Source organism: Actinomadura sp. NPDC048021 (assembly GCF_040653135.1).
Lineage (GTDB): Bacteria > Actinomycetota > Actinomycetes > Streptosporangiales > Streptosporangiaceae > Spirillospora > Spirillospora verrucosospora.
The window spans coordinates 108,614-164,648 of sequence record NZ_JBEZJQ010000002.1; the positions used below are offsets into that span (position 1 = coordinate 108,614).

Below are 56,035 nucleotides of genomic sequence, written 5' to 3' on the forward strand. Positions count from 1 at the left end.
GCGCGTGGGCCGAGCTGGCCGACCGCTCCTTCGCCAAGGGCAGCGTCATCGACTCCTACGCGTTCGCCCGCACCGGCTACCACCGCGGGCTGGACCAGCTGCGCCGGGCGGGCTGGAAGGGCCACGGCCCCATCCCGTGGGAGCACGAGCCGAACCGCGGCTTCCTGCGCGCCCTGCACGCCCTCGCCCGGGCCGCCGCCGCCATCGGGGAAGACTCCGAGGCCGAGCGCTGCAGGACGTTCCTCCGCGACAGCAGCGCCGAGGCCGCCGACGCCCTCAACGGCTCCTGACCCCACCGATCGAGCGCGCCGCCCGGGACGCCTGGGCGGCGACGCCGGGGATGCCCGACACCAGGAAGGGTCCGCCGCCGGCGAGGTCGCCGGCCACGTGCAGGCGGTGATCGGGCCGTCCGCCGACGAGGACCCGTCCCGTACCGGGGTCGACGGCGAGGCCGCCGTCCGGGTCCAGCACCGCGCCCTGGGCCAGGAGCGACGAGACGAGCGGCTCGGCCGCCCGGGGGATCGCGTGCGGCGGCGGGTTGACCGCGTTGATCACGATGTCGGCGGTGCGGACGCCCGCCGCATGCGTGATCTCGAACGCGGACCCCGCCTCGATCTTCTCGACCCCGGACAGCGCCTCCAGCGTCCCCGCCTCGAACAGCTCCAGCAGCAGCGCGGCATTGCGGGGCACCATCGGCGAGGCCGCGCTCGTGATCGTCCGGAAGTGGCGGCCGCGGAGCCGCTCCCGGTCACTCGCCGCGAGCAGCCGCCACGCGACCGGGCCGGCGGTGTGCGCGGCCTCCTGCACGATCCGCCGGCCGAGCCGCGGCGCGTCCACCATGGCGAGCTGCTCGCGCAGGCTCGCCGCCGGGTCCCGTCCCGGCGCCGCGGCGATCCAGGCCGCGAGGGCGTCCCAGCTCTCGCCGTGAGCCGCCAGTTCCATGCGGATCAGCTCGGTGAACTCCGCCAGCCGGACCGGCCCCTCCAGGGACCGCAGGCGGTCGGGCGCCAGGTACCGGAGGTCGGTCGGAAGGGGACGCTGCCAGACGAACGGGAGGGTCCCGCTCCGCGAGACCATGCTGATCCTGCCGGCGTGCCCGCGCGCGGCCAGTGACGCCACGATGTCGACCGCGGTCAGGCCGGTCCCGATGACCGCCACGTTCTTTCGGGGCGGGACGCCGGCGAGGGTCCGCCGCAGGGGATACGGGTCGGCGACGAAGCCGGGCGCGCCCGCCAGCCCGTAGCCGTCCCGAGGGACGCCCCCGCCGACGCACAGGACGACCTGGTCGGCGGGGTGGCGGCGTCCGTCCGCCGTTCGCACGACCGGGCGGCCCGCGAGGGAGACCCCGGTCACCGCCGCGCCGACGAGCTCCGTCCGGGCGAACCGGGCGAGCGCGGCCTCCGCCGTGTCCACCAGGTACCGCCCGTACACGGCGCGCGGCGGGATCGGGCGGCCGAGCCGCTCGTCGGTGTGGGCTCCGGCGTGCGCGTCCCCGTCCAGCCAGCGCGCGTAGTGCTCCCGGTCCCCGTGCCGGATCGACATGATCTCGGGTGGGGCGTTGACGAGCACGGAGTCCAGGTCCGGCTGGTAGGGACGGCCGCGCCAGGGCGACGGCGAGGGGTCGAACACGGTGACGGAGCGGATGTCCGAGGGGTCGAGGGCGTCCAGCAGCGCGACGGCCGCCGCACCCGCCCCGATGATCGCGATGTCCATGCCGCCGAGCCTCGCCGCCTGGCCGAGCCCGCCCCATCCCCCGCCGGCAGGGGATCGCTCCGGACCGCGATCCCCCATCTGAGGGGGTCCGCCCGCCGCGCACGGCGGGCAGACTGGAGCGGTGATCGACCAGCGGGAACGGCGGGCCCTCCTCGACCGGGCCGCACGCGCACGGGACGCGGGCGGCCTGTTCGCGGGCGCCTCGTCGCGGCTCGGACGGCTGCTGGGCTTCCAGGCCGCCGCGTGGTCGGCCACCGACCCGGAGACCGGGCTGATCACCGCGCCGATGCTGGTCGAGAACCTCGGACGGGGCGAGCAGTGCTTCGCCTACTGGGAGTGCGCGCTCCTGGAGGAGACCGTGCTGCCCTACCGCGACCTGGCCCGCGCCCCCGTCCCGGCCGCCGGGCTCGTGGCGAGCACCGGCGGACTGCCCGCCCGCAGCGCGCAGTACCGCAGGCTGCTCGGCCGCCAGGGGATCGGAGACGAGCTGCGCGCCGTCCTGCGGACCGGCGGCCGGCCCTGGGGCGTCGTCAGCCTGTTCCGCGAGAAGGGCCGGGAGCCGTTCGGCCCCGCGGAGGTCTCCCTCGTCGCGGGCCTCTCCGCGCCCCTCGCCGACCGCCTTCGCGAGCTGGCCCGGCCCGTCCGGCCGCCGGCCGGGGCCGCCGGGCAGGACCCGGGGCTCATCCTGTTCGACCCGGCCGGCACGCCCTTCTCGATCAACGACGAGGCGCGCGACCTCCTCTCCCGGCTCCCGGACGGCCCGTCCGTCCCGTCCCCGCTGGGCCCGCCCCTGCCGGTCTGGCTCGCCGCGACGGCCGCGCAGGCCCGCGCCGTCGCCGCCGGCCGCGACCGCGGAGCGGCCCGCGTCCGGATCCGCACCCGCGACGGCCAGTGGCTCGTCGTCCACGCCTCCTGCATGGACGGGGTCCCCGGCTCGCCCGGCCCCACCGCCGTGGTCGTCCAGCCGGCCGCAGGCTCCGACATGGCGCCGGTCATCGCGGAGGCGTACGGCCTGTCCGCCCGCGAGCTGGAGATCACCCAGCTGATCGCGCGCGGGCTGACCACCGGCGGCATCGCCGCCGAACTGGTCATCTCCCCGCACACCGTCCGCGACCACGTCAAGGCGGTGTTCGCCAAGACGCGCGTGTCGAGCCGCGGCGAGCTGGTCGCGAAGCTGTTCGCAGAGAACTACTGGCCGCGCCGAGGCCGGTGACCGGCGGCCATCGGCCGCCTCCGGTTTCTTTGTCGCCCGCCTGCGGGTACGCTTTGATCGCAAGAGGCCCCTTCGCGCTTGCGGCGACCGGGGCCTTCGTCGTGGGAAGGGAAAGTGGCATGCCTGCCATCGTTCTTGTCGGTGCCCAGTGGGGAGATGAGGGCAAGGGCAAGGCGACAGACCTGCTCGGTGGGGACGTCGACTACGTCGTCCGCTACCAGGGCGGCAACAACGCGGGCCACACCGTGGTCATCGGCGACAAGAGCTACGCGCTGCACCTGCTGCCGTCCGGAGTGCTGTCGCCCGACGTCGTCCCCGTGATCGGCAACGGCGTGGTGATCGACCCCGCCGTGCTGCTGCAGGAGATCGACGGCCTGCGGGACCGCGGCATCGGCTGCGAGCGGCTGCTGATCTCGGCGAACGCGCACCTGATCATGCCGCACCACCGCGCCCTCGACAAGGTCACCGAGCGCTACCTCGGCAAGGCCCGGATCGGCACCACCGGCCGCGGCATCGGCCCCACCTACGCCGACAAGATCAACCGGATGGGCATCCGCGTCCAGGACCTGTTCGACCCGAACATCCTCACGCAGAAGCTCGACCTGGCCCTGCGCGAGAAGAACCAGGTCCTCACGAAGGTCTACAACCGCCGCCGCATCGAGACCGGGCCGATCGTCCAGGAGTACCTGGCCTACGGCGAGCGCCTCAAGCCGTTCGTCGCCGACACCACCCTCGTCCTGAACAAGGCGCTGGACGACGACAAGGTCGTCCTGCTGGAGGGCGCGCAGGGCACGCTGCTGGACATCGACCACGGAACGTACCCGTTCGTGACGTCGTCCAGCCCCACGGCCGGCGGCGCCTGCGCGGGCTCCGGAGTCGGCCCCACCAAGATCACCCGCGTGATCGGCATCCTCAAGGCCTACACGACCCGGGTCGGGTCCGGTCCGTTCCCCACGGAGCTGCTGGACGAGCAGGGCGAGTACCTGCGCACGACCGGCGGCGAGTACGGCGTGACCACCGGCCGCGACCGCCGCTGCGGCTGGTTCGACGCCGTGATCGCCCGCTACGCCACCCGCGTCAACGGCATCACCGACTACTTCCTGACCAAGCTGGACGTCCTGTCCGGCCTGGACCGGGTCCCGGTGTGCGTCGCCTACGAGATCGACGGCGTCCGGGTGGACGAGCTGCCCACGACGCAGACCGAGTTCCACCACGCCAAGCCCGTCCTGGAGTACCTGGACGGCTGGCAGGAGGACATCACCCGCGCCCAGAAGTTCGAGGACCTGCCCGCCAACGCGCAGGCGTACGTCCGGGCGCTGGAGCAGATGTCCGGCGCCCAGATCTCCGCGATCGGCGTGGGCCCCGGCCGCGACCAGACCCTTTCGCTCAGGCCCCTGGTCTGACCTCGCGTTTCCCTCCCGCTCACCCGTTCCTCACTGGGCGTTCGGTCACGGGCGGTAGCGTGCGTTCGGTGATCTCTTCCGTCGAGGTGCACGGACATCGGGGGGCGCGCGGCCTCCGTCCGGAGAACACCCTGCCCGGCTTCGCCCACGCCCTCGACCTCGGCGTCGACGTGATCGAGCTGGACGTGGGCCTGTCCTCGGACGGCGTGGTCGTCCTCGGCCACGACCAGGTGGTCTCCCCCGCCGTCCTCGCCGACACGGGCCCCGCCTGGCCGGACGACCCCGCCTACCCCTACGTCGGCAGACCCGTCCGCGAACTGTCCCTCGCCCAGCTGCGGACGCTCGACGCGGGCCTCAGCTGCGCGGCCGCCCCGATGCCCGGCACCCGCGTCCCCACGCTCGCCGAGGCGTGCGCCCTGCTGGCCCCCACGGGCGTCGGGCTCTCCGTCGAGCTGAAGACGGACCCCTCCTGGACCGACGAGGAGGTGGAGCTCCTGACCGCCTCCGCGGCGGCCGTCCTCAAGGCCTTCGGCTGCACCGGACGCTCCCAGCTCCTGGCCTTCGACTGGCGCGTCCTGGCCGAGGCCCGCCGCCACTACCCGGACCTGGGCCGCGTCGCCCTGATGGAACGCAAGACCCTCGCCCCGGAAACCGCCTGGCTCGCAGGCCACTCCCCGGCCGACCCGATGGCCGCCGCCTTCGCCCTGGGCGCCACCGCCGTCTCCCCCGAACACAAGATCGCCACCCCCGCCCTCATAGACCAGGCCCACTCCCTGGCCCTCCCGGTCATCGTCTGGACGGTCAACACCCCCGAGGACATGACCCGCTTCATCCACGAAGGCGCAGACGCGATAGTCACCGACTACCCAGACGTCCTGCTAGCCCTCCAAACACCGACCCCCGCCATCTGACGCACAACGCCCAGCCACCGCCGCAACCCCGCAACAACCTCAAGGGTTGCGATCGCGTCCGAAGGCAGGTTCGAGCGGAGCGAGAACCTGATCGCGCAGCGAGCCGCAAGGCGAGTCGGAGCGATGCCAGCGATCGCCCGCGTTTATCGACGATGGAGGGCCGCCAGGCCCGAAGGAGGAGATAAATGCGATGTCAGAGCCATCCGTTTCTGCGGAAGCCTCGGTAGAGGGCGAAGCAGGCGAGGGAGATGACGCTGAGGATCATGGGGTAGCCGTACTGCCAGCGGGTCTCGGGCATGTGGTCGAAGTTCATGCCGTAGACGCCGGCGATGGCGGTGGGGACCATGAAGATGGCGCCCCAGGCGGAGATCTTGCGCATGTCCTTGTTGTCGGCGACGGTGACCTGGGTCATGTGCGCCTGGAGGATGGGGTTGAGGAGTTCGTCGTAGGACTCGACCTGCTCGCGGACGCGGGTGAGGTGGTCCTCGACGTCGCGGAGGTACTCCTTGATCTCGGCGGGGACGAAGCGGCGGCCGGTCAGGTTGCGCAGGGGGCCGGCGAGCGGGCCGACGGCGCGCTTGAGCTGGATGACCTCGCGCTTGAGCCGGTAGATGCGGCGGGACTCGTCGGTGCGCTCGGGGGAGAAGACGGCCTCTTCGACCTCGTCGATGTCCTCCATGACGGCGTCGGCGACGCCGACGTAGCCGTCCACGACGCGGTCGGTGACGGCGTGCAGGACGGCTGCGGGGCCGAGGGCGAGGCGGGCGGGGTCCTTCTCCAGGTCGCGGCGGACGGGGCCGAGCGCGCCGTGGGCGCCGTGCCGGACGGTGACGACGAAGTCGGGGCCGCAGAACAGCATGATCTCGCCGGTCTCGACGACTTCGGCGCCGCCGGGGCCGCTGGAGACGTAGCCGACGGTCTTCATGACGACGAAGTGGACGTCGTCGTAGCGTTCGAGCTTGGGGCGCTGGTGGGCGTGGATGGCGTCCTCGACGGCGAGGGGGTGCAGGCCGAAGACCTCGGCGAGGTCGGAGAGCTCGCCGGCGGACGGCTCGTGGAGGCCGACCCAGACGAAGCCGGCGCTGTCGCCCTCGGGGGTGAGCCGGCCGTCGCGGACGAGGCGGACGGCGTCGGGGATGGTGTCGGTGCAGACGCGGTGGCCGTCGATGTAGGCGGCCCAGTCGATGACGGCGGAATCGCGGTTCGGAGCCTGCACGCCGCTGGGGCGGCCGCGCGTCTTGAACAGAACGCGGCCGGGGCGGACTCGTGTCATGGCCATGGAGGTGCTCCTAACCCGCCGGCCACGCACGCAGCGCGCGCTCAACCCAGGCTGGTCAGCGAAGGGAGCGCGCGAGAGCGTCGGCCGGGCGCCAGATGGAGGCGGACGGTGGAACAGTCCGGTTCGGACTGTGAGGGTTCTCCGGCGAACTGCAAGTATCACCAGGACTCATCCCGACCACCTCCTTTCGGGCACCTCGACAGCGGGCGGTCAAGCCCGTGGCAGCCTACCAGCCGATATGTAGGACGCCGCCCGTATCGGTCAGGTTCACACGTCCCGGTGTGACGGCCGCCTCACCGGGCCGCATGCCCCTTCGCGCAGGGGTTACGCGCGCCCGGCGCGGGGTGGGGGACCAGTAAGCTCGCGACGTGCGAGTACTCGTCCTTGGATCGGGTGGCCGCGAGCATGCGCTCGTCCGCGCCCTGCACCGCGACCCTGCCGTCACCGCCCTCCACTGCGCCCCGGGCAATCCGGGCACGGCAGAGATCGCGGACAATCACCAGCTCGATCCGACGAACCGCACGGCGGTGGTGGAACTGGCCGCGCGGCTCCGGGTGAGCCTGGTCGTCATCGGGCCGGAGGCGGTGCTGGTGGCCGGGGTCGGCGACGCCCTGCGCAGGGCGGGCATCCCCTGCTTCGGGCCGGACCGCGCCGCCGCGAAGATCGAGGCGTCCAAGGCGTTCGCCAAGGAGATCATGGCCGCGGCGGGGGTGCCGACCGCCGACTCGCGGGTCTGCGAGTCGAGCGGGGAGGTCGAGGAGGCGCTCGACGCCTTCGGCCCGCCGTACGTGGTGAAGGACGACGGGCTCGCGGCCGGGAAGGGCGTGGTCGTCACCGAGAGCCGCGACGAGGCGCTGCGGCACGCCGACGCCTGCGACCGCGTCGTGGTCGAGGCGTACCTGGACGGTCCCGAGGTCTCCCTTTTCGCGCTGTGCGACGGGCAGCACGCCGTCCCGCTGCTGCCCGCGCAGGACTTCAAGCGCGCCTACGACGGCGACGAGGGTCCGAACACCGGCGGGATGGGCGCGTACACACCGCTGCCCTGGGCGCCGCCCGGACTGGTGGACGAGGTCATGGCCACCGTCGTCCAGCCCACCGTGGACGAGTTGCGCCGCCGCGAGACCCCGTACGTCGGCGTCCTGTACGCCGGGCTCGCGCTGACGTCCCGGGGCGTGCGGGTGGTGGAGTTCAACGCGCGCTTCGGCGACCCCGAGACCCAGGTCGTGCTGGACCGGCTGGCCACCCCCGTCGCCACGCTGCTCCAGGCCTGCGCGATCGGGGGCCTCGACCCGAGCCTGCGCCTCGAATGGCTGCCGGGCGCGGCCGTGACGGTGGTCGTGGCCGCCGAGGGCTACCCGGCCGCCCCGGCGAAGGGCGACGAGATCACCGGCCTGGAGGAGGCCGCCGCGGTCGAGGGCGCCTACGTCCTGCACGCGGGCACCGCGCTCGGCGGCGAGGGGCGGCCGGTCGCGAGCGGCGGGCGCGTCCTCAACGTCGTCGGCACCGGGCCCGACCTCGCCGCCGCCCGGGCCGCCGCCTACGAGGCCGTGTCCAGGATCGGCCTGCGCGGGTCCCACCACCGGACCGACATCGCGCTGAAGGCCGTCTCCCTGCCATGATTACCTGATTACACAGATACAAGGCAGGTCAGGCATGGCATCACCTTCGCCCGCGGGCGAGGAGGTCTACCGCGTCACGACGCTGGAGCTCTTCTTCGACCTGGTGTTCGTCTTCGCGGTGACCCAGCTCAGCCACGTCCTGGTCAAGGAACTGAACGCGCTGGGCCTGGCCCAGGTCGTGCTGATGTTCGGCGTCCTGTGGTGGATGTACGGCGGCTACGCCTGGCTGACCAACACCCTCACCCCCACGACGGCGGGACGGCGCCTGCTGCTCCTGGTCGGGATGGGCGGGTTCTTCATGGTCGCCCTGGCCACCCCGACGGCGTTCAAGGGCGGCGGCGTGCTGTGGGGCCTCGGGTACCTGGTGCTGGTGCTCGCCCATGTGACGCTGTACGCGCAGGACAACCCGAACATCCTGCGCGTCCTCCCGGCCAACCTCCTCGCGGCGGCGCTCATCATCGTCGCCGGGATCCTCGACCACGGGCCGGCCGTGTACGTGCTGTGGACGCTCGCGCTCGTCGTCCCGATCGTCCAGCCGTACATCGTGCCGGCGGGCGGGCTGTTCACCATCCGGGCCGCGCACATCGTCGAGCGGCACGGGCTCCTCGTCATGATCACCATCGGCGAGTCGGTGATCGCGGTCGGGGCGGGCGCCGAGCACGCCCACCTGGACCCGGGCCTGGTCGTCGCCGTGCTGCTCGGGCTGGCGCTCGCGGCGGCCGTCTGGTGGAGCTACTTCGCCAGGGACGACGAGCGCGCCGAGGAGTCGCTGGCCGCCGCCGACGACGTGCGCCGCACGCAGATGACGATGTTCGGCTACTTCTACGCCCACATCCCGCTGGTCATCGGGATCATCGTCGCGGCGGCCGGCATGGGGACGGCCGTCGGGCACGCCTGGGACGGCCTGCACGCCGGCCCCGCGCTCGCGCTCGCCGGCGGCGTCGCGCTCTACCTGGCGGGCGACGCGGCGTTCCGCCGGGCCGTGCGCATCGGACCGTCCCGCATCCGGCTCGGCGCCGCCGCGGCCGCGCTCGCCGTCACTCCGCTGGGCCTCTGGGTGGCCGCCGCCGAGATCACCGCCCTCGTCCTGGTGGTCGCCGCCGCGCTGGCGCTGGAGCACGCGGCGACCCGGCCGGACGCGGCGGTTCCCGGCCTGGGACAATCGTCGGGTGATTGAGCGCTACACCCTTCCGGAGATGGGACGCGTCTGGAGCGACGCGCACAAGTACGAGCTGTGGTGCCAGGTGGAGGTCCTCGTCGTCGAGGCCCACGCCGAGGCCGGCACGATCCCGCCGGAGGTGGTGGAGCCGGTGCGCAAGGCGCCGCCGCCGACGCCGGAGGCCGTGCACGCCATCGAGGCCGTGACGCAGCACGACGTCATCGCCTTCCTGTCGGCGTGGGCGGACAACACCGAGCCGCGGGAGGCCGCGCGGTTCGTCCACTTCGGCATGACGTCGTCCGACCTGCTCGACACGGCGCTCGCGCTGCAGCTGGTCGAGGCCACCGACATCCTGCTGGAGAAGGCGGACGCGCTCGTCGCGACGCTGCGCGACCACGCGCTGGCGCACCGGGCGACGCTGCGGGTCGGGCGCACGCACGGCATCCACGGCGAGCCGGACGTGTGGGGCCACCGCGTCGCCGACTTCGCGTTCGCCATGGCCCGGTCCCGCGACCGGCTGCGGCGCGCCCGCGAGGCCGTGGGCGTGATGGCGATCTCCGGCGCGGTCGGGACGTACTCCAACATCGACCCGGCGATCGAGCTGCACGTCGCGCGCAAGCTCGGCCTGAAGGCCGCGGACGTGTCGACCCAGGTCGTCCTGCGCGACGGGATCAGCGAGTGGGTCTCGTCCCTGGCGATCATGGCGACGGTGTGCGAGGCCATCGCGCTGGAGGTGCGGCACGGGCAGCGCACCGAGGTCCGGGAGCTGTGGGAGCCGTTCGGCAAGGGCCAGAAGGGCTCGTCGGCGATGCCGCACAAGAAGAACCCGATCATCTCCGAGCGGCTGGCGGGGATGGCGCGGATCGTGCGGGCCCAGATCGTCCCGGTGCTGGAGGGCATCCCGCTGTGGCACGAGCGCGACATCTCGCACTCCTCCACCGAGCGGATCGCGCTGCCGGACGCCTCCATCGCGCTCGACTACATGCTGAACCTGACGAACCGCCTCATGTCCGGGCTCGTGGTGGACGAGGCGCGGATGCGGGAGAACCTGGACTCGACCGGCGGCCTCATCTACACCTCGACCGTCCTGCTGGAGCTGGTCGAGGCGGGCATGTCGCGCGACGACGAGGCGTACCCGCTCGTCCAGAAGGCCGCCATGGCGACCTGGGAGACCGGCACGCCGTTCCGCGAGACGCTGCGCGCGCACGCCGCGGAGGCCGGCCTCACGCTGGACGAGAAGCGCCTGGACGAGGTGTGCCGACCGGAGCGCTTCGTGGCGCGCCTCGGCCCGATGTTCGACCGCCTGACCGCTCTCAGTTAGGAGGGGCCGTGCAGGGGACCCTGACCGAGCTGAACGTCTACCCGCTCAAGGGCGGCGGCGGGACGGCGCTGCGCAGTGCGGAGCTGACCCCGCGCGGCCTGCCGTTCGACCGCGAGTTCATGCTGGTCACCCCCGAGGGCCGCTTCCTGTCCCAGCGCGACCACGCCCGGATGGCGCTGATGCGCCCGTCCTACGACGGGACGGTCCTCACGGTGGACGCCCCCGGCGCCTCGCGACTCGTCCACAAGGCCGCGGACGAGGGCGAGGTGCGGGAGGTCTCCGTCCAGCGGTCGCAGTGCCGGGGCGTCGACCAGGGCGACGAGGCCGCGGCCTGGTTCGGCGACCTGCTCGGCGCCGGCTGCCGCCTCGTGCGCTTCACCGGCCTGCGTCCGACGGCCCGCGGCGGCGGCGAGGTCATGTTCGCCGACGGCTACCCGCTCCTGGTCATCTCGGCCGAGTCCCTCGCCGACCTCAACGCGCGGCTGGACGAGCCCCTCCCGATGAACCGGTTCCGCCCGTCCCTCGTCGTCGAGGGCCTCGGCCCCTACGGCGAGGACGAGGTGCGCCTGCTGCGCGTCGGCGAGGCCGTCATCGAGATGGTCAAGCCGTGCACCCGCTGCGTCGTCACCACCACCGACCAGCGGACCGCGGAGCGCGGCCGTGAGCCGCTGCGGACGCTCGCCTCCTACCGCACCCGGGACCGCGGAATCCAGTTCGGCCAGAACTGCGTCCCGCGCGTCCTCGGCACGCTCAGGGTGGGCGACCCGGTCGAGGTCGTGGCCCCCCGCACCGAATGATGATCTTCAAAACCCCGGCGGCGGGGGGCCGCCGCCCCTAGGCTCGCCGGGGGAATTTCCTCAGGGAACGCGAACCTTTGGCGTGTTCCGGAAGTCTCAACGAGCAGACTGACGCCCGCGGGGCCCGGGCCGGACGCCACACCTCCGGCCCGATGGTTTACTGGGGTCGCGTCGGCAGCGGGGGGACACCGTCAGGCACGCTCGGCCCTCGTGCTCCCAACTGGATCGCACACGCAACCGCACCCGAGAGGAAGTTAGGCGGCATGAGCATGGGCCACGAGGTTCGCTACCGCATGCGCGGCGGCCGGCAGCTGCACGGCACGGTCTTCATCCAGGGCGCGAAGAACGCCGTCCTCCCGATGATCGGCGCCTCGCTGATGGCCTCCCGGGGACGCACCGTGCTGCGCAACGTCCCGATCATCGAGGACGTGCGGCGGGCGGTGGAGCTGGCGCGGGCCATCGGCGCCAAGGCCGAGCTGCACGAGACCGAGCGCACGCTGGTGATCGACGCCTCGACGCTGAGCAGCCCCGTGCTGCCCGCCGAGATCGCGTCCCGGTTCCGCGGCTCGTTCCTGTTCGTCCCCGCCCTGCTGCACCGTTTCGGCGAGGCGGTCATCGAGGGCGTCGGCGGCTGCAACCTCGGCAGCCGCAACCTGGACTTCCACTACAACGGCTTCAAGCGGATGGGCGCCACGGTCACCGAGCACGTGGCCGACAACGGCGACGGCATCATCCACATCAAGGCCGGCGACCTGCGCGGCGGCACGCTCTACTGCGACACCCCCTCGCACACCGGCACCGAGAACCTGATCATGGCGGCGGCGCTGGCGCACGGCACCACGCTGATCAAGAACGCGGCGCTGGAGCCGGAGGTGCTGGACAACATCGCCATCCTCCAGGCGATGGGCGCCCGGATCAGCGGCGGCGGCACCGGCTTCATCACGGTCGAGGGCGTGGACGAGCTGACCGCCGTCGAGCACACCGTGATGCCCGACCGGATCGACGCCGGCGTGTTCGTGATGGCCGCCGCGATCACCGGCGGCGACCTCAGCCTCGTCGGCGCCTCGCTGGAGCACCTCGGCGTCGCCGCCGACAAGCTGGAGCAGATGGGCGTGGAGTTCCACCAGCAGGGCGCCGTCCTGCAGGTGCGCCGCGACCGGACGCTCCGCCCGATCAACGTCATCACCGACGAGTACCCGGGCTTCGCCACCGACCTGCAGTCGCCGATCATGGCGGTGTCCTGCCTGGCCGAGGGCCCCTCCTACATCTACGAGCGGATCTTCGACGGCCGGTTCAAGCTGGCCGGCGAGCTGGCGAAGATGGGCGCCGACATTGAGGTGGACGGCAACCGCGCGAAGGTCAACGGCCCGCGCGGCCTGCGCGGCGCCGAGGTCGAGGCGCACGACCTGCGCTGCGGCAGCGCCCTGGTGCTGGCCGGCCTCGCCGCCGAGGGCGAGACCACCATCACCTCCGCCTACTACCTCGACCGCGGGCACGCGCACACGGCCGAGCGGCTCTCCCAGCTCGGCGCCGAGATCGTCCGCGAAGTCGGCTAGCGCCGGGCGCACTCGCGGCACGGCGCCATCCGAACCGCGGCGCGGCGCCATCCGAACCGCGCCGCCGCGCCGTCCGAAGCTCAGCGCCGCGCGTCCGGTCGCCGTTGGTCGATCGGCCGAATGTGGCCTCGGGCCTGACCAACTCCTGGTTGATCCCTGACGAGCCGAGTAACGGTCCCCGGCAAATCCGTTGAGCCGTGCGTTACCGCGCGGTTACGCACGGCTCGGACGGAGCTTCCTTACCGGTCGAACGCCGACTCTCTGACCTGCGAAGTCATGCGTGGAACGGTCCGATTCGACCGGACCGTAACGCGGTAAAAATTCACCAACCGCCCCCGATCACGCGCTCTGGACGGATCACTCGTCTTTCCGGAGCAGGCGAGATCGGGTCGCCTGATTTCGGCCGCCGCGTAAACCAAACGGACACCGCAGGGGTCCCTCCAGTACGTAGGAGCGTCAGGAAGGGGCCCTCGCCATGGTTTCGGGTCTTGTTTTTCAACTTCGGACATCCGAAGATGCAGGATCAAGGCTGGCCGATTGGTGACAAATTACTGACCAGGGGGTCGCGTAGGTTACTTTTTCGCCGCACTCTTGATTCGATTTCGCGTCTGGGTGTCACATCGCGTCGCCCTGACCCGATCTGCCAGCTAGAAGGAGATCCTCTCCGCTTCGCCGAGGCGGGTGGGAGCTCGGGCAAGACGGCCCTCCTCCACTTTCCGGAGGCGGGTTCGCGGGAAGTCGAATCGCACGGGAAGTGCGGGTGCTGGGTCAGAAGGCAGGGGCGTCAAGCCATGAGTCAACCGTTGGGCGGAACGTGCGCGATCAGATGGCCGGGGCGGTGCCCCCGCCGAGAGGCCGGATGGGAAGCGAGCGATCATCGATGACGGCGGCGCGAACGGGGTCCGTCACCCCCGACCTCACGATCGGGGTCGTGGGCCCCCACGACCTCGTCGAACGGGTCATGCTCATGGGCCACGGCCCCACACCCGTACCGAGCAGGCTGGTGGCCGCCGCGTACCGCGACGAGCAGGAGGCGGCCGACAAGGTCGTGCGCCTCGGCTCGGGCGTGGACGTGTGCCTGTTCGCCAGTCCCGTCCCGTACGACTTCGCGCGCAAGGCCGGCGTCCTGACGATGCCCGCCACGTACGTGCCGCTGAACGGCGCCGCCCTGCAGGGCGCGCTGCTGCGGGCGTCCCTCGACGAGCGCTTCGACCCGTCCCGGGTCAGCATCGACGTGCTCGGCCGCGCCGAGGTCGAGGAGGCCTACTCCGAGATCAGCCTCGGCACCGAGCAGGTGCACCTGCGCGAGGAGGCCGCGGGCCCCGGCACGCTCGCCGCGTTCCACGAGCGGCTCTGGCGGCGCGGCGCCACCACCGTCGCGATGACCTGCGTGCACGCGACCGCCGAGCGCATGGAGATGGCGGGCGTCCCGACCATCCGCGTCCGGCCGACCGGCGCCGCGATCCGCAGCTCCCTGCAGACCGCCGCGCTCCTCGGCGCCCACCACCGCCTGGAGGAGTCGCAGCTCGTCGTCGTGCTGGTGGACGTCCCGACCCTCCGCGAGACCCCGCGCCGCGTCACCCCGCGCTACTGGCGCGACGAGCTGAAGCTGGCCCTGCACCGGGTGCTCCTCCAGGAGGCGCACCGGATGAACGCCTCCGTGTGGCCCGTCGACGACCACAGCTACCTCGTCATCGCCACGCGCGGCTCGGTCACCGCGTCCACCGAGGGCTTCCGGACGCCGCCGTTCGTCGAGCGCGTCCGCGAGGAGCTCGGCCTGGCCATCGAGGTCGGCATCGGCATGGGCCGCACGGCCCACGAGGCGGAGAACCACGCCCGCGCCGCGTTGGCGCGCTCCCAGAGCTCCCAGCGGGCGCAGGGCTTCGCGCTGGACCGCGACGGCCGCGCGCTCGTTCCGGCACCGCGCACGCCGCCGCGCACCCAGCCGCAGGCCAAGCCGAAGGGCCTGGAGATCCTGGCCCGGCTCGCCGACAAGCTCGGCGACCAGGAGCAGCCCCTCATCGTCGACGCGGAGAACGCCGGCAAGATGCTCGGCGTCACGCCCCGCACCGCCCGCCGCCTCCTGCGCACGCTGGTCGAGGAGGGCCTCGCCTGGCCGCTCCCCCCGAACCGCACCCCCCAGCCGGGCCGCCCCCGCCAGCTCTACCGCCTGATCGTGGAGAAACTCGGCCCGGCCAAGGCCGGCTGACCACGACGCGAGCGTGTACCGGCTCGTCCGGCCGTATCGCGGTCCCCTCCGCTCGTCACCGCCGCGGTACGAGAACGCCGCCGGTGTCGATGCGCCGGGCGGCGACGGAGGCGACCAGACGTCCGATGACCGGGAGTTCGAGCGGGAGGAGCGAGTAGGCGGGGTGCACGACGCGCCGCCTGCCGCTCTTCAGCGCCCGGACGGTCGCCCGGGCGACCGACTCCGGCGGGACCGGCGGCGGTGTCCTGGTCGGCGCGCGCCAGGGAAGCCGGTCGACGTCCCGCAGGGGCGTGTCGGTGGAGCCCGGCACGACCTCCAGCACGCGGATCGGGGTATGGCGCAGTTCGTGCCGGAGTGAGCCGGTGGCCTGCGCGAGGGCCGCCTTCGCGGCGCCGTAGTAGCCGAGCAGCGGCAGCGGGACGGCCTGCACGGTCGACGTGACGTTGACGATCGTGCCGCTCCCGGCCTCGCGCATCCCGGGCAGGACGGCGGCGGCCAGCGCCAGCGGGGACCAGAAGTTCGTCTCGAAGCTCGCGCGGGCGCTCTCGTCGTCCCCGAGGTCGGCCTGGGCCTCGACCAGGCTCACTCCCGCGTTGCTGACGAGGACGTCGATGCCGCCGAGGGCGTCCCGCGCACGGGCCGCCAGGTCCGCGGCGGCACCGGGCACCGACAGGTCGCAGGCCAGCACCGTCGGCACCGGGTGCCCCCGCTCGCCGATCTCCGCCGCCAGCGCCCGCAGCTCTCCCTCCCGTCGCGCGGCCACGGCGAGCCGGGCGCCCTCGGCGGCGAGCGCGAGGGCGAGGGCGCGGCCGATGCCGCTGGACGCGCCGGTGAGCAGGATCCGTGCCGCGGAGATCATCGCACCCTCCTTGACTGATTATCAATCAATGCGGGATCGTAGGCAGCGCCAGGGCGGAACGTCAACCACCGGAGGCGGCCATCGACAGAAGAGCGGCGCTCATCCGGGCCGCCGGTGAGCTGTTCACCGAGCGCGCCTACGACGAGGTCACGACCAGCGAGATCGCCCGGCGGGCCGGCGTCGCCTACGGGCTGATCGCCCACCATTTCGGCAACAAGCGGGGCCTCTACCTGGCCACCGTCCGGGCGGCCGCCGACCGGGTGCGCGCGGTTCGCGACGCTCCGGCGGGCGGCGCGTCACCCGGTGAGCGGATCCGCGCCACGATCGACCGCCACATCCGCTTCATCGACGACAACGCCGCCGGGTACCTCGCTCTCATGCGCGGCGGGATCGGCTCCGACCCCGAGGTCCACGCGCTCGTGGAGGAACTGCGCTGGGAGGGCGCCGAGCGGATCCTGCGCGCACTGGGCGCGACCGGCCCGGTCCCTCCCGTCCTGCGCAGCACCATGCGCGGGTGGGTCGGTTACCTCGACGAGCTCATCATCGACCACCTCGCGCACCACGACGTCCCCCGCTGGCAGCTGGTCGAGCTGGCGGTGGCCGCGCTCGCCACCGCGCTCCAGACGGCCGAGAGCCTCGCCCCGGGCACGGGCATCGACGTCGAGACCGCCGCGGCCGCGGCCCGGAGCCCCGGCCCCCGGCCCGGCTGACGCCGGAGCGAGGACGTGCTCCCGGCCCCGACGAACCGGGCCGGGCGCGCCGCCGACGGTCAGTTGCGGTGGGGGAAGGAGCTGGCGACGGTGAGGAAGGCGTCGTTCTCCTCGGGGGAGCCGATGGAGACGCGGGCGCCCTCGCCGTCGAAGGGGCGGACGCTCACGCCGTGGGCGTCGCAGGCGGCGGAGAACTCCATCGTGCGGTCGCCGAGGCGCAGCCACACGAAGTTCGCCTCGGTGGGCGGGACCGTCCAGCCGTCGGCGAGGAGGGCGGCGCGGACGCGGTCGCGCTCCTTCACCGTGCCCTCGACGCGCTCCATCAGCTCGTCGGTGGCGTCCAGGGACGCGATGCCGGCGGCCTGCGCGACGGAGTTCACGCTGAACGGCAGGAACGTCTTGCGGATGGAGCCGGCGACGAGCGGGTGCGCGACGAGGTAGCCGATGCGCAGGCCCGCCAGGCCGTAGGCCTTGGAGAACGTGCGCAGGATCGCCAGGTTGGGACGGTCGCCGTAGAGGGTGAGGCCGTCCGGGACGTCGTCGTCGCGGACGTACTCGCGGTACGCCTCGTCCAGGACCACCAGGCAGTCGGCGGGAACGCGGTCGAGGAGCTCCTCGATCTCGGCGCGGCCCACGGCGGTGCCGGTGGGGTTGTTCGGGTTGCAGACGAAGACCAGCCGCGTCTTCTCGGTGATGGCGTCCGCCATCGCGCGCAGGTCGTGGGTCTCGTCTCGCAGGGGCACCTGGACGCTCGTCGCGCCCGACAGCGACACCAGCAGCGGGTACGCCTCGAACGACCGCCACGCGTACACGACCTCGGCGCCCGGCTCGGCGACCGCCTCCAGCAGCATCTGGGTCATCCCGACGGAGCCGCAGCCCACCGCGACGTGGTCGGCGGGGACGCCGCAGAACGACGCGATCGCCTCGGTCAGCGCGGTCGCGTTGTTGTCCGGGTAGCGGTTGATGTTGCGCGCCGCCTCACCGATCGCCTCGACGACCGAGGGCAGCGGCCCGTGCGGCGACTCGTTGGACGACAGCTTGAACGAGCGCCCCTCGGGCGACACCACGACCTTGCCGGGCTTGTAAGCCACGAAGCGGTCGAGAACGGAGCGGAAGCGGGGTGTGGGTGCCTCGGACACCGTTGTCCTCCAGATTGCACAGGGGTGATGGGCCCAGCCTACGCAGCGTTCCTCATCATCCAGCAAACGGCCACGATCCGGACGAACTCCCAGTCCTGGGTGTCCTGCGGCCACCAGCCCCGGTTGAAGGCGTCCTCCGCGAAGCCGTGCAGATAGCCCATCAGCTCGTCGGCGCCGGGCGGTTCGCCGGGCGCGCCGAGCTCGTCGCGGAGGCTGGCCACGTGCTGGTCGACGGCCGCCGCGAGGCCCGGGGAACCGGCCATCTCCGCGACGCCCGCCTCACCGATGTCCCGGACGAGCAGGCCGAGCACTTCGGGCGAGTCACCGTTCATAGGGGGTGAAACTAGCAACGGTCCGGCGCTGCTCGGAACATCACCCCAGGTAAAAGCTCATCCGCGCGGCCTCAGCATGGGCGGCCGCAACTGCTCGGCATCGCCCCGGCGGTAGAGGCGCGCGGGGCGCCCTCCGTCGCGGGTCGTGGTCTGGTCGGTCGGGATGAGGAACCGGTCGGCGCCGGTCACCTTCCGGTGGAAGTTCCGCGGGTCGAGGGTGGTGCCCCAGACGATCTCGTAGACGCGCCGCAGCTCCGCGACCGTGAACTCGGGCGGGCAGAACGCCGCCGCCAGCGAGGTGTACTCCAGCTTCGCCCGCGCCCGCTCCATCCCGTCGCCCAGGATCCGCCGGTGGTCGAACGCGGCCCGGTCGTGGTGGAGGAGGTCGTCGACGGCCGTCCACAGCACCTGGGCGCGGCTGGAGGCGGGCAGGTCCGGCGCCAGCCCCAGGTAGGCGACGCTCACCACCCGCTGCCGGGGGTCGCGGTCCGGGTACCCATAGGTGGCGAGCTGCTCCAGGTGGATCCGCACGTCCGCGAGCCCCGCGCGCTCGGCCATCAGCCGGGCCGCGGCCACCGGCAGGTCCTCGTCGAGCTGGATGAACCCGCCCGGCAGCGACCACGCCCCCTCGTACGGCGGCCGGTCGCGCCGCCACCGCAGGGCGCACAGGCGCTGCTCCCGGACGGTGAGCACGACGAGGTCGACGGAGACGGCGAGCCGGGGCACGGGCATGCAACGAACTTAGCGGGACCGGCCCCCCGCTGACGCCAGGAAGGCCCGGCGGGGCCGGGCCTTCCGCGCATCGGCGCCTAGTCTTCCTTGGGGATCTCGACGGGGACGGTCGCGGCCGGGGTCCCGTTGTGGCCGTTGACTCCCGCCGGGGCGCTCTGGGAGTTCAGCCCGGCGAGCAGCTGGCGGGCGACGCCGAGGCCGGTGCCGCCGAGCGTGAGGGCCTTGGCGAGCATGTCCTCGACGCCCTGGGCGCCGTTCAGAACGACCATGTTGTCGACGTTGCCGAACACGCCCGCGCCCGCCTCGACGATCTGCGGCCACTGCTCGGCGAGCTGCTGGGCGATGACGGCGTCGGTGTTCTCCGCCAGCGCCTCCGCGCGGGCCTTGATCGCCTCGGCCTCGGCCAGGCCCCGGCGGCGGGTCGCGTCCGCCTCGGCCTCACCGATCAGCCGGATGGCCTCGGACTCGCGCTGCGCCTTGAGCTGGACCTCGGTCGCGGCGGCCTGGGCGTAGGAGATGCGCTCCTCGCGCTCGGCCTCGGCCAGCTTGACCTGCTCGTAGGCGCGGGCGTCGGCGGGCTTGCGGATCTCGCTCTCCAGCCGCTTCTCGGTGCGCTCGGCCTCCAGCTCGGCGTTGCGGGTCTCCTTGAGGATGACCTCCTGGCGCGCCTGCTGCGCGGCCTGCTGCACCTGGCCCTGGTACTCGGCCTTCTTCATCTCGGTGTCCCGGATGACCGCCGCGTTCTGCCGCTCGGTCTCCTGCTCGCGCTCGGTGGCCTCCTGGTTGCGCTCGGCCTCGGCGATGCGGGCGGCGGCGGCGACCCTGGCGGCGTGCGGGCGGCCGAGGTTGGTGATGTAGCCGGTCTCGTCGTCGATCTCCTGGATCTGGAGGGAGTCGACGACCAGGCCGAGCTTGCTCATCTCGTCGGCGGCCGAGCCGCGGGTCTCGGAGGTGAGGCGCTCGCGGTTGAGGATCAGGTCCTCGACGGTGAGGTTGCCGATGATGGAGCGCAGGTGGCCGGTGAACAGCTCGTGGATCGCGCCGTCCATCGAGTTCTGCTGCTCCAGGAAGCGCCGCGCGGCGTTGGCGATCGACACGAAGTCGTCGCCGACCTTGTAGATGACCACGCCGCGGACCTTGACCGGGATGCCCTGCTGCGTCACGCAGTTGACCTCCAGGTTCGCGGCGCGGCTGTCGAGCCGCAGGCGGCGCGCCGTCTGGAAGCCGGGCAGGACGGACGTCCCCTTGCCGGTCACGATCTTGAAGCCGAGGCTGTCCACGCCGTCGATCGGCTTGGACTTGGCGCCCAGCCCGGAGATGATCAGGGCCTCGTTCGGCTCGGCCACCCGCCACACCATCTTGAACAGCACGATCAGCACGATGATGGCGACGACGACGCCGATCGCAACGGCGATCACGGGCATACGGGCCTCCTCCTCCGGTCGGGCGGCCGGCCGAAGTGTCAGGCCCGTCCGCGTTTCCCATCAGACGCGGCGGAGGCGTGTCCGGTTCGGTCTGCGAACCGGAAGTTCACGTCCGCATCAGGCCAGGCCCGGCGGGACGCCTCAGCGGGCCAGCGCGGGCGCCACGTACACCGTCCGCGGCGGGTGGTACTCGACCACGACGACGATCGAGCCGACGCCGATCTCGTCGCGCGGGTCGACGGGATGGGCGTAGAACGCCTCCGAGCCGCCGCGAACCGCGATCATGACCTCGCCGACCAGCCCGGGCCCGATCCGGCCGGTCACCCGGCCCTCCTTACCGATCAAGGAAACCCCCTGGCCCGGTGCGCCCGGAGCCGTTCTCCGCGCCGCGTAAGGCGAACGCTATCCGCTGCGCCGCGGGGACGGCGAGCCGCGGGGCTCAGGACAGGACCCGGTCGGCCTGGGCCAGCGCCTCGCCCGCGAGGCGTTCGGCGTCGGCCCGCGTGGCGCCGGGCCCGAAGACCGTGATCGTGGCGAGGAAGCGGCGGCCCCGGAACACGACGTACCACGTGCGGGTGCTCGCGCCCCCGCCGACGGTGGCGACGCCGACGGTGGCGACGCCGACGGTGCGCGAGCCCTCGCCGATCTCCCCCTTCGGCGCCTCGGCCACCCTGTGCGCGGCCCAGGCGGAGCCGACCCTGGTGCGGAACCTCAGGCAGCCGGGAGGGACACGGGCGTTGACCTGCTTCTCCGCGTCGGCGGCGGGCATGCTCATGAGGGTCTCGGTCGCGGTCAGGCCGCGCTCGCCGGCGAACGAGACGAGCGCCGCGGGCACGCCGCCGGCCACGTCGCCGCCCGGACGGGACTTCCCGCAGGAGGGCTTGTCGAGGACGGCCTCCCGCTGGAGCCTGGAGGCGTTCTGGATGGCCTTCAGCGAGCCGTACTCGCCCCAGTCGGGCTCGCCCGCGCGCCGGTAGCCGGACGGCTGCTGGAGCAGCGCCTGCGCGAGCTGCGCGGAGGTGTAGCCGATGCCCGCCACCTCGGCGCGGGCGGTGCCGCGCACCTGGGTGGCGCGCTCGGCATCGCCGCCGCACGCGGTGGCCGCGACGGCCGTCGACAGCAGCAGCGTGACGGGGAGGAGCCTGTGCGCCATGGCGGCGACACTACGGCGCGAAAGGGGCGCACCGCCCCCGACGACACGCGGGTCAGCCCTTTTCGGCCCGCTCGTTGTACTCCGCGGCGTACTCCTGGCCGGACATCTTCTGGATCGTCTCGACGATCTCGTCGGTGATGGCGCGGCGGGCCTTGGCGGGCGGCAGGTCCCTGTAGTGGGAGAAGTCCATCGGCGGGCCGATCCGCACGGTGGGGCGCGGGCCGAACACGCGCGGGAACGCCGCCCCGATCGGCTGGATCTTCTCGGTGCCCTCCAGCGCGACCGGCAGGACGCGGGCGCCGGACTCCAGCGCGAGCCAGCCGATGCCCGTCCGGCCGCGGTAGAGGCGCCCGTCCGGGGAGCGGGTGCCCTCGGGGTAGATCGCGAACGCGCCGGCGTTGTCGAGCACCTCGGCGGCCTGCTCCAGGGCGCCCATGGCGGCCCGCCGGGCGCCGCGCCGCACCGGGACGTGGCCGAGGTTGGTGAGGAACCAGCGGACGAAGCGGTTCTTGAGGCCGCCGCCCTCGAAGTAGGCCGCCTTGGCGATGTAGGTGACCGGGCGCGGGACCGCCAGCGGGATGATGAAGCTGTCGATGAACGACAGGTGGTTGCTCGCCACGATGAGCGGCCCGTAGCTCGGCACGTTCTCGCCGCCCACGACCCGCGGACGGAAAAGCAGCCAGAGGATCGGACGCACCACGCGCGTCATGAACGTGTAGAACACCCAGCCTCCCGAATTTCGCCACAGCCACTGTAACCTCTGCACCGATCCGGGCCCCGGTCAGCATCCTCCTTTCCCGCCCCGGAGAGGGCCATAAATGGTCCAAGGCCTGGTCAAACGCCGGGTGGACGAGATTCGCGGCCATTCCTTACCGCCAAGTAAGTTTCTCTTCGGTAAGTTATTACCCCGTTTACCGGATCTCCCGGGAGGCACCCGGATGCCCCGGGCGCATCGTCAGGTACAGTCGGGACCGGGGAGCAGACGGGCGTCCGGGCCCTCGTTACGGTCCGGGAGCCGGGCGGGCGACCTGGTCCTTAACCCGGGAACTACTTGGAATGCGGGCACGCGTGCGCGATCCTGAGGAGTCACCTGAGATGGCCGGGGACCACCACCGGAGTGGGGCGTGAGGTGACGATGGACTTCGACATCAGCCTGATGCGGGACGACCGCTGCACGCTCGTCCGCGTCAAGGGCGACATCGACGTGGTGTCCCGCGCGCGCTTCGAGGAGGCGCTCTTCGAGGTCGTCGAGTCGGGCGAGCCGATGGTCGTCGACATGCGCGAGGTCACGTTCTGCGACTCCACCGGCCTGAACGCCATCGTCGCCGCGAACCGCCGCGCCGGCGAGCACGGCACGCACCTCGCGCTGGTGGCGCTGCCGCCGCGCGTCCAGCGGGTCTTCCGCATCACCGGGATCGACAAGTTCATCCCGATCCACGAGACGCTGCGGGAGGCCATCGTCGCCTTCCCGTCCACCACCCCGTAGGCCCGGCCGGCGGGGTCAGGTACAGCCCTCGAACTGCGGCACGCTGGTCGTCAGCTTGAGCCCCGACCCGCCGAACCACCTGTTCAGCAGCCGCTGCGCGGTGCCGTCCTGGTACATGTCCGTGATCGCCCGGTTGACCTCCTCGCAGCCCCTGAGGTCGCCCTTCTTCAGGCCGACGCCGTACTTCTCGTCGGTGAACGGCGCGTTGATCATCCGTCCGGGGCGGCCGGAGGCGAACCCGGCGAGGATCAGGTCGTCGGTCGACACCGCGTCGAGCCGGCCGCCGGCGAGCGCGTCCATGCAGGCGCCGTAGGTGTCCACCGTGACCGGGCGCGCGGCCACCTTGCGCTCCTCGATCACGCGGCGCCAGGAGTTGGACCCCTTCACCTCGCAGATCCGCTTGCCCTTGAGGTCGCGCACGTCCCTGATCGCCGCGGCGTCGGCGCGGACGAAGGTGTCCTGGTGGGCGACGTAGTACGGCCCGCCGAAGGTGACCTTCGTCTTCCGCTTCGCCGTGATCGAGTACGTCGCGACCACCATGTCGACGTCGCCCTTGGCGAGCGCGTCCTCACGGACGGAAGAGTTCGTCGTCTTGAACGTCAGCCGGCTCTTCGGGACGCCCAGCTTGCCCGCGACGTAGGTCGCGACGTCGACGTCGAAGCCCTCGTACGTGCCGTCCGGGCGCTTCACGCCGAGGGCGGGCTGGTCCTCCTTCACGCCGATGACGAGAGAGCCCTTGTCCACGATGGACTGCTCCTTCTCGGCGCCGAGGCCGCAGGCCGACAGCAGCGCCGCCGCGGCGAGGACGGCCCCCGGGGCGGCGATGGCACGGGTCGCGCGCATGGCTTGATCTCCTTGATCAGGCGAACTCGGTCAGCGGAACTCGGCCAGCCGGGGACGGACCCCCGCGATGATCAGCGCGGCGATGACGGCGGCCGCCACGGGCGGCACCGCGTTCCAGCCGCGCAGCCCGCCGTCGGCGTCCCGGATGGCCTTGTCGAAGGCGTCCTGGTGGACGGCGGTCAGCGAGCTCAGCGCCGCGTCGTAGGCGTCGAAGTCGCGGATCGCGTTGGACGTGCGGCCCATCCGCAGGTCGACCGCGCCCGCCCGGTTCCCCGCCGACGCCAGCTGCCGCATCCGCGCGTCGTTGCGCTGGACGGTCCGGTACGCGGTGAGCGTCCTGGCCAGCGCGTCGCCCTCGCGGCCCCTGTCCACCGTCCGCGCCTCGTCCCCGAAGAAGCCGAGGAACGGGGAGGTCTGGCCGGGCCGGTACGCGCCGGCCTTCTCCTCCAGGCCCGCGTAGTAGTTCTCCAGGTTCACCGGCCTGTCGCCGAGGTCGGGGTAGATCACCGACAGCGACTTGTCGAGGTAGGTCTGCTCGTAGGTGTCGGCCCGGCCGGGGTCGAGGAGGTAGCGGCTCTCGTCCCCGAAGGCGCTGTGGCTGATCGCCCGGGCCCGCGACAGCTGGAGGATCGAGTCGAAGCCGTCCTCCTTGGCGGTCCTGATGTGCCCCGCGTGGGCGGTGAGCAGGCCCGCCCCGACCGCGGTGAGGACGACGGTCCCGAGCGTCGCCAGCACCAGCGCCGGGTTCAGCACCCGCCGGAACGTCCGCACCAGGTACAGCTGCGTCGCGACCAGCAGCAGCAGCGCGATCAGTCCGGTGAGGGCGACCCAGGTGCGCCCGGTCAGCACCGCCGACCGCTTCGTCTCGTACGACTGCCGGACGTTCGCGCCGGTGTCGAGCGTGATGTTGTACGCCTTCGGCAGCAGCTGCAGCTTCATCAGGTCGGTGGCCTGCCGGTAGGCGTCCAGGACCTGCGCCGGCGTCTCGCCGGGCGCGTGGTTCGACTGCGCGTCGAGCTGCATGGCCTGGCCGACGAGCCGCTCGTACTTGCCGAGGCCGTCCAGCACCTCCTGGACGGTGCGCCGCAGCGCGGGGTCGCGCCCGGCGAGCTGCGCGGCCTGCACCGCCGCCGCGTCGGCCTCCCCGCGGCGCTTCTCGTACACCCGCAGGGTCTCGTCGTAGCCGATGCCGAGGCCGTGCTCGCGGCCGATCAGCAGGATGCTGGAGACCTGCGCGTCCATGTCGCTGAGCGCGAAGTACAGGGTGCCGGTCGCGACGACCTGCGGACCGGCGTCGTGCCCGATCGTCTCGACGGAGTCGCGCGCGTTGCCGACGGCCACGGTGAGGACGGCCAGCAGCGCCACGAGCGCGGCCACGCAGAGCACGACGTGCGCCCGGATGCGGCCCGGGATCGTCTTGAGCCACCGGCCGCGCACGAACGTCCTCAGGCGGCCGCCGCGCCCGGGGTCGGCGGGCTTCCTGTCCGAAGGCGGCGCGGGCGGCGCGGGCGGACGCGGAGCGGGAGCCGCCGGGGGTGCCGGACTCATCGTCATGACGTGCCCTCCTGCAGGGACAGCGTGATGGTCGTCCAGGCGCCCACGTGGATGCGGTCGCCGTCGCCGACCGGAACGGGCACGTTCACCGGGATCGGCTCCGTTCCGCCGTTCACCGTGGTGCCGTTCGTCGAACCGGGGTCGATCAGGTGCCAGGCGCCGTCCGGCCGCGCGAGCAGGACGGCGTGCAGATGCGAGACGCCCGGGTCCTCGGGCGGTGCGCTGAGGTCGATCTCGGGCAGCAGCGCGCGGGAGGCGCTGCGCCGCCCGATCCGGATCTGCGGGCCGGCCAGCGGGACGCGGCGCTCGGGGCAGTACGGCGGGAACGCGAGCCCTCCGCCGTCCGGCCCCATCTCCGCGACCACCGAGTCGAAGTAGGCGCGGTCGGCGATGACCAGCGCGTGCGGGCCGGGCGCCGGGGCCGGGCGCGGGACGACGGGCACGCTGCCCTCCCGCTGCTGCGGCACCAGCGGCACCGCGCGCGCGGAGCCCGCCGGGGTGAACTCGACGGTGTAGACGGTGCCGGTCTCGAAGTCGTACCCGTCCTCCTCGCAGAAGCGGCCGGAACGCGGCGTCCCGCAGCGCGGGCAGGCCGGCTCCTCCGCGGGCTCGGCGGCCGGGGCGGGTCCCGGGGCGGGTCCCGGCGCGGCCCCGGGCGCGGACTCGGGCTCCGGCTCGGCGAACTCGGCGCGCCGCGCGCCCTCCATGAGGTCACCGCAGACGTCGCAGTAGTCGGTGGACTGGGACGCGTGCCCGCTCGGACAGACCGGCATGGGCCTCAGCCCCCTGCCTCGTCGCCGTGCCGCGTCCGCACGGTCCGGACGGAGCGGGTGTCGAGCGACATCTCGTCCGCCTTCGCCACGTCCCGCTTCAGCCGCACGGTGCCGCGCGCCGGGTCGACCACGTCCACGACCTTGTCGAGCAGGCCGGAGATCTGCTGGTTGCCGACCTCGCGCGCCAGCACCACGGCGCGTCCGAGCCGGGCGGTCGCGGTGTCCTCGTCGCCCTCCCGCCGCGCCTCCAGGCCCTGCTGGATCGCCTCGGCGAGCTCGGACTGGCCGGTGTGGTGCGCGACGCGGCCGTTGATGCGCGTCGACCTGGCCTCGTCGTCGGTCCACTCGGCGATGACGTTGCCGGACGCGAGGACCTGGTCGCCCGCGACGAGCTTCACCCACGCGGCCCGCATCTGCCGCCCCACGTCGCCGGGCTGCACCTCCACGCACAGGTGGTACTCGCGGTTCTCGGCGCCCCACGCGCCGAGCGGGTAGTCGCCGGTCTGCGGGCCCGACTCGGCCCGCCGGCCGGTGAGGTCCTCCACGGCGGGGACCATCTGCTTGATGAACCGCAGCCGCGCCTGCTGCGGCGTCCACACGCGCAGCGTCACGTCCGCGACCTGCTTGCCCATCGCGGCCCGCGTCATCGCCAGGAAGTCGGCCTCCAGGTCGGCCGGGTCGGGGACGTCGAGGAACCCGCCCAGCAGCACCGAGGTGATCTTGCGGAGCTCGGCGACGTTCCAGTCGGTGCCGACGCCCCGCGCGTCGCACAGGAAGTGGCCGGCGCACACGCGCAGCGCCGCGTCCAGCTCCTCCTCGGACTCGTGCTGGTTCTTGCCGTCGGTGAGCAGGATCGCGTGCTTGACGGCGCCCTCCGCGACGGCGTCGTGCCCGGTGAACAGCCGGTCGGCGAGCCGCAGCCACGACCCGATCGCCGTCCCGCCGGCCGCCTCCAGCCGCCCCACCGCGTCCACCGCGGCGCGCCGGGACGCCGCGTCCGCCCGGACGAGCCGCTCCCCCTGCGGGTACACCATCCGCGGCCGGTTCGCTCCCGCGACCACCGCGAAGTGCACGCCGTCGCGCAGCACGTTCACCGCCGCCCGCGCCGCCCGCTTCGCCGCGGCCATCTTCCCCCGGTACGACATCGACCCGGAGGTGTCGATCATGATGATCTCCGCGGCGGGGGCGCGGCCGCCGTCCGCCACCGGGGCCGGGCCGCCGGACGAGCGCGCCTCCACCGAGACGATCGCGTGCATCTCCCGTCCGCCGGCCGGGAGGTAGGGGTTCTGGTCCACCCGCACGGTGAACTCCGGAAATTCGCTCATCTGGCCCGCTCCCTGCTCGGTCCTGGCGGCGGGTAGCGAAGGACCGCCACCGTCACGTTGTCGTGCCCGCCCGCGTCCAGCGCCGCCCGCACCAGCCGCCGCGCCGCGTCCAGCGGCCCGTCCCGGCCGGTGAGGGCCACGGCGGCGAGGTCGGACGGCTCCGGCAGGTCGTTCCACAGCCCGTCGCTGCACAGCACCACCAGCCCCGGACCCGTCGGCCGGAACGCCGCCACGTGCGGGTCGAGCGGGCCCGCGTCGGCCCCCAGCCAGGCGGTCAGCACGTGCGCCCGCCGGTCGGCCCACGCGTCCTCGGCGCTCATCGCGCCCTGCTCGATCATGGACGAGGCCCACGAGTCGTCCGTGGTGAGCCGGCACGAGCCCGCCGGGGACAGCCAGTAGGCGCGGCTGTCGCCGACCCATCCGACGGTGATGCCGCCCGCGTCCACGACGGCCGACACGAACGTGCACGCGGGGGAGGCGTCGGGGTCGCCGGGGAGCGCCGCCACGGCCTCGCCCGCCCGCGCCACCGCGTCGCGCATCGCGCCCCGGGGGTCCATGCCGGCGGTGACGCGGTCCGTCAGGACGGCCAGCGCCGCCTCGGCGGCCAGCCGCGACGCCTCCTCCGACCCGGGCGCCGTCGCGACCCCGTCGCAGACCACCGCGCACACGCCCGCGGGCAGCGCCGCCAGCGCGAACGCGTCCTCGTTGCGGCTGCGCCGCAGCCCGAGGTCGCTCACCGCCGCCCCGAACCGCCCGGCCTCGGCCTCGACGTGCTCCCGCCCGCTCGGCTGCCGCAGCCCGCACTGCTCGCAGTACCCGTCGGCCCCGACGGCCCCGCCTCCGCAGTCCACGCAGGCGCCCCCGGCACCGCCGCCCTCACCCGGAGGCGGGGGCGGGCCTGACGGCCGCTCCGGCGAGCGGGCCTGGCGCGGCACGGGGCCGGGCGCCAGCGGGACGCCCCGCGAAGCCGGGTTCGCCGCGCCGCCCGGAAGTGCGGTGCCGAGCGGCGGCGTCCTGGGCGTGGTCGGGTCGGGGCGCCCGCACTCCTCGCAGAAGCGGTCGCGTTCGTTGACGGGTTCGCCGCAGGTACGGCAGAGCGCGACGGGGGTGTGCTGGTCCGCGTTCATGGTCAGAAGAGCGTCCTCGGACGGACGGCGTTGGCCCGTTTGACCATCGCGTGGCGGTGCTCGGCCCCGTCGGCGAGCTTGGCGAGCACGCGGTAGACCTCCTCCAGCCTCTTGCGGAGGGCCTGCTCGTCCAGGGCGGTGCCGAGGATCTGCTGCCGCACCCCGGGCGGCGCCGAGCCGCGGTCGGCGCGGACCCAGGCCAGCGCCGCCTCCAGCACCTCGGCGGCGAACGCGGCCGACCGCTCGGTGTCGAGGCGCAGCGACGACAGCCGCCGTCCCGCCTCGACGAGCGCGGGCGCGTCCAGCTCGGTGGGGCCGCGCCCCCGCACGGCGGTCGCGACGGCGGCGAGCTGCGCGGCGAGGTAGTGGCTGGAGATGCGGGGGACCGAGTCGAGGACGCGTTCGGCGGACGCGCGGTCGCCCGCCGCGAGCCGCGTGCGCGCCAGCCCGAACGCGGCGCTGACGTGGGTGGGATCGGTGCGCCAGACCGTCTCGTAGTAGTAGCCGGCGGCGGCCGTCTCGCCCAGCGTCTCGTGGCAGAACGCCAGCGCCAGCTTGGGCGCCTGCTCGCCCGGCGCGAGGTCGTACAGGTCGTTGAACACCGCGACGGCCTCGGTGCCGCGCCCGCCGGCGAGGGCGCGCGCGCCCCGGTACCAGTCGACGCGCCAGTCGTCCGGGGCCTCGGCGGCGATGTCCTCCAGCAGGTGCGCGGCGCCGTCGAGGTCGCCCAGCTCGATGCGGACGCGCACCAGCGCGAGCCGCACCTCGCGGGACGCGACCGGCGCGGACGCCAGCGCCGCGGCCAGGTCGGCGGGGTCGCGGGCGGTGAGCCCGGCGAGGAACGCCGCGGCCGGGTCGGAGGCGTACACCAGCGGGACGGGCAGCGCGGCCGCGGCGGCGGCCGGCTCCACCGGCGCCAGGATCGGCGGGGCCCCGCCGCTCCCCCGGGCGCCGTCCAGGCCGCCGACGATCTCGGTTCCGGCCGTCTGCTGCTCGGGCCCGAACAGGGGCGACGGCGCGGGGCGCGGGCGCCCGTCCTCGGCCGACAGGACCTCCCGCAGGACGCCGGTGAGCTGCTCGGCCATCTCGGCGGCGCTCTGGAACCGGCGGGCCGGGTCGGGGTGCGTGGCGCGGCGCAGCAGCCGGTGGTAGGACTCGTGCCGCTGGAAGAGCGGCACCTCCTCGCGCGGCGGCAGGCTGCGCAGGTGCCGCCCGGTGTAGCCGCGGAACGGGAAGCTCAGCACGGCCAGCGTCCGGCCGACGGTGTAGAGGTCGGAGCTGACCGAGGGGCCCTGCGAGCCGATCTCGGGGGCCTGGTAGCCGGGCGTGCCGAAGATCGGGCTGTCCGCGTCGAAGGCCCGCCGGACGCCGCCGAGGTCGATCAGCTTGAGCTGCTCCTCGGACTGGATGGCGTTGTCGGGCTTGAAGTCGCAGTACAGCAGCCCGACGCCGTGCAGGTAGCCGAGCGCGCTCAGCACCTCCAGGCCGTAGGCGATGACCTGGCCGAGCGGCAGCGACGCCTGGTCGCCCTGCGCCTTGCGGGCGCTGAGCAGGATGTCCTTCAGCGAGCGGCCCCCGACGTACTCCATCACGATGTAGCCGGAGTCGCCGTGCCGCACGAAGTTGTAGATCTTGACGATGTTGGGGTGCTCGACCTCGGCGAGGAACGCGCGCTCGGCGGTGGCGGCGGCCAGCGAGTCGGCGTCGCCGGTGTCGAGCAGGCCCTTGAGGACGACCCACCGCTCGCTGACGTTGTGGTCGCGGGCCAGGTACACCCAGCCGAGCCCGCCGTGCGCGAGGCAGCCGAGCACCTCGTACTGCCCGCCGATCATCTCGCCGGGCCGCAGCTTCGGGGTGAACGAGAAGGGGTGCCCGCAGTTGCGGCAGAAGCCCTCGGTGCGCCCCGGGCGCCCGCCCCGGCTGCGCCCGACCTTCTCGTCGCACTTGCTGCAGAAGCGCCGGTTCTCCGGCACCTCCGGATTCTCCATGATCGCCGAGGCGGGGTCGCGGGCCGGCACGGGCGGCACCTCGACGAGCCCGGCGCCGAGCATGCCGCGCCTGGCCGAGCCGCTGGAGCCCGTCCCCCGGGTGCCGCCGCGCGAGGCCGTCCGCCCGGACCCGACGCTGCCCGACCCGCTCGTCGGCGCGCTGCCGTACGACGCCCCCTGGCCGCTGCGCCCGCTCTGGCCGGACGAGCCGGGCGGCATGCCCGCGGGCGGCGCGGGCGTCGCCGGGGTCGTCACCGGCGCCGGGCCGGGGGCGGCCGGAGCCGAGCCGGGAGGGCGACCGTACGCGCCCGGATAGCCGGGCATCGCGGGCGCGGCGGGCCGCACCGGCGCCGCCGTCCGCGCGGGCTGCGGCGGACCGGCGGGCGACGGGCCGATGGGCGCCGGACCGGTGTGCGCCGGGTTGAACGCCGCAGCGGGACGGGACGCCGACTGGGGCGCGGATTGGGGCGCCGACTGAGGCGCGGACTGGGGCGGCGGCTGGGGCGCCGGGGGCGCCTGCTGAGGCGTCTGCTGCGGTGACGAGTTCGCCGCGGGCGGCGCGGCGGCGGGAGCCATGCCGCAGACGTCGCAGAATCCGTCCGCCTCCACCTCGCCCGTGCAGCCGGGCTGGGTGCATCGGTTCATCGCCGGGTCCCCGTCTCGCTCTCGCACGCCCTGATCGCTCGCTGGTACTCCGCCAGCACCGCGGTCGCCCTGCGCAGATCGCAGGGCGCCGTCCACAGCACCTCGCGCGCCTCCCCGTACAGCACGGTGAGCCGCTCGTCCTCGGCGAGGCCGAGCCGCGCCGCCTTCGCCCGGTACGCCTCCAGGCGTCCCCGGAGCTCGCCCCGCCGGTCGAGCAGCCCGGCGCTGAGACGCAGGTCACCGCGCGCCCGTTCCAGCGCCTCCTCGGCGGCGTGCTCCAGTTCGGCGAAGCGCCCCGCCATCTCCACCCAGCGTCCGGCCTCGCGCAGCCGTTCGAGGGCGGCGAGCCGGTCCCGCAGCGCGGCGCCGAGGCCCCGCGCGGGATCCGGGAGGTTCGGGGAGTGGATCTTGTCGAGGGCGCTCGCGTGGGCGTCGTGGGCCTGCCGCTCCGTGTCCTCGACCTCCTCGACGCGGGCCGCGACCCGCGCCACGAGCTCCCCGTAGTCCTCGCGCATCCTGGCGACGCCGGCGAGCTCGTCGCCGAGCGAGGTCAGTATGGCGCAGACGCGGTCCAGCCGCGCGGTGTCGGCGCGGCCGTCCCTGACCAGCGACAGCGGGTCGGTGCGGACGAGCCGGCCGAGCGCGGTCAGCTCGCGGCCGACCCGGTCCAGCTCGGGATGCCGGGTGCCGTCCAGCGAGTGCGCCAGCCGGGCCGTCCTGCGCCAGCTCTCCTCGGCGTCCTCCAGCGGCTGGAGCAGCGCCGACCAGGCGGCGTCGGCGGCGGCGATCTCGCCCGCGACGAACTCGTAGGCGTCCGACATCATCGCGACGGCCTCGTCCAGCGTGATGCGGCGCTCCTGCGGGCCGAGCAGCGTCCGGTGCTCCAGCGGGATCTGCCCGTCGGGCAGCTCGACCGACGGGCCCGCCAGCAGGCCGGACAGCTCCGTCAGCGTGGCCGGGTCCGGCCGCGGCGACCGTTCGCGCAGCTCACCGGCCGCGTCCAGGACGCGCTGGTAGGCGTCGAACAGCCGCCACAGCGTCGCCAGCCGGGCCTGCGCCGCGTCCCAGCGCCGCCACGTCTCGCCGGTGAGCCGGGCGCCCTTGAGCAGGCGGCCGCCGTCGTGGCGCTCCAGTTCGAGGAGGTTCGAGGCGATGCGGTCGCGCTCGTCCCGCAGCGTGCGCAGGGCATGGTCGACGCCTTCACGGCTCATGGGCGCGGCGGCCCCTGCCCCGCTCTGGTCCAACGTCTGCCCCGCGATCGTCTTCTCCGGTCCCCCCTGAGCATGCCCGCAGAGCCGGTCTGGGAGCACGGACCGGTCCACTATCGGACGTACGCTCTCATACAAGTGTGATCCGTGACACTAACCGAGACAAGGCGCTTTCCGTCGGGTCAGGTCCGCGTCGCGAGACCGCCGCTCTCCGCCGATCCTCACGTGCCCGTACCCTGTGCAGGGGGAACCTCGTTGTTCCTGGTGACGTTACGACAGATACGTCATTTAACGAGAGGAGTGGTGAGTCCGCGGTGTCGGACCCCAGTCATAGACCCGGTGCCCCATGCTGACCGCCGCACTGGGCGTTCTCGCGGTGATCGTCCTCACCGCCGCCACCGGGTACTTCGTCGCCCAGGAGTTCGCCTACGTCGCCGCCGACCGCGCGACCCTGGAGCAGGCCGCCGAACGCGGCGACACCTCCGCCCGCAGGGCCCTCAAGGTCATCGGCCGGGTCTCGTTCATGCTGTCGGGCGCGCAGCTCGGCATCACGATGACGACCCTGGTCGTCGGCTTCATCGCCAAACCGGCCCTCGCCGAGCTGATCGAGCCGCTGCTGGGCCTGGTGGGAATCCCCGAGGGGGCCACGGGCGCGATCGCCCTCGCCACCGGCTTCGTCCTGGCGACGCTCATCCAGATGCTCCTCGGCGAGCTGTTCCCGAAGAACCTCGCCCTGGCCCGCGCCGAGCAGCTGGCCCGCGTGCTGGCCGCCTCCACGCTCGTCTACCTGACGGTCGCGGGGCCGCTCATCCGGCTGTTCGACCGCGCGGCGGAGCGGCTGCTGCGCGCCGTGGGCGTCGAGCCCGTCGAGGAGCTGCACAGCGGCGCGACGCTGGAGGAGCTCGGCGACATCATCGGCAAGTCGCACAGCGCCGGGCACCTGCCCGCCGACCTGTCCGGCCTGCTCGACCGCGCCCTGTCGTTCGGCGACCTCACGGCCGACGAGGTCATGGTGCCGCGCCCGCACGTCCGCGCGCTGCCGTCGACCGCGCCCCTCGCCGACCTGGTCGCGCTGATCCGCGAGACCGGCCACAGCGCGTACCCCGTCTACGGGCAGGAGGTCGACGACGTGGTCGGCGTCGCGGGCGTCCGCGAGGTCGCCGACGACGCGCTCGACCCGTCCACGCCGGTCGGGTCCGTCGCCCGGCCCGCGCTGCTGGTGCCCGGCAGCCAGCCGCTGTACGGCGTCATCGAGCACATGCGCGACTCCGGCGAGGAGTTCGCCTGCGTCGTGGACGAGTACGGCGGGCTCGCCGGGATCCTCACCTTCGAGGACGTCGCCGAGGAGCTCGTCGGGGAGATCGCCGACGAGACCGACGGCCCCGAGGACGCCCCGACGTCCGGGCCGGACGGGTCCTGGGTGGTCGACGCCGGCATGCGCATCGACGAGGTCGGCCGCCTCACCGGCCTCGACCTGCCCGAGGGCGACGCCTACGACACCCTCGGCGGGCTGGTCATGGCGGAGCTGCGCCGGCTGCCGAGCCCCGGCGACCGCCTCACCGTCGCACTGGACGGCGGCGCCGTCGAGCTGGAGGTCGTGAGCGTGGCCCGCCGGGTCGCCGAGAAGATCCTGATCCGCGCGGCGCGCCCCGCGGACGTCCCGTCCGGCGAGGAGGAGGTCGCGTGGACCCGCTGACCTCGCTGCTGGTCACCGTCGCGCTGCTGCTCGGCAACGGCTTCTTCGTCGCCGCCGAGTTCGCGCTGGTCGCGGCCAACCGCCCGCAGCTCGAACGCGCCGCCGCGAAGGGCAGCCGCCCCGCCGTGGCCGCCCTCGCGGGCGTCCGCGAGCTGTCGCTGATGCTCGCCGGCGCGCAGTTCGGCATCACGATGTGCTCGCTCGGCCTCGCCATCGTCACCGAGCCCGCGTTCGAGCACTTCCTCGAACCGCCGCTGCACGCGCTCGGCGTCCCCGAGGCGGGCTCCAAGGCGATCGCGCTCGGCTGCGCGCTCGCCGTCGTGACGTTCCTGCACATGGTCGTCGGCGAGATGGCCCCGAAGTCGTGGGCGATCGCGCACCCGGAGCGGTCGGCGATGATCCTCGCCCTGCCGTTCCGCGCGTTCGCGAAGGTGTCCCGCCCGATCCTGTCGGCGCTGAACGCGGTGACCAACGCGCTGCTGCGGCTCATCCGCGTCACGCCGAAGGACGAGCTGGACAGCCACACCGACCCGGCGCGGCTGAGCCACCTGGTCGGCGAGTCCCGCCGCCTCGGCCTCATCGGCCGCCGCGACCACGAGCTGCTGCACCGGGCGATCTCCGCGCGGGAGGCCACGGTCGGGCACCTCGTCGTGCCCGCCACGTCGGTCACCACGATCGACGCGGACGCGACCGCCGCGCAGATCCGCCGGACCGCCACGGCCAGCGGCCACAGCCGCCTGCTGGTCCGCGACCTGAACGGCGCGATGACGGGGATCGTCCACGTCCGGGCCGCCATCATCGAGCCGGGCGACGAGCGCCGCGCGGGCGAGCTGGCGCACCCCGCCCCCGTCCTCACGGCGAGGACGACCGTGCTGGACGCGGTCAGCCGCATGCGCCGCGGCCGTGCCCAGCTCGCCGTGGTCAACGACGACCGCGAGGAGTTCGCCGGAATCGTCACCCTGGACGACCTCCTGGCGGAGCTTCTGGCCACCAACCCGCACTGACGCAGGCCGCGTACCTGCGACAACGCCGCAGGTGTCGAGGTGCTGCAACGGGTTTTCCGGTCCATCATCGGAGGATGAGCGGACAGGGTTACGGCCATGGGCACGGTCATGGGCACGGGCACTCGCGGAAAGGGCGCCTCGCCCACCTGGTGCGCCCGCACTCGCACGAGGCGGCCGACAAGGTGGACTCGGCCATGGAGGCGAGCGCCCAGGGCATGCGCGCCCTGTGGATCTCCCTGGCGGCCCTGGGCGCGACCACGGCGCTGCAAGCCGCCGTGGTCGCGTTCACCGGCTCGGTGGCGCTGCTGGGCGACACGCTCCACAACGCCGCCGACGCGCTGACGGCCGTCCCGCTGGGCGTCGCGTTCCTCCTCGGCCGCCGCCCGCCGTCCCGCCGGTACACCTACGGGTACGGGCGCGCCGAGGACCTGGCGGGCGTCGTCATCGTCCTGACCATCGCCGCGTCCTGCGCCGCCGCCGGGTACGCCGCCGTCCACCGCCTGGCGCATCCACAGCCTGTGGACCACGTGGCCGCCGTCGCGGGCGCCGCGCTGGTCGGCTTCCTGGGCAACGAACTCGTGGCGCGCTACCGCATCCGCGTAGGCCGCCGCATCGGCTCCGCCGCGCTCGTCGCCGACGGCCTCCACGCCCGCACGGACGGCTTCGCGTCCTTGGCCGTCCTCATCGGGGCCGCCGGTGTCGCCCTGGGCGCCCCCTGGGCCGACCCGGCCGTCGGCCTGCTCATCACGGCGGCGATCCTGACCGTCCTGTGGCAGACGGCCCGCGAGGTCTGGCGCCGCCTGATGGACGCCGTGGACCCCGCCCTGGTCGACCAGGCCGAAGCCGCCCTCGGCGCCACGCCCGGAGTCCTGGCCGTGGGCGACGTCCGCCTCCGCTGGATCGGCCACAGCCTGCGCGCCGAGTGCGACGTGGTCGTCGACCCCGCCTCCACCGTCGTCCACGCCCACCAGATCGCCGTGGACGCCGAGCACAGCCTCCTGCACGCCCTCCCCCGCCTCACCGGCGCGGTGGTCCACCCCGACCCCGAACCCCGGCCCGGTGAAGATCATCACGCGGCCCTGGCGGGTCACCGCTGAGTCGGCTGCCTGTGAGACGTTAGTCCGGAGCAGAAGGGGAACATACAGGCCCCGGACGATCGATCTGGGACGGGATGGCGTCGTGAACCAGCCTTCGGAAATCAACGGACCCGACGAGAACACCGGACCCTCCTACGTCCCGGACTCCGACCTGCCGACGGTGACCGTCCCCCTGCCGGGCGCGGTCGAGCAGGAATCGTCCGCCGAGGCCACCCAGGCCCTCCCGGCCGTCACACCATCCCCCACCGAGACCGCCCCCCTCCCGCCGGCCGAGGCCCCGCCGACGCCACCCGCCCCCGAGCCGGACGTCGAGTTCGCGGACGCCCAGGCCGATCCAGGAACGACGCAGCCCGTCCCCCCGGAAGCCGTGGACCCCGCAGGCGGCGTGGTCCTTCCGGAGACGGTGGAAGACGATCCGCCTGCCAGTGCCGTGCCGGCCGCAGACACGACGGCCGTCGATCTGCCCGACCTCGGCGCGGTGGCGGACGGCGACGAAGCCAGCGAGGGCGCCTCGGCACGGCACGTCCTGCCAGAGGACGTCGAGCCCGCGTCCGGCGCAGCCGTTCCAGAGCCGGTCATGGACGAGCAGCCGCCCGATGACGTCGACGCCGAGCCGGCCTTCGGCGAAGCGCACCCCGAACTTCCCGAGGCACCACCGCCGGCAGAGGACCATGCAACAACGGACGCGGTGGTCGCCGAGAGCACGGAGGCGCCGCAGGACGTTCCGTCGGAGGACGCTGCGAGCGGCATCGCCTCCCCCGAACCGGTCGCGGGCGAGGGGATCGATCCGCGGGCGGCGTTGGGGACCGTGCCGATCGAGGTCGGCGAGCCGACGCCCCCGTTGGGGACGGAGACGGGCGACGGGGGCTGGCGTGAGCTGGTCGAGAGCGTCTACGGGCCGCTGAGCGAGTTCTACGAGGGGCTCGACGCGCGGCTGCGGGAGGTGCCCGAGGACGTCCCGCCGGTGGGGTGGGCGCCGCACATCGCGGCTCTCCGAGCGCTGCGGGACGGTCGGGTCGCGGGGGAGTGGGACGTGCTCGCCCGGTTCCTCGTCGCGCCCGCGACGCTGGAAGGCGCGGAGGGGCTGCGGCTCGTCCAGGCGGACGAGGGCGACGAGACGCGGGTCGTCCGGGACGCGGTCAAGGAGCTCACGGAGGCGGACGGCCGGGCCCTCCTGATCGCCCCCACTCCGGAGCGGGCCGCCGAGCTGCTGCGCGCTGTGGAGGACGACCCCGATGTCTTCTCGCTGCTGATCGAGACGCGGCCGGAGACGGCGGAGGCGCGGTCGGTGCGGACGCAGGCGCTGCCCCCCGTCGAGGAGCGGCCGGCCGAGGAGCCGCCCGCCGAAGCGCCGCCGCCGCTGCGGGAGCCGGGGTCCAACGGGACGGTCGAGTTCAGGCCCGTGGGCGACGCGCTCCCGGAGCCTGAGGCCGTCGTGACCAGGGCGGAGCCCCTGCCCACGCTGCCGCCCGAGGACGCCGTGGAGCCGGTGGAGCCCGAGGAGGGCCCGTCGGCGCCGGAGGCGCGGGTGCGGTCGGCGGCGCTCCGTCCGGTCGGAGAGGCCTGGCGGCTGTCGTGGCAGACCGAGGCGCGGATGCTTCAGCGCGGGCTGATGTCGCTGGAGCAGTGGCCGCGCGACGCGGCGGCGCTCCAGTCCGTCCAGGCGGAGAACCTGCGGGCGGCCGAGCAGCTGGAGGCGGAGAAGGCGGACCTGGCCCGCGCGATCGAGGACGCCCGGGACGCGGCGGCCGCCGCTGAGGAGGCGGCGGCCGGCGCCGACGCCGAGGCGGAGCGGCTCTCCGGCGTCCAGGAGGAGGCCGAGGCGGAGCTGGCGGGGCCGCGGGCGGAGGCGGACCGGCTGAAGAGGACCGCGGACGAGGCGGGCGCCGAGGCGGCCGCGCTGACGCGGACGGCCGACGCCACCTACGCGCGCTGCGTCCAGATCGACGAGCGGGCCAAGACGGCGCAGTCGGAGTTGCAGGGGGCGCGGCAGGCGGAGGCGTCCCTCACCGAGGAGCTGGCGCGGGCGCGGGAGGCGCTGCCCGGCGCGGCGGAGGAGGCGCACCGGCTGGCGGCGGCCGACGCGGACGCCGCGGCGGAGGGCCACGCCGCGTACTACCGGCTGGTGTCGGCGGAGTCGGCGCTGTCGGCGCTGCGCCGCAAGATGACGCTCGGGCAGCGGCTGCACGTGGCGTCGCCGCCGTCGGAGCTGCGCGGCCTGCGCGCCGAGGTCAAGGCCCGGACGCGGGAGGCGGACGAGGCGGCGACGCGGGCGCGGGAGGCCAAGGAGGCGGCGGAGCACGCGGAGCGGGTGCGGCGCGGGCTGGCGTCGTTCGTGTCCGAGGGCGGGGCGCGGCTGAAGGCCGCGCAGGAGGCCCAGGAGCGGCTCGGGACCGAGCTGGCCTGGCTCGCGACGGAGCGGGAGAAGGTCGGCGCCGAGCACCAGGAGCAGGCCCTGCGGGCGTCGGAGGCGGTCGAGCGGGCCACCGAGGCGGGCCTGCGGGCGCGCGCGGCGCACCAGGTCGCGCAGGCGATCGAGGAGCGGGCGAACGCCGCGCGGACGTCCCGCGAGGAGGCGCTGGCGGCGGCGGCGCGGGCCCGGTCGGACGCGGAGGCCGCCACGGCGCGCGCGGCGCAGACCGCGTCCGAGCTGGCGCGCCGCACGGAGGAGGCCGCGGCGGAGACCGCCGCGCGGGAGGCCGAGCTGGAGACGGTGGCGGCGGCCGAGGAGCGGTCGCGGGAGAGCGTCCTGGAGATCTGCGGCGCCGACCCCGCCGACGACCCGGAGGCCGTCCCCGCGCACCAGCGCCGCGCGATGGCCCGGATCGAGGAGCTCACCGGCTTCCTGGAGGGCGGCCGGGCGGCGGGGAGCGAGGTCCTGCTCCGCACCGCCGACCTCGTCGTCGGGACGCCGGCGGGCGCCGGGCTGACCGTCCGCGACGAGGAGTTCGACGCGCTGATCGTCGCGGACGCGGGGACGGTGACCGACGGCGAGTTCCTCATCGGGGCCGTCCGCGCGCGCCGCTGGATCCTCGTGGGGGCGGCCGGGACGCGCCCGCCGGGCTACCGCGAGTACGCGGGCTCGCCGGCGGGGCGGCTGGAGCTGAGCCCGTTCGAGCGCGCCGCGACGGCCGCGCCCGGCCTGGCGGGCTAGTCGTCCTCGTCGTCGTCGGGCAGGAACAGGTGGAGCAGCCAGCCGACGACGCCGACGACGATCGCGCCCCAGAAGGCCGGCCAGAACCCGGTCACGTGGAACGGCAGGTCGAGCCCCTCCGCCAGCTCGCTCGTCAGCCAGAGCAGCAGCGCGTTCACGACGAGCCCGATGAGCCCGAGCGTGACGACGTAGAAGGCGCAGCCGAGGGTCTTGATGAGCGGCTTGAGGACGGCGTTGACCAGCCCGAAGATGACGGCGACCGCGACCAGCGTGAGGATCCGCCGGGAGGTGGTCTGGTCGCCGAGCGTGATGCCGTCGATCAGGACCGTGGCGACCCACAGGGCGACCGCGGTGGCGCCGACCTTGAGAAGTATTCGCACGCCACGCATCATGCTGGCCGGGACACGGCCATGTCATCCCACTGCGAGACCATCCGGGCGGACGCTCCCGTCATCACCGCGGATGACCCGTCCGGCGGCGTCCTACTCGGCGCGGTCGAAGAACGGGGAGGTGGCGGCGGCCTGGGAGCGGGCGTCGGGCCGCCGGCCCGCCACGGGGGCGCCCTGCACGGCGGGCTCGCGGGGGGCGGCGTCCCGGCGGGGCGCGCTCCTCTGCCGCACGCGGGCCAGTTCGCGCTCCAGGCGGCGCTTCTCCATCTCCAGCGTGGTCAGCGACTCCTCGTGCTCCTCCCGCAGGTCGCGCAGGTCGCGGCGGGTGCGGATGCGGCGGGCGGCGCCCTTGAAGGTGAACGCCATGCCGCTGAGGAAGACGAGGGCCACTCCCGCGCCGGAGAGGAACACCTGCCATTCGCTCTCCAGGCCCGGGACGGCCTGGCCGAAGACGACGAGGTCCGCCGGGCCGGTGTTGTCGATGACGACACCGGCGCCGACCGTGATGGCGGCCGCGACCAGGAGAAAACCGAGGAACACCATGGGCAGATCTCCTCTGCAGTGACTCCGGAGGGGGAACGGAGGGCCCCCACCATGCCAGACCCGAAGACGATCATGTCGGTTTCGCCGGATAAATCCTGGTCAGAGGCTTTCGTCCGAACCGATCGCGCCGGGTTCCGACGTGATCGCGGCGGGTAGTGAGGGGACGTCGCGACGAGATCCGTGGAGGGGCCATGTCCGTGCAGGCCATCGTGTTCGACCTCGACGGCGTCCTGATCGACTCCGAGCCGGTGTGGGAGGAGGTGCGGCGCGGCTACGTCGCCGAGCGCGGCGGCCGGTGGCTCCCCGACACCCAGGACCGGCTCATGGGCATGAGCACCGAGGAGTGGGCCGGCTACATCGCCGCCGACCTCGTCGACGGCGTCACCGCCGAGGAGGTCGCCTACGAGGTGGTCGACCGGATGTCGCAGCGGTACGCGGACGGGCCGCCGCTGCTGCCGGGCGCCGAGGACGCCGTCCGCCGGATGGCGGAATACCGCCCGCTGGGGCTGGCGAGCTCGTCCCCGCGCGCCCTGATCGACCTCGCGCTCGGGCATCTCGGGGTGGACGGCCTGTTCCTCGCCACCGTGTCGACCGAGGAGGTCGAGAGGGGCAAGCCCGCCCCGGACGGCTACCTCACCGTCGCGGCGCGGATGGAGGTCGCGGCGCGCAACTGCGTCGCGGTCGAGGACTCCGGCAACGGGCTGAGGTCGGCGCACGCGGCGGGGATGGCCGTGATCGCGGTTCCGCGTCCGGCGCACCCGCCGGCGGCCGACGCGCTCGCCCTGGCCGCGCACGTCGCGGGCGGTCTGGACGAGCTGACCCCCGAGCTCGCCGAGGCCGTCGTCCACAGGTGAAGGTTCGGGGGACGGGTGTCCGCGGCGGTTCATAGTATGGCCCGGTGACTTCCCCTGAGACCCCGGAGACCCTCGACACCCTGCGGCGCGTGTTCGGCTACGACGCGTTCCGGGACGGCCAGCGGGAGATCATCGAGCATGTGGTCGCCGGCGGGGACGCCCTCGTCCTGATGCCGACGGGCGGCGGCAAATCGCTGTGCTACCAGATCCCGGCGCTCGTCCGGAAGGGCACCGGCGTCGTCGTCTCCCCCCTCATCGCCCTCATGCAGGACCAGGTCGACGCGCTGCGCGCCCTGGGCGTCCGCGCGGGCTTCCTCAACTCCACCCAGGACTTCGACGAGCGCCGCGTGGTCGAGGCCCAGTTCACGGCGGGCGAGCTCGACCTGCTGTACCTGGCGCCCGAGCGGCTGAAGCTCGCCGCGACCGTCGAGCTGCTCGACCGGGGCGACGTCTCCCTGTTCGCGATCGACGAGGCGCACTGCGTGTCGCAGTGGGGGCACGACTTCCGCCCCGACTACCTGACGCTGTCCGGCCTGCACGAACGCTGGCCCGACATCCCCCGCATCGCGCTGACCGCGACCGCCACCGAGGCCACCCGCGGCGAGATCGCCTCCCGCCTCCGGCTCGAACAGGCCCGCCACTTCGTGGCGAGCTTCGACCGTCCCAACATCCAGTACCGGATCGAGCCGAAGACCGACGCCAAGCGCCAGCTGCTGCGCCTCCTCCAGAACGAGCACCAGGGCGACGCGGGCATCGTCTACTGCCTGTCACGCAACTCGGTCGAGAAGCACGCGGCGTTCCTGACCGAGAACGGCATCGAGGCCCTGCCCTACCACGCCGGCCTCGACGCCGGGATCCGCGCCGCGAACCAGGCGCGCTTCCTCCGCGAGGACGGCCTCGTCATGGTCGCGACCATCGCCTTCGGCATGGGCATCGACAAGCCCGACGTCCGCTTCGTCGCGCACCTCGACCTCCCCAAGTCCGTCGAGGGCTACTACCAGGAGACGGGCCGCGCCGGACGCGACGGCCTCCCGTCCACCGCCTGGCTCGCCTACGGCCTCCAGGACGTCGTCAACCTCCGCAAGATGATCGACGGCGGCGAGGGCGACGCCGCGCACCGCCGCCGCCAGGCCATGCACCTCGACTCCATGCTCGCCCTCTGCGAGACGGTCGAATGCCGCCGCGTCCAGCTGCTGAACTACTTCGGCCAGTCCGGCGAGCCCTGCGGAAACTGCGACACCTGCCTCACGCCGCCCGAGACGTGGGACGCCACCGTCCCCGCCCAGAAGGTCCTGTCGACCGTGGTCCGGCTCGACCGCGAGCGGCGCCAGAAGTTCGGCGCGGGCCACATCGTCGACATCCTCCTCGGCAAGAAGAACGCGAAGGTCATCCAGTTCGACCACGACTCGCTGAAGGTCTTCGGCATCGGGACCGAACTGCGCGACACCGAGTGGCGCGGCGTCGTCCGCCAGCTCCTCGCCCAGGGCCTGATCGCGGTCGAGAGCAACCACGGCACGCTCGTCCTGACCGACGAGAGCGCCGGCGTGCTGCGCGGCGAGCGCAAGGTGATGATGCGCCGCGAGGCCGAACGCCCCGTCGCCAAGGCCGCGAAGACCGCCAAGTCGGCCAAGGCGCAGGTCGAGCTCCCCGCCGAGGCGATGCCGCTCTTCGAGCGCCTCCGCGCCTGGCGCGCCGCGACGGCCAAGGAGCAGGGCGTCCCCGCCTACGTCATCTTCCACGACGCGACCCTCCGCGAGATCGCCACCGCACTCCCCACCTCCCTGGCCGAACTGGGCCGCGTCAACGGCGTGGGCGAGAACAAACTCGCCAAGTACGGCGACCAGGTCCTCGAAACCCTGGCCGCCGAGTAGACCCCGGAGAGCACCAGGCGACACAGCGGCCACACTGCTGTGTCGCCGCCGAGGCAATCGACTTGCCTTTACTCTGTGTTATCAGTTGATTACCATATGCGCATGACACGCATGAACAAGATCGCCTTAGGCGGTGCGCTCACCGTCGCGTCGCTATTCCCCGGCCTCTCCACCACGGCGCACGCCGCCGCTCCGGCGACGTCCCCCGCCAGGCCCGCCTCCACCGAACAGGCCGCGCCCGCCGCGTGGAGCGTGAAGTGGCGGGCCAAGATCTCCGCGAGCTACTTCAACGCCCACGCCCACCGATGGGTGTCCCAGCCCTTCATCGCCAGGGGACGGCTCCAGGGCCGGTTCATCTGCTGGAACAACAGGGACGGCGGAACGATGCGGCTGCAGATCATCAGGGAGAACGGGCAGATCCTCCGCGACACCGGCGTCCAGCCCTGCGACTGGCACTGGCATTCCACGGCCTCCCTCAGATTCCAGCGCGCCGGCATCGTCCGCTTCCGCCTCGAAGCCGGACGCCCCGCACACACCACCACGGTCCAAGCCCGTGCCTCCCGCTGACCCGCCCGCGCGGCACCTTCACCCCCGAAGGGGCCCCAAGGGCGTCCGCCAAAGCACCCAAGCCCCCACCCCCCACACCACGTCCCCCTCCCCCACCTCCACCCGAACCCGCCCCGGCACCAGCTGGACCTGCACCGCCCCCAGACGCAGCGCCCCCGGCACAACCTGGACCCGGCTCACCCCCGGCGGAACTCGTCCCCCCACCAGGTGGACCGGTCTCGCCCCAAATCAGACTCGCCCCGGCACCAGTTGGACCTGTATCACCACTAGGTGGAGCGGTCCCAAGACAAGCTGGGCCCGGGTTGCCACCAGCGGGACGCATCCGGAAACCAGACGGACCAGTCCCGCCTCAAGTGAGACCTTCCCCGGCACCAGTTGGACCTGTGCTGCCGCCAGATGGAGCTGTCTCGGCACGGGTCAGGCCCGCCTTGGCGCCAGCTGGACCTGTATCGGCACCCGCTGGAGCGGTCCCGGTACCAGTTGGACTTGTCTCGGCATCAGCTCTTCCTGAGCCGACACCCACTGGACACGGGGCGGTACTGGTTGTCCCGTCTTGGCCCTGGCGGCGCGGCCCTCAGGGAGCGTCCTCGGTGGTGGGGTTTGTAGTGGTGAGCTAAGGCGGCTCTGGGGTGGACGGGCGCCGGTTCGTCCGGTGAAGGTTCGGAGCGGGCTTCCGGTTCATGGCTGGGTCGGTGTTGCCGGGCGGGGTTCGGGGAATTCTCAGGGTTCTCCCAGGATTCCGCGTGGGCTTCTGCCAGACGCGTCCGCTTCCATGTCCGGCATGGGAAACAACCGGAAGACGATCGCGGCCGGGGCCGGAGCCGCCGGGCTCCTCGGGCTCGGGCTCTACTTCTCCGTCCCCGCCTTCGCCGACGACCCTTCGCCCGCGCCCTCGCCCAGGGCCCACGAGGGCCACGGCCACCCTGGAAAGGGGCATCCGCTGCGCCGGGCGCGTGCGCTGCGCGGCGTCCACGGTGAGGCCACCGTCAAGGGCAAGGACGGGTTCCACCTCGCCACCTGGCAGCGCGGCAAGATCACGGCCGTCTCGGCGACGGGGGTGACCGTCCGCAGTGAGGACGGCGTCTCCTGGACGTGGACGGCCGACGGCAAGACCCACGTGCGCAAGAACGGCGCGAAGGCGTCCCTCCAGGGCCTGACCGGCGGTGACCAGGTGCTCATCGCGGGAGAGCGCTCCGGCGGCACCCGGACGGCGCGCCTGGTCCGCGTCCCCCAGCACCGCTAGTCCACCGGCGCGGGTAGTTTCGGGCGGGTGAGTCCGATGTGCGGGCGCGAGGCCGGCGCGGGAGCGAGCAGCGGGAGCCGATGAGCGAGACCCGGCGGGTCCTCGTCGTGGACGACGAGGCCAACATCCGTGACCTCGTCGAGGTCGCGCTGCGCTTCCACGGCTTCGCGACCGCCACCGCCGGCACGGGCGAGGAGGCGCTCGGGGCCGTCCGCGAGGCGCAGCCCGACCTCGTCCTGCTGGACGTCATGCTGCCCGACCTGGACGGTTTCGAGGTGTGCCGGCGGCTGCGCGCGGACGGCGACCAGGTCCCGGTGATCTTCCTGACCGCGCGGGACACGCCGTCCGACACCGTCACCGGCCTCACGCTCGGCGGTGACGACTACGTCACCAAGCCCTTCTCGATCGATGCGCTGATCGCCCGGGTGCGGGCCGTCCTGCGCCGGGCGGCCCCACCGGAGCCGTCCGCCGGGCCCGTGCTGCGCGTCGCCGACCTCGAACTCGACGAGGCGCATTGGACGGTGCGGCGCGGCGGCGTGCCCGTCGAGCTGTCCCCGACCGAGTTCCGGCTGCTCGCCTACCTGATGCGCAACGCGGGCATGGTGCTGTCGCGCGCCCAGCTCCTCGACGGCGTGTGGGGCTGGGACCACGGCAACCCGCAGGTCGTCGAGACCTACATCAGCTACCTGCGCCGCAAGCTGGACCCGCTCGGCACCCCGCTCATCCACACCCAGCGCGGGGTGGGTTACGCGCTGCGGCCATGACGCTCAACGCCCGGCTCCTCACCGGCCTGCTCGCGGTCACCTCCGCCGGGCTGGCGATCATGGGCCTGGTCAGCGCGCTCGTCCTGAACGGGTACCTGATGCACCGCGTGGACGGCCAGCTCCAGGCCACCCGCGACCGCGCCGTGACCCGGCTCCTGCGCCCCGGCCTGCCCGAGCAGGGCGTCGCCCCCGCGCAGTTCGTCGTGCTGGCCGTCGGCCCGGCGGGGCGGGTCCGCGTCCTGAGCGGCGACGACCCCGCGCCGGAGCAGGCCGTCCGCGAGGTGCAGCGGCTGGGACGGGACGAGCTGGCCGCCCGCGCGCGCGGAATGGAACCGTTCTCCCTTCCCGGGCTGCGCGCGGTGGCGCGCCCCTGGGGGAAGGGCGTCGTCGTCGTGGCGGCCCCCCTCACCGAGATCCACGCGGCCGTCCGCAACCTCGTGCTGTCCGAGGTCGCGACGGCCGCCCTGCTGCTCGCCGTCCTGCTCGTGCTCGGCCGGTGGCTCATCCGGCGCGGCCTGCTGCCGCTGGACCGGATGGCCGCCACGGCGCACGCCATCACCGCGGGCGGCGACCTGCGCGCCCGCATGCCCGGCCCCGGGCAGCGCACCGAGGCGGCCCGCCTCGCGTCCGCCATCAACGTGATGCTGGAGCGGATCGAGCAGGCGTTCTGGGCGCGCAGCCGCTCGGAGGCCCGCGTCCGCGAGTTCGCGGCGGACGCGTCCCACGAGCTGCGCACGCCGCTCACGGCCGTCCAGGGCTACGCGGAGCTCTACCGGCACGGCGCGCTCGGGCCGGACGAGCTGCCCGACGCGATGCGCCGCATCGAGGAGGAGGCCCGCCGGATGAACAGCCTCGTCACCGACCTCCTCGAACTCGCCCGTCTCGACCGCGAGGCGTCCCTGCACCCCGTCCGCACCGATCTCGTCGCCCTCGCCCGGGACGCCGTGGCCGACGCGACCGCGGCCTCCCCCGACCGTCCCATCGTGCTGGACGCCCCTGACACTCTGGCCGCGACCGTCGACGAGGCCCGCATCCGCCAGGTCTTCGCCAACCTCCTGGCCAACGTGCGGGCCCACACGCCCCCCGGGACGCCCGCGACCGTCCGCCTGGCGCCGGGCCTGATCGAGGTGGCGGACGAGGGCCCGGGCATGGCCCCGGAGGACGCCGCCCGCGCCTTCGAACGCTTCCACCGGGGCACGCAGGGCGGCACCGGCCTCGGCCTTCCCATCGTCGCCGCCATCGCCGCCGCCCACGGCGGGCGGGCCGAGCTGCTGTCCGAACCGTCCAAGGGGACGATCGTCCGCATCACGCTCGATTCCCACTGAGCGGGACATCCCGGTGCCGCCGGTGGCGCCGTCCTGCACAGTCCGAAGGTCGGCTCCCCGAACCGAAGGAACCGCGGCATGGCGGGCTGGAGTCATCGGTACGCGCGCGTCAACGGCCTGGACGTCCACTACGTGGAGCAGGGCGAGGGGCCGCTCGTCGTCCTCCTGCACGGCTTCCCGCACCTCTGGTTCAGCTGGCGCCACCAGATCGGGCCGATCGCCGACGCGGGTTTCCGCGTCGTCGCGCCCGACATGCGCGGCATGGGGCACACCAGCGGCCCCCGGGACCACCGCGAGTACGACGTCGACCGGATCGTCGGCGACCTCACCGGCCTCCTCGACCACCTCGGCGAGGAGAAGGCCGTGTTCAGCGGACTGGACTTCGGCCTCTTCGCCGCCTACGACCTCGCCCACCACCACCCGGACCGCATCGCCGCGATCATCGCCCTGGAGAACCCGTTCTTCACCCCGAGCCGCGAGTCGCCCCTGACGCTCGCCGCCCGCCAGGCCGAGCGCCACTTCAACCACATCCACTACTTCGCCGAGCCGGGCGTCGCCGACTGCGACCTCGCCGCCGCGCCCCGCGAGTTCCTGCGCAAGGTCTTCTACGCGCTCTCCAGCGACTACCACTACCTCGACGTCTGGCGTCAGCCTCCGGGCACGTCCTATATCGACGCCCTGCCCGAGACGCCGCCGCTCCCGTGGACGTGGCTGACCGAACCGGAACTGGAGTTCTACGTCGACGCCTACAGCCGCAGCGGCTTCACCGGCGGGCTCAACTGGTACCGGGCCATGGACCTTTCCTGGGAGTACCGCAAGTCCTACGGCGACCGGAAGAACCCCGTCCCGTACTACTTCATCGGCAGCGAGCAGGACGCCGACCTCGAGGGCTGGCACGGCGACGATCCCCTGAACAGGCTCGGCGACCACCACGCCGACGTCCGCGGCGTCCGGATGATCAAGCGGGCCGGCCACATGATGCAGATGGAGAGGCCCGCCGAGACCACGGCGGCGATGCTCGGATTCCTCACGGGGAGCGACAGGTGAGCCTTACCGAAGACCGCGTCGTCGTGGTCACCGGCGCCAGCCGCGGGGCCGGGAAGGGCATCGCGCTCGCCCTCGGCGCGACCGGCGCGACGGTGTACGTGACGGGCCGGACGCGGGCCGAGGGCGACGCCGGCCTCCCCGGCACGGTCGCGGCCACGGCCGAGGAGATCGACGCCCGCGGCGGCACCGGCGTGCCGGTGATCTGCGACCACTCCGACGACGCGCAGGTCGCGGACCTGTTCGAGCGGGTGGAGCGCGAGCACGGCAGGCTGGACATCCTCGTCAACAACGCGTTCACGATCCCGGACGGCCTCACCCGCGAAGGGCCGTTCTGGGAGAAGCCGCTGGCGCTTCAGAGCATGTTCGACGTGGGGATGCGCTCCGCCTACGTGGCCGGTTACTACGCCGCCCCGCTGCTGGTCAGGAACAACGCGGGTCTCGTCGTCAACACTTCCTCCTTCGGAGGACGCTGTTACATGCACGGCCCGGCCTACGGGGCCGGAAAGGCCGCCGTCGACAAGATGGCGCACGATATGGCGGTCGACTTCCAGCCCTACAACGTCGCCGTCATCTCGCTGTGGATGGGTCTGCTGAAGACCGAACGGAACAGGGCGCTTTTCGAGGGCGTCCCCGACCGGTACAGGTCGTTCGCCGCGGGCGCGGAGTCTCCCGAGTTCAGCGGACGGGTGATCGACGCGCTCGCGCGGCACCCCGAGTACATGCGCTGGAGCGGGCAGGTCCACATCGGGGCCGAGCTCGGCGCCGAACTGGGCGTGGTGGACGTCGACGGGACCAGCCCCCGCTCCCACCGCGGGCACCTCGGCGACCCGCCCACCTTCAGCCCCACCGTCGTCAAGTAGTCGGCAACGCCTTCGCCAAGGCTTGCCCGCCTGCCGGATGGCAATTCAAGAGACTTTTCTGATTCGACTCGCCGGCCTCTCATGCGAGGCAAAGCATTCTTCATGTCGCCGGACGCCGCGACGAGCCCTTCCGCCCGGCGACGGCGATTAATACGGATACGCCGGAAATGCCCCGCGAAAGGGCCCCTGACCTGGCGCGCAAGCGGCGTTATGATCCGAAACAGGGCCGAGGAGATAACGGTCCCATCCGGGACGTCCGGACGTCCGTTGTCCGCATTCCTGCGTCCATCCCTGTCCGGCCGAGACCGCGCGAGACAAGGCGATGGGACTCCAGCGAGGAGGCACCATGACCCACGTCGAGCAAGAGTCCACCCCGCAGACCCCGCCCGCGACCGCCGATCCCGCGCCCCTGGGCCTGGCGGCCTTCGCCCTGACCACGTTCCTCCTGTCCGTGAAGAACGCCGGATGGACCGACGGCACCGACGCCTGGCTGGGCTACGCCCTCGCCTACGGCGGCGTCATCGAGATCCTGGCCGGCATGTGGGAGTTCCGGAATCGCAACGTGTTCGGCGCGACGGCCTTCTCGTCCTACGGCGGCTTCTGGCTCGGCCTGGGCCTGTACGTCGTCCTGATCGCCGGTGAGGCGACCCCGGCCCAGGAGGCCAACGACCTCGGCTGGATCCTCCTCGCCTTCGCGATCTTCAACACCTACATGATGCTCTGGGCGACCCAGGTCAACCAGGCCGTCCTGGCGGTGTTCGTCTCCCTGGAGGCCACGGAGATCATCCTGTTCATCGGGAACTTCTCCACCAGCGAGACCACGATCAAGATCGGCGGCTACCTCGGCGTCCTCACCGCCGTCTGCGCCTGGTACGCCTCCGCTGCCGGGATCATCAACGGCATGACGGGCCACACCTTCCTTGGCGTCGGCAAGCCCCTCACGGCCCTGACCTCCCGCTCCGGGCCCTACTCGCGCTGACTCCCGGCGGGCGGCCCCGCGCCTCGAACCCCTGCGGGGGGACGGCGCTAGAGTGGCCTTCGTGACCCCCCGTCCGGACGACCTCGCGCGCCTCGTCGGCGACGATGACCGCGACACCGCCGCGCAGCGCCTGCGGGACGCCTACGCCACCGGGCACCTCACGCACGAGGAGATGGACGAGCGCCTGGACCAGGTCCTCACCGCCAGGACCCACGGCGACCTCGCGGTGCCCCTGGCCGCGCTCCCGGACGAGGACACGGGCGCCACGACCACGATCGGCGCCGCCACCGGACGGATCAAGCGCCGGGGCGCCTGGCGCGTACCGCGCTCCCTCAAGGTCGAGTCGGCCTTCGGACGGGTCCGGCTGGACCTGTCCAAGGCGATCATCGAGCATCCGGTCGTCGCCATCGAGCTGCAGGTCGGCACCGGTCAGGCCAAGATCATCGTGCCGCGCGACGCGGTCGTCGACATCGAGGGCCTGCACACCGGGCTGAAGGACGCGCGCTACACGCCCCGCCGTCCCGCCCGGCCCGGCGGCCCCGAGATCCGGATCACCGGCACCATGGGCCTCGGCCGCCTGAAGATCCGCCACGCCCGCCGCTAGCGCGCCCGCGACCTCTCGACCGTCCGTCACACCTTCTCCGCCTGTTCGAGCCGGGGACGGCGGGCGGCGCGTCCCGCCGGGTGGGGGGTGACGGCCCAGACGGCGAGAGCGCAGAGGGCGAGCGTCGCACCGAGGACGGTGGAGCCGATCCAGCCGACGGCGTCGAACAGGGCCGTGGTCGCGGCCGCTCCCAGAGCCGAACCGAGGGAGTAGAAGACCATATAGGCGCCGATGGTCGTGCTGGTGCGGTCGGGGTAGGCGGTCGTGAGCGTGTGCTGGTTGCTCACGTGGACGGCCTGGACGGCGAAGTCGAGCAGGACCACGCCGAGGATCAGCAGCGGCAGTGACCAGGGCAGCTGTCCGATCGCGGCCCAGGAGGCGATCAGGAGCGCGAGCGCGATCCCGGTGACCCGGCGCGCGTGCCCGGCATCGCCCCAGCGCCCGGACCGGGCGGCGCCCAGGGCCCCGGCCAGCCCGGCGACGCCGAAGAGCCCGATCTGCGCCTCGCCGAGATGCCATGGCGCCCCGGCCAGCGGCAGGGCCATGCCGCTCCACAGGGCGCCGAACGACGCGAACAGGAAGAACGCGATCAGCCCGCGGCCGAGGAACACCGGCTGGACGAAGAGCCCGCCGAAGGACCGGAGCACCTGCCCGTATCTCGCCGTCCCGGACCGGACGTCCGCGGGCAGCGCGGTGAGGGCGAGCAGCGCGAGGACTCCCGCGAGGGCCGCCAGGGCCAGGTAGATGCTCCGCCACCCCCACAGGTCCGCGAGGACTCCCGCGACGACGCGCGCACCGAGGATGCCGATCACCACGCCCGAGGTCACGATGCCGAGGTTGCGCCCGCGCTCGCCGGCCGGGGAGAGCGACGCCGTGTACGCGACGGCGGTCTGCACCACCACCGCGAAGACCCCCGCCGCGGCCAGCCCGGAGAACGCCGCCCAGGCGGCCGGGGCGACCGCGGTGATCGCCGTCCCGGCGGCCACCAGGGCGAGGTGTGCGGCGATCAGGCGCCTGCGGTCGAGCATGTCGCCCAACGGCACCAGCAGCACCAGTCCGGCCAGGTAGCCGAGCTGCCCGGCGGCCACGAACCAGCCGAGCGAGTCGACCGGAACGTCCAGATCGCTCCCCATCGCGCCCAGCACCGGCTGCCCGGCGTAGACGCTCGCCACCGCCACCCCGCACACCGCCGCCAGCAGCAGCCTCGTCGTCCAGCGCACCGGCCCACCTCCGATTGGTTTCATTTTGAAACTCTGCGGAGCGTAGGTCAGAATGGTTTCATTACGCAACTCCTTGGAGGGGTGATGGCGCGCGACGAGACCGGCGGGCGGAGCCCCGCGTGGACGGACCCGGGCTGCCCGGTCGCCCGCACCGCCGACCTGGTCGGCGACCGGTGGAGCCTGCTCATCGTCCGCGACGCGATGGACGGCGCCCGCTCGTTCACCGACTTCCAGCAGCGCACCGGCATCGCCCGCAACATCCTCAGCGACCGGCTCCGCAAGCTCACCGCCCACGGACTGCTCACCCAGGTCGACGCCCCGTCGGGCAGGCGCCGCCTGTACGCGCTCACCGACGCGGGCAGGGACCTCTTCCCCGTGATCGTCACGCTGCGGCAGTGGGGCGAGCGCCACGCCTTCGCAGCCGGCGAGGAGCACTCCGTCCTGGTCGACGGCGACGGCGCCCGAGTGCCCGACCTCCTGCCCGTGTCAGCGAACGGCTCGCCGCTGACAAGCGACACGACCTCGGTACGACGTCCCGGCTAGGCAGCGGAACGACTCGCTATCTCGCCTGCCCTCCGCAGGCCCGGGACGAGCTAGCCCGGGGCGTGGATCCACTTCGCGAGGGTCGGAAGGTAGCCCGGGGCGAGCACACCGTCCCGCCGCACCCGATGGTCGGCTCCCGGGAACACCTGCACCGTCAGCGACGCCCGATGATCGCGGTCGGCGTCACACGCGGCCTCGCTGAACAGCCGGACGCTGGCGGCGACGGGAACGACCTCGTCGGCACCGCCGAAGATCGCCAGGTGCGGGCAGCGCAGCCGAAGCGCGTCGGGCAGGGGATCGTGATCCTGCTTCCGCTTGAGGAACTCCCAGCCATCGGCGTCGACATCCGACCAGAAGGCGGCCAGGGCCGGGTGCCCTGCCTCGGCGACGATCCGAGTGGCCTCGGCGAAGCCGGCACCACGCCGGCCCGCTTCCACCAGCCGGTCGTAGAACGCCACGACGGAGTCCACGTCACGCTCATGACGCGAGCCGGACGCTCTGGCAGCGGTGGTCCGCGCGTAACGTTCCTGTTCAGCCGGGGTGACGCCAGGGCAGCTGTTGGTGACGACCCAGGACGGCGCGCCCCGGGCGGCCGCGCGCAAGGCCACCCAGCCGCCCTCACTATGGCCGAACAACCCGGCGGCCTCGTCCGGCACCTCCGGCTGGGCGCGCAGAAAGCCCAGCGCCGCCAGCGCGTCGGACGCCAGGTCGTCCATCGTCGCCGCGCACCACCGGCCCGACGACCGCCCCACCCCGCGCTTGTCGTAGCTCAGGACCGCGACCCCGGCCTCCAGCAGATACCGGCGGATCGGGCGAAAGGAGCCGTCGTTGTCCCGGTCGGACGGCCCCGAACCCCCGACAAGGACCACGCCCGCCACTGCTTCACCGCCCGGAACCCCGAGCAGGCCGGCCAATGTGACGCCCTCGGCTCCGAACCTGACCTCGCGCACACGCCATTCGCCCGGCATGCCCTCAGGCTAGGACGCCGGGCCGGTTCAAGACCGTCTGCGAAGCGTCAGCGCACGGAGTCGGCCGCCACGCCCTGGCCGCCGATGGTGGGGCCCGCCGGCCAGAGCGCTGCGAGCTCCGTGGGCGTCAACGGGTCTCGGTAGGCGGCGTGGAGGACGGCCGTTCTGGTGGCCTGGTCTGCTCGGGCGAGGTTCGCGAACCAGTCGATTCCGGCGGGGTAGGCCCACAGGTAGGAGCGGAGTTGGGGGTCGGCTCCCCTGTCGGTGAGGACGTCGGCGATCGCGGCCTCGGTCGTCCAGGGCATGCGCGCACGAGCGCGCTCGGCCAGTTCGCCGATGCCGGCACCCCGGTTGAGGTCCACGTGCAGTTCGGCGCGTACAAGCTGGTTGTAGTGGTCGAACTTGGTGCGGGCGACCATCAGCTCGTCATCGGGGGCGATGAACAGGGGGAGCGCTTGCGCGAGCCCTTCGAGCAGGACCTGTTGCGGCGCGTGCACCGACATCAGACGCACCCAAGGGACCTCCTGGGCAGCGGCTCGCGCCGACCAACTCGCGCTCTGGAGGCCGTGGCCGAGCACCTCGTGCAGAGCGAACTGGCGAGCGGCGACCTTGGTGAAGCCGGCGCGCCGAAGGTTGAGGCGCAGCCGGACGTCGGCCCCGGAACCGTCCAGCCAGTACGCCCAGTAGGCGTCCACCTCGGCGGTCTCGATGGTGAGGTTGAACGGCGCCTCGCTACCTGTGGCCTGACGGACGGCGGCCTCGTAGTCCGCCGCGGCCTGCCTGATCGCGTCCGGCGCCTCGCCGGCCTCGATCGGCCCCTCGACCGCCCTCAGCTCCCGGACGGTCTCCGAACCCCACCCGACCCCGACGGCGCCGAGTGCCTGGCGGGCCTGGTCGCCGCGGTAGGCGACGTAGTCGTCCCGCCACCCGACAGCGACGCACCCTTGAGTGGCCCGCACATAGTCGCCCAGCGGCGGATGCTCCCCCAGCAGGGCGCCGAGATAGGCGAGATCGGCGGTCAGGCGCGCGGTGAGCCGGTCGGCGCCGGCCCCGACGGTGCGGACGCGCAGGTCGGACAGAGCCCGGTAGACCGCAAGACGGCTGGTCGCAGCCTCGACGGGCGCGGCGGTGGGCGCGCAGTCGAAGTCGATGACGGCCACCGGCCCTCGGTCGGCCTCGTAGGCGTGCCAGCCTCGCAGGACCGTCTCGATCTCGTCGCGCAGATCCACCCATCGCTCCCAGCACAGCGTCACGCCCGGCACCGGCGCGGCGGCGGCAACCTGCCGTCCTTGCCATCGGCTTCCCGACGAAACTATCCCCGGCCGGGTTCTCCGTCTCGCCGATCGCGCGTTCGACGGAACCCGGCCGGCCGCCGATCCACAGGCATCGCCAGGTTTCTCGAGGTGAACGGCACGGTCACGATCAGCAAGGGCGGTCGCGCGAACATTTCCCTCCCCGGCGGTGTCACATGGGCTGAGGGGCGGGGTCGTGGATCCGCCCCCCGGACGAAACCATCAAGAGTGGGCACATTTCAGGCCTTGCTATGTGTTTTCACTCAATGACGATGAGCGTCCGGCCGTATCCTCAACAGTGCGGGAACGTCGATGAGTGCTGGGCAGAACCCCTGGGGACCGTACGGCGGCGGACCGCATCCCCCCGCCCGGCCGCCGCAACCGCCGGGCCGCGGGATGCCGCCGGGCCCTTGGCAGTACGGCGGCGGCCCCCAACCGGGCTGGGGACCCCCGCCCGGACCGCCGCGCCCGCCGTCCCGCAGGCGGCGGCTGTTCCGGCTGCTCAACCCGGTCATCGCCGGACGCCAGGTGGCCAGGCCGACGCGCCCGGACCGGGTGGACGATCCGGCGGTGCGGAAGGTCCAGGTCCTGCGCGCGGTGGTCGGTCTCGTCGCGGTGGTGTGGATCACGGTGGCGTACCGCGTCGCCTCGGACGCCCAGTCTCTGGCCTACCAGCGGGCGGACCAGATCGTGACGTCCGCGGCCCTGCTGCCGGCCACTTTCCCGATCGTCGTCGGCGCGTTCATCCTCGGAAGCCGCCCGCACCTCCGGGCCCTCCACCTGCGGCGGACGCTGAAGCCGCTCGGGTCGCTGCTGGCTCTGGGCGGCACGGTGCTGTTCTTCGTCGTGCTCACCTCCGTCATGCCGGAAGGCGGCCTCATCGGGGATGACGAGCAGCCGTCCCCGGCCGTCTACGCGAAGCTCCTCGTCATGGTCATCATCGCCCTCGTGGCGCTCTGGGCGATCGTGTTCGTGTTCTTCGGCGCCGCCGTCGCACTGGTGCACGTGTTCCGGACCGCCGACATCCACGAGGTCCTGCCCCCGATCATCGCGACCGTCCTGGTCTGGGAACTCGCGATCATGGACCTGTTCTCCCACGACTACGACGGCCTCCCGGTCCCGGCGCGGCTCGCGGTGATCTTCGGCGGCCCGCTGTCGGTCACGCTGGTGAGCCTCTGGGAACTCCGCCGCCTCAGAACCCGCCACCACCTCACCGTCCGCCGAGCACTGGGCCGCTGACCCCAGAGCGGCCTTGGCCCCGTCCGCACGCGACCGAAGCCCGGTTCGGACTCGCGACGCGACCTCCACGCGAGCCCGAACCGGTGTCTCCCGCTTCGAGTGACGCCCCGGGCAACCGGTTGCGCGCGGGCTACTGTTGCTCGTCACCGCCATCGACGAACAATTCGCTGCCGGTGACGAAACTGCTCTGGCCCGAGGCGAGGAAGAGCACGGCGCCGGCGACCTCCTCGGGACGACCAGGCCGGCCGAGCGGAAGGGCACTGCCCAACTGCCGGACGAGCCCGTCGGCCGAGGCGGC

Annotated in this window: 52 protein-coding genes and 1 pseudogene (2 of these 53 cut by a window edge); 30 read left to right on the forward strand and 23 right to left on the reverse strand. The window is 73.3% G+C overall.

What is annotated here, in order from left to right; all coding sequences use genetic code 11:
* Nucleotides 1-290: the 3' portion of a DUF3151 domain-containing protein gene (locus AB0C87_RS03725; RefSeq protein ID WP_345171377.1), read on the forward strand. It extends 133 nt beyond the left edge of the window; only the last 290 of its 423 coding nucleotides appear in the window; its start codon lies off the left edge, out of view; its stop codon occupies nucleotides 288-290.
* Here AB0C87_RS03725 and AB0C87_RS03730 read toward each other — a convergent pair.
* Nucleotides 277-1,713 (reverse strand): FAD/NAD(P)-binding protein, encoded by a 1,437-nt coding sequence (locus tag AB0C87_RS03730; RefSeq protein ID WP_360576390.1) that lies wholly within the window; start codon nucleotides 1,711-1,713, stop codon nucleotides 277-279. The two genes, AB0C87_RS03725 and AB0C87_RS03730, sit on opposite strands and share 14 nt — an antisense overlap.
* A gap of 121 nt (nucleotides 1,714-1,834) precedes the next feature.
* On the opposite strand from AB0C87_RS03730, the gene AB0C87_RS03735 reads away from it, so the two are divergent.
* The 3 genes from AB0C87_RS03735 (at nucleotide 1,835) to AB0C87_RS03745 (ending at nucleotide 5,240) form a co-directional block, all read left to right on the forward strand.
* Nucleotides 1,835-2,926, forward strand: a complete 1,092-nt coding sequence (locus AB0C87_RS03735) for a helix-turn-helix transcriptional regulator (RefSeq protein WP_345171381.1) — start codon at nucleotides 1,835-1,837, stop codon at nucleotides 2,924-2,926.
* Between the two features lie 119 nt (nucleotides 2,927-3,045).
* On the forward strand, nucleotides 3,046-4,329 hold the full coding sequence (locus AB0C87_RS03740) for an adenylosuccinate synthase (protein ID WP_360576392.1): 1,284 nt from the start codon (nucleotides 3,046-3,048) through the stop codon (nucleotides 4,327-4,329).
* Between the two features lie 68 nt (nucleotides 4,330-4,397).
* Complete coding sequence (locus AB0C87_RS03745; RefSeq protein WP_360576394.1) at nucleotides 4,398-5,240, forward strand: glycerophosphodiester phosphodiesterase family protein; 843 nt, start codon at nucleotides 4,398-4,400, stop codon at nucleotides 5,238-5,240.
* Between the two features lie 193 nt (nucleotides 5,241-5,433).
* Here the strand turns inward: AB0C87_RS03745 and AB0C87_RS03750 are convergent, their stop codons facing one another.
* A complete protein-coding gene (locus AB0C87_RS03750; protein WP_345171387.1) occupies nucleotides 5,434-6,519 on the reverse strand; it encodes a magnesium and cobalt transport protein CorA in 1,086 nt (361 codons plus the stop codon).
* Nucleotides 6,520-6,887: 368 nt separating this feature from the next.
* Here AB0C87_RS03750 and purD point away from each other — a divergent pair, with 368 nt between their 5' ends.
* The 6 genes from purD (at nucleotide 6,888) to AB0C87_RS03780 (ending at nucleotide 15,180) form a co-directional block, all read left to right on the forward strand.
* Nucleotides 6,888-8,138 carry a phosphoribosylamine--glycine ligase gene (purD, locus tag AB0C87_RS03755; protein WP_353831918.1) on the forward strand — a complete coding sequence of 417 codons (1,251 nt, stop codon included), beginning with the start codon at nucleotides 6,888-6,890 and terminating at the stop codon, nucleotides 8,136-8,138.
* 34 nt (nucleotides 8,139-8,172) lie between these two features.
* The gene (locus AB0C87_RS03760; protein ID WP_345171391.1) at nucleotides 8,173-9,315 is read left to right on the forward strand and encodes a low temperature requirement protein A; all 1,143 of its coding nucleotides are present in this window, start codon (nucleotides 8,173-8,175) and stop codon (nucleotides 9,313-9,315) included.
* Nucleotides 9,308-10,618 (forward strand): adenylosuccinate lyase, encoded by a 1,311-nt coding sequence (purB, locus tag AB0C87_RS03765; protein WP_353831917.1) that lies wholly within the window; start codon nucleotides 9,308-9,310, stop codon nucleotides 10,616-10,618. The genes AB0C87_RS03760 and purB overlap by 8 nt, the downstream gene beginning before the upstream one ends.
* Before the next feature lie 8 nt (nucleotides 10,619-10,626).
* Nucleotides 10,627-11,415, forward strand: coding sequence for an MOSC N-terminal beta barrel domain-containing protein (locus tag AB0C87_RS03770; RefSeq protein ID WP_345171395.1), 789 nt, complete (start codon nucleotides 10,627-10,629; stop codon nucleotides 11,413-11,415).
* 269 nt (nucleotides 11,416-11,684) lie between these two features.
* Complete coding sequence (gene murA, locus AB0C87_RS03775; protein WP_345171831.1) at nucleotides 11,685-12,971, forward strand: UDP-N-acetylglucosamine 1-carboxyvinyltransferase; 1,287 nt, start codon at nucleotides 11,685-11,687, stop codon at nucleotides 12,969-12,971.
* 880 nt (nucleotides 12,972-13,851) lie between these two features.
* Entirely contained in the window at nucleotides 13,852-15,180 is a 1,329-nt protein-coding gene (locus AB0C87_RS03780; protein ID WP_345171397.1) for a transcriptional regulator, read from the forward strand.
* 55 nt (nucleotides 15,181-15,235) lie between these two features.
* On the opposite strand, the gene AB0C87_RS03785 is transcribed toward AB0C87_RS03780, so the two are convergent.
* The gene (locus AB0C87_RS03785; protein ID WP_353831916.1) at nucleotides 15,236-16,039 is read right to left on the reverse strand and encodes an SDR family NAD(P)-dependent oxidoreductase; all 804 of its coding nucleotides are present in this window, start codon (nucleotides 16,037-16,039) and stop codon (nucleotides 15,236-15,238) included.
* 101 nt (nucleotides 16,040-16,140) lie between these two features.
* On the opposite strand from AB0C87_RS03785, the pseudogene AB0C87_RS03790 reads away from it, so the two are divergent.
* Together AB0C87_RS03790 and AB0C87_RS03795 are read left to right on the forward strand one after the other, a co-directional pair.
* Nucleotides 16,141-16,263 (forward strand): annotated as a pseudogene (locus AB0C87_RS03790) (helix-turn-helix domain-containing protein); the annotation flags it as partial.
* A 36-nt stretch (nucleotides 16,264-16,299) separates the two neighbouring features.
* Complete coding sequence (locus AB0C87_RS03795) at nucleotides 16,300-16,749, forward strand: hypothetical protein (RefSeq protein ID WP_345171401.1); 450 nt, start codon at nucleotides 16,300-16,302, stop codon at nucleotides 16,747-16,749.
* Between the two features lie 59 nt (nucleotides 16,750-16,808).
* Here the strand turns inward: AB0C87_RS03795 and hisC are convergent, their stop codons facing one another.
* From hisC to AB0C87_RS03830, 7 genes are all read right to left on the reverse strand, one after another.
* Nucleotides 16,809-17,888 carry a histidinol-phosphate transaminase gene (gene hisC / locus AB0C87_RS03800; RefSeq protein WP_353831915.1) on the reverse strand — a complete coding sequence of 360 codons (1,080 nt, stop codon included), beginning with the start codon at nucleotides 17,886-17,888 and terminating at the stop codon, nucleotides 16,809-16,811.
* Between the two features lie 38 nt (nucleotides 17,889-17,926).
* Nucleotides 17,927-18,220 carry a DUF6401 family natural product biosynthesis protein gene (locus AB0C87_RS03805; RefSeq protein ID WP_345171405.1) on the reverse strand — a complete coding sequence of 98 codons (294 nt, stop codon included), beginning with the start codon at nucleotides 18,218-18,220 and terminating at the stop codon, nucleotides 17,927-17,929.
* A gap of 57 nt (nucleotides 18,221-18,277) precedes the next feature.
* Nucleotides 18,278-18,952 (reverse strand): NUDIX domain-containing protein, encoded by a 675-nt coding sequence (locus AB0C87_RS03810; protein WP_179831702.1) that lies wholly within the window; start codon nucleotides 18,950-18,952, stop codon nucleotides 18,278-18,280.
* 77 nt (nucleotides 18,953-19,029) lie between these two features.
* Nucleotides 19,030-20,376, reverse strand: coding sequence for an SPFH domain-containing protein (locus tag AB0C87_RS03815; RefSeq protein WP_360576398.1), 1,347 nt, complete (start codon nucleotides 20,374-20,376; stop codon nucleotides 19,030-19,032).
* A gap of 141 nt (nucleotides 20,377-20,517) precedes the next feature.
* Nucleotides 20,518-20,700, reverse strand: a complete 183-nt coding sequence (locus tag AB0C87_RS03820; protein WP_345171410.1) for a hypothetical protein — start codon at nucleotides 20,698-20,700, stop codon at nucleotides 20,518-20,520.
* Between the two features lie 115 nt (nucleotides 20,701-20,815).
* Nucleotides 20,816-21,529 carry a hypothetical protein gene (locus tag AB0C87_RS03825; RefSeq protein WP_360576400.1) on the reverse strand — a complete coding sequence of 238 codons (714 nt, stop codon included), beginning with the start codon at nucleotides 21,527-21,529 and terminating at the stop codon, nucleotides 20,816-20,818.
* Nucleotides 21,530-21,581: 52 nt separating this feature from the next.
* Nucleotides 21,582-22,253: a lysophospholipid acyltransferase family protein gene (locus AB0C87_RS03830; protein ID WP_345171414.1), complete on the reverse strand. Its 672-nt coding sequence runs from the start codon at nucleotides 22,251-22,253 to the stop codon at nucleotides 21,582-21,584.
* A 411-nt stretch (nucleotides 22,254-22,664) separates the two neighbouring features.
* Here AB0C87_RS03830 and AB0C87_RS03835 point away from each other — a divergent pair, with 411 nt between their 5' ends.
* Nucleotides 22,665-23,015, forward strand: a complete 351-nt coding sequence (locus AB0C87_RS03835; RefSeq protein ID WP_345171416.1) for an STAS domain-containing protein — start codon at nucleotides 22,665-22,667, stop codon at nucleotides 23,013-23,015.
* Nucleotides 23,016-23,030: 15 nt separating this feature from the next.
* Here the strand turns inward: AB0C87_RS03835 and AB0C87_RS03840 are convergent, their stop codons facing one another.
* From AB0C87_RS03840 to AB0C87_RS03865, 6 genes are read right to left on the reverse strand one after another with little or no spacing between them, the layout of a single operon-like run.
* Entirely contained in the window at nucleotides 23,031-23,858 is an 828-nt protein-coding gene (locus AB0C87_RS03840; RefSeq protein ID WP_345171418.1) for a glutamate ABC transporter substrate-binding protein, read from the reverse strand.
* Nucleotides 23,859-23,888: 30 nt separating this feature from the next.
* Entirely contained in the window at nucleotides 23,889-25,412 is a 1,524-nt protein-coding gene (locus AB0C87_RS03845; protein ID WP_353831912.1) for a hypothetical protein, read from the reverse strand.
* A complete protein-coding gene (locus AB0C87_RS03850) occupies nucleotides 25,409-26,185 on the reverse strand; it encodes an FHA domain-containing protein (protein WP_360576403.1) in 777 nt (258 codons plus the stop codon). The genes AB0C87_RS03845 and AB0C87_RS03850 overlap by 4 nt, the downstream gene beginning before the upstream one ends.
* Before the next feature lie 5 nt (nucleotides 26,186-26,190).
* A complete protein-coding gene (locus AB0C87_RS03855; protein ID WP_345171424.1) occupies nucleotides 26,191-27,510 on the reverse strand; it encodes a VWA domain-containing protein in 1,320 nt (439 codons plus the stop codon).
* A complete protein-coding gene (locus AB0C87_RS03860) occupies nucleotides 27,507-28,637 on the reverse strand; it encodes a PP2C family serine/threonine-protein phosphatase (protein WP_360576405.1) in 1,131 nt (376 codons plus the stop codon). The genes AB0C87_RS03855 and AB0C87_RS03860 overlap by 4 nt, the downstream gene beginning before the upstream one ends.
* A gap of 2 nt (nucleotides 28,638-28,639) precedes the next feature.
* Nucleotides 28,640-30,688 (reverse strand): tetratricopeptide repeat protein, encoded by a 2,049-nt coding sequence (locus tag AB0C87_RS03865; RefSeq protein WP_353835947.1) that lies wholly within the window; start codon nucleotides 30,686-30,688, stop codon nucleotides 28,640-28,642.
* On the opposite strand from AB0C87_RS03865, the gene AB0C87_RS03870 reads away from it, so the two are divergent.
* Nucleotides 30,624-30,941, forward strand: a complete 318-nt coding sequence (locus AB0C87_RS03870; protein ID WP_360576677.1) for a hypothetical protein — start codon at nucleotides 30,624-30,626, stop codon at nucleotides 30,939-30,941. The genes AB0C87_RS03865 and AB0C87_RS03870 overlap by 65 nt on opposite strands.
* Before the next feature lie 325 nt (nucleotides 30,942-31,266).
* Here the strand turns inward: AB0C87_RS03870 and AB0C87_RS03875 are convergent, their stop codons facing one another.
* Nucleotides 31,267-32,481: a hypothetical protein gene (locus AB0C87_RS03875; protein WP_360576407.1), complete on the reverse strand. Its 1,215-nt coding sequence runs from the start codon at nucleotides 32,479-32,481 to the stop codon at nucleotides 31,267-31,269.
* Between the two features lie 343 nt (nucleotides 32,482-32,824).
* Between AB0C87_RS03875 and AB0C87_RS03880 the strand changes: the two genes are divergently transcribed.
* From AB0C87_RS03880 to AB0C87_RS03895, 4 genes are all read left to right on the forward strand, one after another.
* Nucleotides 32,825-34,174: a CNNM domain-containing protein gene (locus AB0C87_RS03880; protein ID WP_353835733.1), complete on the forward strand. Its 1,350-nt coding sequence runs from the start codon at nucleotides 32,825-32,827 to the stop codon at nucleotides 34,172-34,174.
* Nucleotides 34,162-35,178 carry a hemolysin family protein gene (locus AB0C87_RS03885; RefSeq protein WP_345171431.1) on the forward strand — a complete coding sequence of 339 codons (1,017 nt, stop codon included), beginning with the start codon at nucleotides 34,162-34,164 and terminating at the stop codon, nucleotides 35,176-35,178. Before AB0C87_RS03880 ends, AB0C87_RS03885 begins: the two co-directional genes overlap by 13 nt.
* Nucleotides 35,179-35,252: 74 nt before the next feature.
* Entirely contained in the window at nucleotides 35,253-36,275 is a 1,023-nt protein-coding gene (locus tag AB0C87_RS03890; protein ID WP_360576409.1) for a cation diffusion facilitator family transporter, read from the forward strand.
* 82 nt (nucleotides 36,276-36,357) lie between these two features.
* On the forward strand, nucleotides 36,358-39,429 hold the full coding sequence (locus AB0C87_RS03895; RefSeq protein WP_360576411.1) for a hypothetical protein: 3,072 nt from the start codon (nucleotides 36,358-36,360) through the stop codon (nucleotides 39,427-39,429).
* Here the strand turns inward: AB0C87_RS03895 and AB0C87_RS03900 are convergent.
* Together AB0C87_RS03900 and AB0C87_RS03905 are read right to left on the reverse strand one after the other, a co-directional pair.
* On the reverse strand, nucleotides 39,426-39,809 hold the full coding sequence (locus AB0C87_RS03900) for a phage holin family protein (RefSeq protein WP_345171437.1): 384 nt from the start codon (nucleotides 39,807-39,809) through the stop codon (nucleotides 39,426-39,428). The genes AB0C87_RS03895 and AB0C87_RS03900 overlap by 4 nt on opposite strands.
* A gap of 102 nt (nucleotides 39,810-39,911) precedes the next feature.
* Entirely contained in the window at nucleotides 39,912-40,361 is a 450-nt protein-coding gene (locus AB0C87_RS03905; RefSeq protein WP_360576413.1) for a hypothetical protein, read from the reverse strand.
* Between the two features lie 191 nt (nucleotides 40,362-40,552).
* Between AB0C87_RS03905 and AB0C87_RS03910 the strand changes: the two genes are divergently transcribed.
* From AB0C87_RS03910 to AB0C87_RS03955, 10 genes are all read left to right on the forward strand, one after another.
* On the forward strand, nucleotides 40,553-41,215 hold the full coding sequence (locus AB0C87_RS03910) for an HAD family phosphatase (RefSeq protein WP_360576415.1): 663 nt from the start codon (nucleotides 40,553-40,555) through the stop codon (nucleotides 41,213-41,215).
* 44 nt (nucleotides 41,216-41,259) lie between these two features.
* Nucleotides 41,260-43,086: a DNA helicase RecQ gene (gene recQ / locus AB0C87_RS03915; RefSeq protein WP_345171442.1), complete on the forward strand. Its 1,827-nt coding sequence runs from the start codon at nucleotides 41,260-41,262 to the stop codon at nucleotides 43,084-43,086.
* A gap of 102 nt (nucleotides 43,087-43,188) precedes the next feature.
* The gene (locus tag AB0C87_RS03920) at nucleotides 43,189-43,653 is read left to right on the forward strand and encodes a hypothetical protein (protein ID WP_353831573.1); all 465 of its coding nucleotides are present in this window, start codon (nucleotides 43,189-43,191) and stop codon (nucleotides 43,651-43,653) included.
* Nucleotides 43,654-44,434: 781 nt separating this feature from the next.
* Entirely contained in the window at nucleotides 44,435-44,896 is a 462-nt protein-coding gene (locus AB0C87_RS03925; RefSeq protein WP_360576417.1) for a hypothetical protein, read from the forward strand.
* Between the two features lie 80 nt (nucleotides 44,897-44,976).
* Complete coding sequence (locus AB0C87_RS03930; RefSeq protein ID WP_360576419.1) at nucleotides 44,977-45,660, forward strand: response regulator transcription factor; 684 nt, start codon at nucleotides 44,977-44,979, stop codon at nucleotides 45,658-45,660.
* Nucleotides 45,657-46,985, forward strand: a complete 1,329-nt coding sequence (locus AB0C87_RS03935; protein ID WP_353831574.1) for an ATP-binding protein — start codon at nucleotides 45,657-45,659, stop codon at nucleotides 46,983-46,985. The genes AB0C87_RS03930 and AB0C87_RS03935 overlap by 4 nt, the downstream gene beginning before the upstream one ends.
* 78 nt (nucleotides 46,986-47,063) lie before the next feature.
* The gene (locus AB0C87_RS03940; protein ID WP_360576422.1) at nucleotides 47,064-48,032 is read left to right on the forward strand and encodes an alpha/beta hydrolase; all 969 of its coding nucleotides are present in this window, start codon (nucleotides 47,064-47,066) and stop codon (nucleotides 48,030-48,032) included.
* On the forward strand, nucleotides 48,029-48,892 hold the full coding sequence (locus AB0C87_RS03945; RefSeq protein ID WP_345171452.1) for an SDR family NAD(P)-dependent oxidoreductase: 864 nt from the start codon (nucleotides 48,029-48,031) through the stop codon (nucleotides 48,890-48,892). Before AB0C87_RS03940 ends, AB0C87_RS03945 begins: the two co-directional genes overlap by 4 nt.
* 346 nt (nucleotides 48,893-49,238) lie before the next feature.
* Complete coding sequence (locus tag AB0C87_RS03950) at nucleotides 49,239-49,871, forward strand: acetate uptake transporter (protein ID WP_345171454.1); 633 nt, start codon at nucleotides 49,239-49,241, stop codon at nucleotides 49,869-49,871.
* 61 nt (nucleotides 49,872-49,932) lie between these two features.
* Nucleotides 49,933-50,475, forward strand: coding sequence for a DUF1707 domain-containing protein (locus tag AB0C87_RS03955; RefSeq protein WP_345171456.1), 543 nt, complete (start codon nucleotides 49,933-49,935; stop codon nucleotides 50,473-50,475).
* A 26-nt stretch (nucleotides 50,476-50,501) separates the two neighbouring features.
* On the opposite strand, the gene AB0C87_RS03960 is transcribed toward AB0C87_RS03955, so the two are convergent.
* A complete protein-coding gene (locus AB0C87_RS03960) occupies nucleotides 50,502-51,695 on the reverse strand; it encodes an MFS transporter (protein WP_345171458.1) in 1,194 nt (397 codons plus the stop codon).
* Between the two features lie 84 nt (nucleotides 51,696-51,779).
* On the opposite strand from AB0C87_RS03960, the gene AB0C87_RS03965 reads away from it, so the two are divergent.
* On the forward strand, nucleotides 51,780-52,238 hold the full coding sequence (locus AB0C87_RS03965) for a helix-turn-helix domain-containing protein (protein ID WP_345171460.1): 459 nt from the start codon (nucleotides 51,780-51,782) through the stop codon (nucleotides 52,236-52,238).
* 50 nt (nucleotides 52,239-52,288) lie between these two features.
* Here the strand turns inward: AB0C87_RS03965 and AB0C87_RS03970 are convergent, their stop codons facing one another.
* Both AB0C87_RS03970 and AB0C87_RS03975 read right to left on the reverse strand, forming a co-directional pair.
* The gene (locus AB0C87_RS03970; protein WP_360576425.1) at nucleotides 52,289-53,206 is read right to left on the reverse strand and encodes an alpha/beta hydrolase; all 918 of its coding nucleotides are present in this window, start codon (nucleotides 53,204-53,206) and stop codon (nucleotides 52,289-52,291) included.
* A 47-nt stretch (nucleotides 53,207-53,253) separates the two neighbouring features.
* On the reverse strand, nucleotides 53,254-54,435 hold the full coding sequence (locus tag AB0C87_RS03975) for a hypothetical protein (RefSeq protein ID WP_345171464.1): 1,182 nt from the start codon (nucleotides 54,433-54,435) through the stop codon (nucleotides 53,254-53,256).
* A gap of 459 nt (nucleotides 54,436-54,894) precedes the next feature.
* On the opposite strand from AB0C87_RS03975, the gene AB0C87_RS03980 reads away from it, so the two are divergent.
* Nucleotides 54,895-55,737 carry a hypothetical protein gene (locus tag AB0C87_RS03980; RefSeq protein ID WP_345171466.1) on the forward strand — a complete coding sequence of 281 codons (843 nt, stop codon included), beginning with the start codon at nucleotides 54,895-54,897 and terminating at the stop codon, nucleotides 55,735-55,737.
* A 130-nt stretch (nucleotides 55,738-55,867) separates the two neighbouring features.
* On the opposite strand, the gene AB0C87_RS03985 is transcribed toward AB0C87_RS03980, so the two are convergent.
* Nucleotides 55,868-56,035 carry the final stretch of an SDR family oxidoreductase gene (locus tag AB0C87_RS03985; protein WP_345171468.1) on the reverse strand. 582 nt of this gene lie beyond the right edge of the window, so 168 of the gene's 750 nt are visible here — the last part of the coding sequence; the start codon falls outside the window, past its right edge — the gene reads right to left on this strand; the stop codon is at nucleotides 55,868-55,870.

Excerpts from the sequence above, each read along its gene's own strand:
- AB0C87_RS03935 (WP_353831574.1), top strand. The coding sequence starts at position 45,657 with ATGACGCTCAACGCCCGGCTCCTCACCGGCCTGCTCGCGGTCACCTCC.
- AB0C87_RS03860 (WP_360576405.1), bottom strand. The coding sequence starts at position 28,637 with ATGAACGCGGACCAGCACACCCCCGTCGCGCTCTGCCGTACCTGCGGC.
- AB0C87_RS03925 (WP_360576417.1), top strand. The coding sequence starts at position 44,435 with ATGGGAAACAACCGGAAGACGATCGCGGCCGGGGCCGGAGCCGCCGGG.
- AB0C87_RS03855 (WP_345171424.1), bottom strand. The coding sequence starts at position 27,510 with ATGAGCGAATTTCCGGAGTTCACCGTGCGGGTGGACCAGAACCCCTAC.
- AB0C87_RS03780 (WP_345171397.1), top strand. The coding sequence starts at position 13,852 with ATGACGGCGGCGCGAACGGGGTCCGTCACCCCCGACCTCACGATCGGG.
- AB0C87_RS03910 (WP_360576415.1), top strand. The coding sequence starts at position 40,553 with ATGTCCGTGCAGGCCATCGTGTTCGACCTCGACGGCGTCCTGATCGAC.
- AB0C87_RS03980 (WP_345171466.1), top strand. The coding sequence starts at position 54,895 with ATGCCGCCGGGCCCTTGGCAGTACGGCGGCGGCCCCCAACCGGGCTGG.
- AB0C87_RS03810 (WP_179831702.1), bottom strand. The coding sequence starts at position 18,952 with ATGCCCGTGCCCCGGCTCGCCGTCTCCGTCGACCTCGTCGTGCTCACC.
- AB0C87_RS03930 (WP_360576419.1), top strand. The coding sequence starts at position 44,977 with ATGAGCGAGACCCGGCGGGTCCTCGTCGTGGACGACGAGGCCAACATC.
- AB0C87_RS03950 (WP_345171454.1), top strand. The coding sequence starts at position 49,239 with ATGACCCACGTCGAGCAAGAGTCCACCCCGCAGACCCCGCCCGCGACC.
- AB0C87_RS03940 (WP_360576422.1), top strand. The coding sequence starts at position 47,064 with ATGGCGGGCTGGAGTCATCGGTACGCGCGCGTCAACGGCCTGGACGTC.
- AB0C87_RS03845 (WP_353831912.1), bottom strand. The coding sequence starts at position 25,412 with ATGACGATGAGTCCGGCACCCCCGGCGGCTCCCGCTCCGCGTCCGCCC.
- AB0C87_RS03870 (WP_360576677.1), top strand. The coding sequence starts at position 30,624 with ATGATCGCCGAGGCGGGGTCGCGGGCCGGCACGGGCGGCACCTCGACG.
- AB0C87_RS03835 (WP_345171416.1), top strand. The coding sequence starts at position 22,665 with ATGGACTTCGACATCAGCCTGATGCGGGACGACCGCTGCACGCTCGTC.
- AB0C87_RS03850 (WP_360576403.1), bottom strand. The coding sequence starts at position 26,185 with ATGCCGGTCTGTCCGAGCGGGCACGCGTCCCAGTCCACCGACTACTGC.
- AB0C87_RS03880 (WP_353835733.1), top strand. The coding sequence starts at position 32,825 with ATGCTGACCGCCGCACTGGGCGTTCTCGCGGTGATCGTCCTCACCGCC.
- AB0C87_RS03905 (WP_360576413.1), bottom strand. The coding sequence starts at position 40,361 with ATGGTGTTCCTCGGTTTTCTCCTGGTCGCGGCCGCCATCACGGTCGGC.
- AB0C87_RS03730 (WP_360576390.1), bottom strand. The coding sequence starts at position 1,713 with ATGGACATCGCGATCATCGGGGCGGGTGCGGCGGCCGTCGCGCTGCTG.
- AB0C87_RS03920 (WP_353831573.1), top strand. The coding sequence starts at position 43,189 with ATGACACGCATGAACAAGATCGCCTTAGGCGGTGCGCTCACCGTCGCG.
- murA (WP_345171831.1), top strand. The coding sequence starts at position 11,685 with ATGGGCCACGAGGTTCGCTACCGCATGCGCGGCGGCCGGCAGCTGCAC.
- AB0C87_RS03805 (WP_345171405.1), bottom strand. The coding sequence starts at position 18,220 with ATGAACGGTGACTCGCCCGAAGTGCTCGGCCTGCTCGTCCGGGACATC.
- AB0C87_RS03965 (WP_345171460.1), top strand. The coding sequence starts at position 51,780 with ATGGCGCGCGACGAGACCGGCGGGCGGAGCCCCGCGTGGACGGACCCG.
- AB0C87_RS03825 (WP_360576400.1), bottom strand. The coding sequence starts at position 21,529 with ATGGCGCACAGGCTCCTCCCCGTCACGCTGCTGCTGTCGACGGCCGTC.
- AB0C87_RS03840 (WP_345171418.1), bottom strand. The coding sequence starts at position 23,858 with ATGCGCGCGACCCGTGCCATCGCCGCCCCGGGGGCCGTCCTCGCCGCG.
- AB0C87_RS03875 (WP_360576407.1), bottom strand. The coding sequence starts at position 32,481 with ATGAGCCGTGAAGGCGTCGACCATGCCCTGCGCACGCTGCGGGACGAG.
- AB0C87_RS03815 (WP_360576398.1), bottom strand. The coding sequence starts at position 20,376 with ATGCCCGTGATCGCCGTTGCGATCGGCGTCGTCGTCGCCATCATCGTG.
- AB0C87_RS03970 (WP_360576425.1), bottom strand. The coding sequence starts at position 53,206 with ATGCCGGGCGAATGGCGTGTGCGCGAGGTCAGGTTCGGAGCCGAGGGC.
- AB0C87_RS03740 (WP_360576392.1), top strand. The coding sequence starts at position 3,046 with ATGCCTGCCATCGTTCTTGTCGGTGCCCAGTGGGGAGATGAGGGCAAG.
- AB0C87_RS03865 (WP_353835947.1), bottom strand. The coding sequence starts at position 30,688 with ATGCTCGGCGCCGGGCTCGTCGAGGTGCCGCCCGTGCCGGCCCGCGAC.
- AB0C87_RS03750 (WP_345171387.1), bottom strand. The coding sequence starts at position 6,519 with ATGGCCATGACACGAGTCCGCCCCGGCCGCGTTCTGTTCAAGACGCGC.
- AB0C87_RS03890 (WP_360576409.1), top strand. The coding sequence starts at position 35,253 with ATGAGCGGACAGGGTTACGGCCATGGGCACGGTCATGGGCACGGGCAC.
- AB0C87_RS03785 (WP_353831916.1), bottom strand. The coding sequence starts at position 16,039 with ATGATCTCCGCGGCACGGATCCTGCTCACCGGCGCGTCCAGCGGCATC.
- AB0C87_RS03760 (WP_345171391.1), top strand. The coding sequence starts at position 8,173 with ATGGCATCACCTTCGCCCGCGGGCGAGGAGGTCTACCGCGTCACGACG.